A 57,010-nucleotide genomic window follows, 5' to 3' on the forward strand; every position below is an offset into this window, starting at 1 on the left:
GCAAGGTTTCGTCATCATTCAGGTTCGTCAGGCTTTCAACAATTTTGTCGTAGCAGGCCCAGTTACGTGCTGCCCGGCCAATGCCGCCATACACCACCAGCTCGGTCGGGTTCTCGGCCACTTGCGGATCAAGGTTGTTCATCAACATCCGCAACGGGGCTTCGGTCATCCAGCTTTTGGCCGTAAGACGGGTGCCACGGGCGGCGCGGATTTCACCTTCGCGGTGACGGTTCAGAGCAGTTGTCATGCAGCAATCCTTCATCAAATGACATCAATGACCTAAGGCGGAAGGTGCGGAGTTCACACTTATACCAACCTGTATGTACAAGTGAATGCAAGCGAAGGGCCAACATGACGCAGGCGACACTGACTAGCGTGCGCGATGATGAGATAAATATATTTAAATCAATGAGATAGGTTTATTGAGATTTTTGGCGAGATAAATGGGCACGCTTAAAACCAACAAAAAGTTGCCGCAACTTGGTGCATAGATCGGCAAAAAGGTAACGAGATTGCACCAAAAGTAACGCGGGTAACACAGGATTACCCGCACACGCAGGACCTCAGTGGCCGCACTGCCCTTGCAACCGGTAGCGAGAGCCGGGATACACCAGCCGCGCACAGCCCACGACCCCTTGAGACGACCACGTGCGGCGGCGAATCATCAGGCAGGCTTCGTTACGTTTGATGCCCAGTAACCGGCACTCCGCCGAGGTGGCATGAATGGCTTCCACCACATGCTCGCCCCCGGTCAAGGGCGCAAGGTCCATCAAGTAGGCATAGGCGGTGGTGCGGGTGAAGTCTTGCTGCAAATAAAGAGGCGCAATGTGCGCATTGACGAAACGCTCTTCGATTTGCACCGGCACACCGTTTTCGTAATGCACGATCACCGAATGAAACAGGCGCTCAATGCCGTCCAGCGCGAAGGGCAAGGTGGGGCTGGCCCTGGGCGGGACCTCTTCAAGCACGATCACGTCGCTGCGGTGCACATGGCCGCGATCGGCAATTTCCTGCGCGATATTGTGAATCTCAAACAACGCCGCCGTGCCCTTGGGCACCGCCACAAAGGTTCCCACACCTTGCATGCGCACCAGCAGGCCTTCGATGGTCAGCTCGCGCAAGGCACGGTTGATGGTCATGCGGCTCACGCCCAACTGGTTGAGCAGCTCGCTTTCGGAGGGCAGTTTCGAATTGGGCAGCCAGGCACCGGAACGGATTTTCTGCACGATGGCCTGTTTGACCCGTGCGTACAGAGGGGCCGGGCTTTCGATTGAGAATGACTCGAGGGGCGAATGGTCATCGACAGACTGGGACACAACAACTCCTGCTTATTGATTGGGGCATGCCCGTGCGTCGCGCCAGTCTACCCTCAGCGCGGCTGCAGACAAACGGCGGGCTTAGCGCGGCATGTAATCGCGCTGCCAGCGGCGCGGGATGCGCAGAGAGATTGCGCCGAGCACGCAGGCAAATCCCGCACTGAATAGCATCGCCTTAACCCCGAACCGAGCCTCCAGCCAGGCACCCAACACCGCACCCAGCAACATGCCGCTCCAAGGCACCAGTTGCACGCGCCAGCCACTTTTACGCTCGCCCAAAAGCCAGCGCCCCAAGCCGCGGCCGAAACGCGACAGCGCCCCGGTCACGTAGGTCAGCCCCACCGGCAACCCGTTGACCTGCTCCACAGCGGCGTTGAGCATGCCCATTGCCAAAATGGCGGCCAGCAAGGCCGGGACCTGCGAGGCAAAAGGCACCAGCCCGGCCGCACACAACAGCCCGGCGATAACCAGCATTAAGGGTAACGCACGGCGCCCGCCCCAACGCCCGAGCAAAATCCCCAGCGTGTTGCCGGCGATAAAGGCCAGCACCGCAAAAAACAGGCGTACCACCAAGCTCATATCCCCCTGACTGATCGCCACCGCCAGCCGCGTGGTGTTGCCGCTCATGAACGACACGAAATCGCCCGTGGCCAGAAACCCGATGGCATCGGTCATGCCTGCCAGCACCGAAAGGCTTGCCACCAGCCCCAGCCCGACACGCCCTCGCCAGGCACGCACGCGCAGGTGCACAGGGTTGATCGGGCGTCTCAGCGGAGCAGGTAACATCGGCACAACCTCTTAAGGATGAAGGCCGCTCAATGATGGCCAATTGAACACTGCCTTGCCAGCACTCGTATGTTTATTCCCAAGAAGCATTCAGAAACGTCTGCAACTAAAGTGAGAGCGAACCAATTTCCAAATGCGCGTCTAATGAACACTTTGTTCAAGGATGACGGGCACTGCGGTGTTTTTACGACAGGGAGGCCCCCGCCAGGATTGATACAGAAGACCTTATGCTCCCGATCAATTGGAAAAAAAAACGCGTTGCCTTAGCCGCTGTCCCGCTGCTGCTGATCGCAGGCACTGTCAGCCTTTCCTCGCATGTCGAAGACGCCTTTGCCCAACCGGCCGACGGGGTCCAGACGCTGGTGTTCATGCGCCACGCCGAGAAGCCGGCTGACGGTCTGGGCCAACTCACATGCCAGGGCCTGAACCGCGCCATCAATCTGGCCACCGTGCTGCCGCAAAAGTATGGCAAGGCGGATTACGTGTTCGCCGCCAACCCCTCGCGTCAAGTTGAAGAAGGTGCCGAGGATGACGCCTACAGCTATGTACGGCCGATGATGACCATCAACCCCAGCGCTATCAAACTGGGCTTGCCCATCAACCTTGAGTTTTCGGCCAACGATACGCGGCAATTGGCCAACGAGCTGACAGACGACAAATACCACAACTCGACTGTCTACACCGCCTGGTCCCACGGTTACCTGCCGGAGCTGATCAACACGGTCGCCGGCAAAGCCACCGGGAAAAAAACCTCGCTGACTGAGGACTGGGCCGACAGCGATTTCGATTCGCTGTACGTGCTGACCCTGACTTGGCACAACGGCAAGGCCACCCTGCTCAGCCGCGTCGACAAACAAGGGCTGAACAACGGCGCCGAAGCTTGCCCGAGTTGATCAGGCCAGTGCTGCACGGCCTGGCGCATGGCGGCGTACGGCCCAACTGACGCCACTCAACAGCAAGAGCACAGCCAGGGTTTCCAGCGCCGTGGGCCAGCGCTGCAAAAAGACAAAGCCATAAAACAGCGCGAACAGTGTTTCAAACACGATCAACTGGCCGCTCAAGGTCAGCGGCAGCCGTCGGGAAGCCGCATTCCACATCCGGTTGCCGAACCATGAGCCGACGACCGCGCACGCCAGATTGATCGCCCAGAACCCCTGCCAACGGGCATCACTGACGTCTATGTGCACGGCATCCAGCGACAGCGCACTGGCCGCACCCCAGATCAATAGACCCAGCACGCCCGTGGTCACGCCCCACAAGCTCGACCATTCGCTGCTGGTGAACTGACTGTGTTTAAGGTATCGCGCGTTGGCCGTGGCAAATCCCGTCCAGCACGCCAGCGCGCCAATGGCACAGGCAATGCCCAGTACTTTTTCCGCCATCGGTTGCCCGCCATTGGCGCCAGACAATGCTTCAAGGTTGATGCACAACATCCCGGCCAGCACCAGCAGCAGCGGCCAGATCAGGCGAGTCAGCGGCACGGCGCCCGCATCACTGCGGCCCAGCCAGCTGATGGTCAAAGGCAATACGCCAATGATCAGTGACGCCACGGCGATCCCCACCCACTGGATGGAGGCGGCCAGCAACATGTAATAAATCAGGTTGCCCAGCAGGGCGAGCTTCACCAGTGTCACGACGTCACGCCGGGTCAGTTGAGGGAGCAAGCGCTTGGCGTCGGGCAGTATCAGCAGCGCAGACACCGCGCCGTACAGGATGAAACGGGCGCAACTGAGGAGCAGCGGACTGAACTCCGGTAATAACGCCGGCACCAAAAACACCAGCCCCCAAACAGCACCTGCCATGCCGGCGTAGACTATCCCGCGCTTCATTACGTATGCTCGAACCATTGATGAGTCTGCAAGCATAGGCATTTCACGCCTCAGTAACTAAAGAACAGTTGGCATCCATGCATTCCCCACAGGAATGGGCTGAGATACCCTTCCCCTTTGCCTGAAAACCCGCCCCCACAGGACCCCCGTGAGCCGCTACCTCAAACACCTGCCGCCGCTCGATACGCTGATCACCTTCGAGGCGGTTGCCCGTAATGGCAGCTTCACCCGCGCCGCAACCGAGCTGTGCCTGACCCAAAGCGCCGTCAGCAAACAGATTCGCGTCCTTGAAGATGCCCTCAGCCTTTCTCTGTTCGAGCGTCAAGCCCGGGGTATCAGCCTGACCCGCGCGGGGGCCGGGCTGTTTGCCGAAGTCAGCGCGATGCTTGAGCGACTGCAACACAGTGTCAACCGGATCAAGGTGGAGCATGCACCCAATGCTGTGACGGTGCAGTGCACCCACGCCGTGGCGCAATTCTGGTTATTTCCACGCCTGCTGGCCTTTAACACCGCTCACCCGGGAATCACTGTCAACATCCACGCCAACAATGGTCTGGACGAGTCGAGTACAGCAGATTACGATTTCTCGATCCTGTACGGTAATGGCAAATGGTCATCACTGGATGCCCATCGATTATTTGCCGAATGCGTGTACCCGGTGGTCAGCGCCGCCATCCCTGTGGCAGACATTGGCTCACCTGCAGACTTGCAAACGCTGCCCCTGATCGAGCTGGATTCATCCGGATGGAATTGCATGGACTGGCGCGACTGGTTTGGGCATTTCGACCTTGAGCACACCCCCGCGCCTGACAGCCCGCTGTTCAACCAAGTGACACTGGCCTATCAGGCAATCCTGCAAGGCATGGGGGTCGGGCTAGGTTGGGACTTCATGGTCAGGGGCAAAATCGACAGCGGAGATCTGCGTCGCGTCGGCCCTTATGAATTTATCAGTGGCAATGCTGACTACCTGGCGCACTCTCGGCATAAAACGTTGTCAGAGGCAGCAGTTATTTTCCGGCACTGGCTTTTACATGACGGCCGGTGCGTTTAACCCTTACGTTCGAGTGCTCAAGGAGCTTGCATGAAGATCAATGTGATCGTTTTACCTTTGGTGATGGCGGCAATGCTGGGGCTGGCCGGGTGCGCCTCACCCAGCGTCGTGACCCTGCAAAACGGCACGCAATACCTGACCAAGGACATGCCAAAAACCAAAACCAATGATGGTTTCTACGAGTTCGTGGACATTGCCGGCAAGCACATCAAGATCAAGGCTGACGACGTGGCGACCATCAAAACCGACGATTGATCGGCCGGCAACGGCAAGCAACTGCTTGCCGCTACGGTTGTCAGTTCAAGGCATCAAGCATGCGGTAGTAGGTGATCCCAGCCGCGACGTACAAGCGTTGCAGGCTGTGGAACGGAATGCTGCGAATCGGTGTGACCGGGAACGGGAAGTCACTTTCAGTTCCCGCCACTCGGGCAGCCAGGTGCTTGCCCAGTACGGTCGACATGGCTATCCCGCGACCGTTATAGCCCATCAGTATCGACAGGCCCGGCTGAGGCTCATGCAATTGCGGCAACACACTTTGATTCAGTGCGATGCGCCCGCTCCAGCGGTACTCGACGGCCACCCCGGCCAACTGCGGAAACAGCATCACCATCGAACGCTCCAGATGCGTCCAGTCCCCGGCCCGGGTCGGCTCCGCGAACGGTCCTCGCCCGCCCAGTAACAAGCGGCCCTGGGCATCCATCTTGAAGTACAGCAACAACCGTCGCGCATCCGAACACACTTCCCCACCCGGCAAAATGGTCTTGCGCAATTCAGGGGGCAGCGGACGCGTGGCAATGATGAAGCTATTGGCCGCCAGCACAGTCTGGCGCAACCCCGGCCACAGGTTGTCGGTGTACCCGTTGGTAGCGAGCACCACGCGGTCGGCGCTGACCGTGTTGCCTTGCGCAGTGGTCAATTGCCACTGTGGCCCGACGCGACGCAAATCCGTCACCCGGCTTTGGCTATGAATCGTGACGCCACGGCCCAACGCTGACTTGGCCAACCCCCGGGCATAGTTCAACGGATGCAAACTGCCCGCACGCGGGTCGACCCAGCCACCCAGGTAATTTTGCGTGCCCAGGCGTTGACACACCGCGTCACGGTCCAGCACCTCGGCCGCAATCCCACGCTGCTGCCATTGCCGGGCCCGGTGTTCCAGCGCTTTCATGGACACGACAGAGACAGCGGGCTGGATCCAGCCTTTACGGCTGGCTTCACAGGCAATGCTGTACTCGCGGATCAACGAAAACACTTCATCGGCCGCGCCACCACAGGCTTCAATGATGCGTTCACCCCGCTCCTCGCCATACCGCTGGATCAACTGGTCAGGGTCGTACTTGAGGCCCGGAATCACTTGTCCGCCGTTGCGCCCCGATGCGCCCCATCCGGGTTCGCCAGCGTCCAGCACGCAAACGCTGATACCGGACTCGGCCAGGCGTAATGCTGTGACCAACCCGGTGTAACCGGCCCCCACAATGGCCACATCCACCCGCTTGTTTTCACTGAGGGGCGGCGTCATTGCGCCGGGCCGGGCCGTGGCAGACCACAACGAGGGCGGCAACTGGCAGCTGGAAGCAGACTTCATGAGCTAACCTCGTCCGTCTGGTTCAGCAGACGTCGCAGAAAATCCTGGGTTCGTGGATGTTGCGGGGCACTGAGCACCGTTTTTGCAGGCCCGGCTTCGACAATTTGTCCGCTGTGCAAGAAACACACTTTGTCCGCCACATCCCGGGCGAATCCCATCTCATGGGTCACCACGATCATGGTCATGCCCTCATCGGCCAGACGTCGCATGACCGTGAGTACTTCACCGACCAGTTCCGGGTCGAGGGCCGAGGTGGGTTCATCGAACAAAATGGCTTGCGGGTTCATGGCCAGCGCGCGGGCAATCGCCACGCGCTGCTGCTGACCACCGGACAAGGCATCCGGGTAGGCATCCATGCGGTGCGCCAAACCTACTTTTTCCAGCAGGGCTGTGGCCTGTTTGCGCGCCGCTTGCGGTTTTTGCCTGAGGACGTAAATCGGCCCTTCCATCACGTTTTCGAGCGCCGTGCGGTGCGGGAACAGATTGAAACGTTGAAACACCATGGCCACGCGTGTGCGCAACTGATGGATGCTTTTGTCGTTGCGATCCACTCGTTGGCCGCTGACCAGAATCTCGCCCCGGCTGTAGCTTTCCAGGCCGTTGATGCAACGCAGCAACGTCGACTTGCCCGACCCTGATGGGCCGATCAGGCACACCACTTCGCCCTGCCCGACCTGCAAATCGACACCTTCAAGCACCGGCACGCTGCCGAAATTCTTGTACACACCCTTGAGTTCGATCATGACGTTCTCCGCGTCGCAAAGCGTGCTTCCAGGCGGCGCAAACCGAAGGACAAGGGCAAGCTCATGGACAGGTAAAGCAGGGCCACCAAGGTGTAAACCGTCATGTTTTCGAACGTGGAAGAGGCGATCAACTGACCCTGACGAGTCATCTCGGCCACGGTGATGGTGGACACCAATGAAGAGTCCTTGAGCATCATCACCAGCGTATTGCCGTAGGGTGGCAAGGCAATGCGGAACGCCTGGGGCAACACCACCCGGCGCATGATCATCATGCCGCGCATGCCGATGGATTCGGCGGCTTCGATCTGCCCGTGGTCAATGGCCTGAATGCCAGCCCGGAAGTTTTCAGCCTGATAGGCCGAGTACGCGATACCCAGACCAATCACCCCTGCCTGCATGGCGCTGAGCTGGATGCCAAAGTCGGGCAAGACGAAGTAGATGTAAAACAGCTGAACGATGATGGGCAGACCGCGAATCACGTTAACCACGCCAATGGCGAACAACGCCACCGCGCGGATTTTGGAAACCATCATCAAAGCGAATACAAGACCGATCAGCGAACTCAGCACGAACGATCCCGCAGTGACTTGCACAGTAACAACCGCCCCTTTCAACAACAGCGGGAGGAAGTCCAACGCGTCCTGGAGAAACATAAGTTACCTGCGAAACAACACATGAAACAGCCCGCTACGGTAAGCGGGCCGAGGAATCATCAGTTCAGTTTCCACTGCTCAATGATGCGGTCCAGCGAACCATCAGCCTTGATCGCGGCGATGCCCTTATTCACCTGCGCAAGCTTTTCGGGGTCGTTCTGGCGCATCACGATGCATACATCACCCACCACCACCGGTTGATAGGTTTGCGAGAGTTTCAACCCCCTGGTCTGCTTGGGGTTGGTTGCCATCTGGTAAGCAACGATGGGACGGTCGCCGAATGCAGCCTTGATACGGCCCAGTCGCAAGTCGCGCATCATGTCGGCTACAGAGTCGTAGCTGCGCACTTCCTTGAAACCGCCATGCTTGTTCAAGGCGTCAATAAAGACCGAGCCTACTTGGGCACCGACGATTTCCTCTTTCAGGTCAGCCATGCTGGTGTAGGTTTTAGGGTCTTTTTCCTGAAGGATCAGCCCTTCACCGTAGCTGTAAATCGGGTCGGAGTACTGCACAACCTTTTCGCGCTCAGGGGTTTTGAGCATCGCGGCCGAGATCAGGTCGATCTTGTTGGACGTCAGTGAAGGAATCAGGGCAGAAAAGACGCTTTGTTGAATATCGGTCTGGAAACCACCCGCCTTGCCGATGGCCTCAATCGCATCAACCATCATTCCGTGGGTATCTCCGCTCTTGATGTCAACGAAGGTAAACGGAATGCCTGTGGCGGTGGCCCCCACTTTGTAGGTCGGTGTAGCCAGTGCGCTGGCAGATCCCATCATGCCGGCGGCGATCGCACACACGAGTGTGAGCGCTTGAAATTTTTTCTGCATTGCGAATCTCCCTGTGGTCGCTTTTATTATCCTGATGGCGCCTTGAAACAGCCTCCGCACCCTCTGGTGTTAAAAGCCGGCTTCGACTATAAACAATTTACCTAAATCGTAAAGAGATTTATAAGTATCGGATATCGATATTTATAACGTATACAAACGCCAAGGAAGCGTCATGAGTGAACACATTAACCCCCTTTTCAATCAGTCGTTGGAGAAGGGTCTCGCGGTATTGCGCGGCTTTGGCGCAGCCCGGAGAACCATGAACCTGGCCGATATTGCTCAGGTAGCAGGCATTAGCAAAAGCTCTGCCCAGCGAATGGTGCACACGCTCGAGGAGCTGGGCTATATCCGCAAGCATCCGCAAAGCCGTCGCTTCCAGTTAACGCCCAAAGTTATGGAAATCGGCTACAACTATTTAGCCGCGGACACACTGGTTGACGTTGCAAATCCCTACTTGGCTGAACTTAATCAACTCACTGGCGAAACCGTCAACCTGACCGAGCCTGACGGCGTGTCCATGGTGTATGTCGCGCGTTTTGTGGCCCCCAAGTTCATTCCCATTCATATGCCGATTGGCAGCCGTATCCCCATGTACCTCAGTGGCGGCGGTCGAGCCTACCTGAGCGGACTGAGTGACGACGTCGTACACGCCGTCCTGCAAGCAAGCGATATCCGCCCGTTCACGCAGCACACGCTGACGGACCCGGACGCCATTTTCGAACGCATTCAAGCAGCACGCAGCAAGGGTTACGCCATCAACAAGGAAGAAATGTTCCTGGGGGACATGACCCTGGCCGCGCCCATCTTCGGCAGCAACGGCCTGCCTGTGGCGGCCGTGCATGTGGTAGCACCTAGCAGTCGCTGGAGCATGGAAGACGCCGAGCAAAAAATGGGCGCCGCCATCATTCAGTGCGCACGGTCGATCAGTAACTCAATCAGAACCCTGTAATCAAACGCCGCAGATCGCGCTCTACGGGCGCGGTCTGACAGACCTCACTGACAATTCAACCTCCGGATTGGCGTATGATGCGCCGCAATTTCCTCATGTCCGGTAACTGTTTATGTCCAGCGTCTCTTCAGTCAAACCTTCACGGGGCTGGTCATTCTGGTGCAAGCCCCTGCTGTTTCTGCTGATTGCAGGCATTGGCCTGTATTACGTCAAGTGGTCGCCTTACTACCTCAAAGCCTTTGTGGCGGCAGACAACCACAGCATTGGCGCCTCGATCCTCAACGACAACCAGGGTGAACCCATCGCTGCAGCGCTGGCTTACGCCCAGGTGTATTTTCTGGCGATCTGGAAAGCCGCCGTTTTGGCTGTGATTCTCGGCTCGCTGATTCAAGTACTGATCCCGCGCGACTGGTTGCTGCGCCTTTTCGGCAAGGCCGGTCTGGGCTCGACCCTGCGCGGCGGGCTGTTCGCCCTGCCGGGGATGATGTGCACCTGTTGCGCAGCCCCGGTCGCGGCTGGCATGCGCCGGCAAAACGTGTCGGTGGGCGCCGCCCTCGCCTTCTGGATTGCCAACCCGGTACTGAACCCGGCGACGCTGGTGTTCATGGGGTTTGTGCTGGGCTGGGGGTTCAGCGCGTTACGCCTGGTGGCCGGGTTGGTGCTGGTAATTGGCGTCTCAATGATTGCCCAACGCATTTCACGCCCGCAGAGCATTCCTGACGCGGCGCTGGACGCTGTTTCCGAGGCCACCCGTCAGGGCGATGAACCGCAATTCTTCGTGCGCTGGGGGCGCACGTTATGGCAATTGTTCTGGAATACCATCCCGGTGTATCTGCTGGCGGTGTTGCTGCTGGGCGCCGCCCGCGTATGGCTGTTCCCGCACGTCGATGGCGCCATGAGCGACAGCCTGCTATGGCTCGTGCCCCTGGCGATTGTCGGTACGCTGTTCGTGATCCCCACCGCCGCTGAAATACCGATTGTGCAAACCATGATGGCACTGGGCATGGGCACCGCGCCTGCTGTGGCCTTGCTGATGACCCTGCCAAGCGTGAGCCTGCCGTCACTGTTGATGCTGCGCAAGGATTTCGACACCCGGGTGCTGGTGACAGTGGCTGTCCTGACCATGCTGGTGGGCATCATCAGTGGATTAGTGGGCATGTGGTTGCTCTAAATCCGGCTTTATCCCTTTTGAACTCATGGGCGACTGCACGCCCATGAGCCTGCTTGCCCCCTTCCAATACTTGCTCATTGCCATCACGAAACCCTTGTTCCAGAGCGGTTAATTCAGTTTCAGTTAAGCTTTGAACGGTACTTTTTCACTCAAGTCGCTCACGACTTATTTCTGAAAATTTCAGAAATTTCTCTGTTACACCAAAAGAGGATGAATGATGAGTACCAAGGATAATCAGTCGCTGGCTGCAGCCCCTGCCACCCCCCAAGCAGCGCTGCAGCACATCGTCGAAGGTTTTTTACATTTTCATCACGACGTCTTTCCGCAACAGAAAGACCTGTTCAAAAAGCTCGCCACCGCCCAACGTCCCCGCGCCATGTTCATTGCCTGTGCCGATTCGCGCATCGTCCCCGAACTCATCACTCAAAGCGCTCCCGGCGATTTGTTTGTCACGCGCAACGTCGGCAATGTCGTCCCGCCCTATGGGCAAATGAACGGCGGTGTGTCCACGGCCATTGAATACGCCAATCTGGTGCTGGGTGTTCAGCACATCATCGTGTGCGGGCATTCCGACTGCGGGGCCATGCGCGGTGTGCTCAACCCCGACAGCCTTGCAGCCATGCCCACCGTCAAAGCCTGGCTACGTCATGCCGAAGTGGCCAGAACCATGGTTCAGGAGAACTGCACCTGCGCCAGTGAAACCGACAGCATGCAGCGCCTGACTGAAGAAAACGTGATCGCCCAGTTGCACCACCTGCGCACGCACCCGTCCGTGGCTTCCCGCCTGGCAAATGGCCAATTATTTATCCATGGCTGGATCTACAACATCGAAACCAGCGAAATCAACGCCTACGACGCCGAACTAGCGGCTTTCAGGCCCTTGAACGACGTGCACAACATCCCTTCTGCGACGCCCAAAGCGCGCTTTTAACTGACATTGACGTTGCCATGCCGTGGCTGCCTGCAGCCAGGCCCTGTGGCGTCTTGAACCTGCTTTGGGAGCGTTTCCATGCGTGCTGAACACTTAAAAACAATCGTGCCCCGCGAACTGATGGCCTCAGTGGTGGTGTTTCTGGTCGCCCTGCCTTTGTGCATGGGCATTGCCATCGCCTCCGGCATGCCACCCGCCAAGGGGTTGATCACGGGCATCATCGGCGGGTTGGTGGTGGGCTGGCTGGCTGGCTCGCCGTTACAGGTCAGCGGCCCGGCCGCCGGGCTGGCGGTGCTGGTATTTGAAATCGTGCGCCAACACGGCATGGCCATGTTGGGGCCGATCCTGCTACTGGCGGGCCTGCTGCAATTGCTGGCCGGGCGCTTGCGTCTGGGCTGCTGGTTTCGCGTCACGGCCCCGGCCGTGGTGTACGGCATGCTGGCCGGGATCGGTGTGCTGATCGTGTTGTCCCAACTGCATGTGATGCTCGACGGCACGCCGCAGCCTTCAGGGCTGGCTAACCTCACGGGCTTCCCGCACGCGCTGCTGGCTGCCCTTCCGACGCTGGGCGGCGGGCTCGGCTGGCAAGCAGGGGCATTGGGCCTGGGCACCATCGGGGTGATGGCCTTGTGGGACAAGTGCCGACCGCAGCGCTTGCGGTTCGTCCCCGGTGCCTTGCTGGGCGTCGGCCTGACCACCGGGCTCAGCCTGCTGCTGGACCTGTCGGTCAAACGGGTCGACGTTCCCGACAACCTGGCCGATGCCATCGACTGGCTGCGCCCTGCCGATCTGCTGAATCTGGCCGACCCGGCCCTGTTGCTGGCCGCGTTCACCGTCGCCTTCATCGCCAGTGCCGAGACCTTGTTATCAGCAGCGGCGGTGGACCGCATGCACAACGGCCAGCGCTCGGATTTTGACAAAGAGCTCAGCGCTCAGGGTGTTGGCAATATGCTCTGTGGCCTGCTCGGGGCATTGCCGATGACCGGGGTGATCGTGCGCAGTTCGGCCAACGTTCAGGCCGGTGCCACCACGCGGCTGTCAGCGATATTGCACGGTGCATGGCTACTGGCGTTCGTGTTGTTGCTGTCCAGCATGCTGCAACAGATTCCGGTGGCGAGCCTCGCGGGTGTACTGGTTTACACCGGGATCAAGCTGGTGGACTTTAAGGCCTTTCGCGGCCTTGCCCGGTATGGACGCATACCGATGTTTACCTATGCCGCGACCGCGCTGGCGATCATCTTCACCGACTTGCTGACAGGGGTGCTGGTGGGCTTTGCCCTGACACTGGCCAAACTGGCCTGGAAAGCGGCGCGCCTGAAAATCAGCCTCACTCCGCTCGCGGCCGCCCATGAGCTGGAACTGCGGCTGACAGGTGCGGCGACTTTTCTCAAAGTCCCGGCGTTGACCCGCATCCTTGCGCAGGTGCCTGCCGGTTCAACCCTGCACGTGCCCTTGGCCAACCTCAGCTACATCGACCATGCCTGCCTCGAACTGCTTGAGGAGTGGGCGCGGGCCAATGCGGCCAGCGGTTCAAGACTGATCATCGAACCACGCGGGTTGAAACGCCGGCTGGAAGGACGAACCCGAACCACTGCCGGTCTCGGCTCGACCGCTACCTGATCGTGCTGCACAGGCCTGCCGCGGCCACCGTGGCAGGCCTGTTCAATTGACGCCCAGAATCAGGGTGCGGTAATGCCCCGGATTGGTCCCTGACCACTTGCGAAACGCTTTGTAGAACGAGCTGGTGTCGGCAAACCCCAGGTTGGATGCGATGTCGGCAAAACTCAATTCAGGCTCGGCCAGCCAACCAATGGCCAACTCCTTGCGCACCCCGTCCTTGAGCCCCTGATACGTCTGCCCTTCTTCGGCCAGACGTCGGCGTAACGTTGAGGCTGACGTGCACAGCGTGTGCGCCAGGCCTTCGGTCTCGGGCCACTGTGCAGCGGGCAACTGCCGCAAATCCTGCTTGATCTGACTGGCCAGGCTTTGCGGGTCACGGTACTTGACCAGAATATTGGCCGGTGCCTGCGCCAGAAACCGCTGTAATTCATCTTCATTGCGCTTGATCGGCGCATCCAGGCAATCGGCCGCGAAAATCATCCGCGTCCGCGGGCGCCCGAAACGCAAATTCTCGGAAAACATCACCGCGTAATCATCGCCATGGGCAGGCTGCGCACAACGCAGCTCGATGGCCAGGATCGGAATACGCCGACCGACCAGCCAGCACGCCACCCCGTGCACCATCATCCAGTATGTAAAGTAGGTGAAGGCCCGCGCCGGATCTTCAGCAGGCTCCTGCAAGACGATTTCCGCCAGGCTCTGGCGACGCACCAATGTGGCGGGCAGGCGTTCCAGCATCAGCGACAAAAAGCCCAGCACCACTTCCAGCCCCTGCACCAGCGTGGGCTGTGCCATGGCCGCACGGCACATGAACGCCAGGCTCCCGGAGCGCAGCTTGCGCGGGTCCATGCCAAAAAACTCATCATCCAGACGGTGAGCCAGCAAGCGCCACATACGCGCATAGGTATGGGCAGGCACGCGACCTTCGGCGTCCTCCAGCAGCGCGGGATCCACCCCCACCGCGTGCAACACGTCCTGCATGGTTTGCGGCGAAGCACAGCTTTGCAACAGCGCTTCGCGCACCAAGTGAATGGAGATGGTGTCTTTGTTCAACATTGGCCCTGATCCAAGCCTGATGGTGATGAGCTGTCGGCCATCTTAAGCAGCGTGGATCAAAAAGCCAGTGTTGTTCAGCGATTATCCACCGTGGTGTACTCGCGGCACTCGGCCATGCTGGCGGGGACGCTGGCCTCATCGGTGAAGAACTGCTGATACCACTCGCGCAACTGGTACACCGGGCCGTCGCCTTCGGCCAGCACCGGGTTGTTGACGCGAATCTTGTGGGTCCAGATGTCCACGTCCTGATAGAACGAGTCGCGGTTGCGCTGCACGTAATCGATGGCCAGTGCTTCGTTTTGCGCATCACTCCAGCCCGGCACTTTTTTCACCATGCAACCGAAGCGCAATTCGAAACTGTTGGGGCCGATCGGTACGTGGCAGTTGAGCAGGATGGACTTGATCTCTTGACCGTCGAACATGGCACTCATGCGGGTGAAGTGCGTGGCCGGGCCGTAGTAGGCCGATTCGGCCACCAGGTCGCCGCCCAGGCGCTCGGAATCGCCGTGGAAAATTTGCTGGGCGATGTGGCCCTGAAAGACGTTGTGAAAGTACTTGGTCGGGGTGCCATGGACCGGACCGAAATGCTGCGCATCCACCAAGTTGTCGACCAGCTCGCGCGGTTGGGTGTTGATGATCAGTTTGTCCATGTGCCAACTGTGCAGCCACTCGTCACTGTCCATTTCGGGCAAGTGCGGAATGACCACGTCTTCGGCGGGCGGTTTGCCTTCGGGGTTATTCCACACGAACAGCAACTTGTTGACTTCACAGGTTTGCCAGGCGCGGGTTTTGGCTTTGGGCGGGATGCGTTTGCAATAAGGGATTTCGACACACTTGCCGCTGGCGTCGTATTGCCAGTGGTGGAACGGGCACACAACGCGGTCGTTCTCAATCGTGCCCTTGGACAAATCTGCGCCCATGTGCGGGCAATGCGCGTCAAGTACGCTGATCTCGCCGGTCGAAGTTGCAAAGGCCAATAGCCGGGAGCCAAAAACATTCAAGGTATGCAGCTTGCCATCACGGTACTCATCCGCTTCGCCCAAACAATGCCAGCCCCGGCCGAAGCGCGGCGACAATGCATTTTCGACGTGGATTTCTGCGAGTTTGGTCATTTTTATTATTCCTCCGGTTAACGGCCTCGAGACGTGCCCGATGATCTTCAACCAGGGTACGGGCGGGTTCATCGTTCAGATGGACTAGGCGCCGTGGGAAATGTACCTACCCTCGGTCAGGCGGCATTGAAAGCAGGACGTACAGCCCCTGGAGCGCCCCCTCCAGACCTCACCTTTGAAAGAGGGGTGGAGGGAAGCCGATAAGCGTCTACCACTGCACAATCCCGTGCTCGCGCGCAAAAGGCTGGCAATGAATGGTCTTGCGTTGATGGTCCACCGCTGCTGCATCAGTGGCCAGCCAGAGCATTACGGCCGCTGGCACCTCGGGCGGTGCAGACCCCGCACGCAGGGCGATTACGCCTTTGTCGCCAATGGTGGCGCGCAAAGCGTCGGTGGTGACCACCCCCGGATTGAGCGTAAAAGCGCGAATACCCTGCTCACCCAACTCCACCGATAAAATCCCCGAGAGCCTGGAAACCGCAGCCTTGCCCGCGCCATAGGCATACCCCCAGCCACCTTTACCGGCTGCCACCGGTGGATCGGATTCGCCCGCACCGGACGTCACGTTGATCACCACCCCGCCGCCCTGTTCCAGCATGGCGCTGACCACGGCGCGGGTGAGCAGGAACGGCGTCATGACATACCCTTGAAACACGCGTTCAAGGGTGTCAGGGGCCAGTTCCATAAACGGTGCATTCAGGTCGCTGCCCTGGTAAATGGCGTTATTGACCAGCACATCGACCCGGCCGTATTCAGCCAGTACCGCCGTGCTGGCTGCCAGCACCGACCCGCTGTCGAGCAAGTCCATGGGCACCACCAACGCCTTGCGGCCCAGTGCGCGAATCGCCTGGGCCGTGCCATTCAAACTGCCGGGCAGCGGCGTGCCGTCGGGGTTGGATAAGCCGTGGCGATGGCTTTGGCCTTCCTCCACGCTGCGAGCACTGATGGCCAGGTCAAACCCGGCACGGGCAAACGCCAGTGCGGTCTCACGGCCAATACCACGGCTGGCACCGGTCACAAATGCCACTTTATTCATGGGAATTCCTTGGGCTCAAAATCGTTGGGGACGCGCCATGGCGTCCATCCCGCCGTCGACAAATAGCACACTGCCGGTGATGAAACTGGCCTGCGGCGATTGTAAAAAGGCCACCGCTTGGGCGATTTCAGCCGGTTCTCCGGCACGCCCCAACGGCGCTACAAACTCGCGCACGGCTTTGCCAAACCGGGCGTCGTCTTTGGCGGCTTGATGCAGCGGTGTTTCCACGGCGCCCGGAGCAATCACATTCAAGCGTATGCCCTGTGCGGCCCATCGCACGGCTTTGCGGCGCGCATCGCAGGTGACAGCATATTTGGAGCTGGCATAGGCAATGTGGGGCTGCGCCAAGGTGTTGGCCAGCTCCAGCGCTTGGGCTTCATCCCCAGCAAGCATGGCCGTGACCATGGGTTGTTGATCAGCGCCAGCATGGGTCGAGGCCACTGAGCCGATCACCAGCGCGGCCGGGTGAGCACCTTTGGACAATGCATCGGCCAGTCCCTCCAGCAATTCGCTGACGCCAAAGTAATTCACCGCCAACACCAGGCTGCTGGATGACGCAGTGACCCCCAGGCCGGCGCAACACACCAGCCCGTCCAACACCCCGCCGCACTGTTCCAGGACCTGCGCTACCGCCTGTTCCCTGCCGGCTTTGCTGGACAAATCGGCAATCACGTCAGCCTGTGCGCGGTCGATCCCGATGATGCGATGCCCCGCTGCACGCAATGCCTCACACACGGCAGCCCCGATCCCGGACGCGGAGCCGCTGACAGCTGTCACTGGCATAAAATCTTCCTCGATAAGTACAGGCCCTTGGTGGCCCGATGGACGATCAACAGACGGCGGTTTCAACCTCTGCGTCTATTGGCTTAAAAAGCGTCAGGCGGTCTGTCGTATAGAACGTGCCAGTTGCGGAGTCGGGACCACCACTTTGTCAGGCGTTCGCAAGGCGCACTTGGGCTTTCCCAACGCGACCACGCTGTTCAGCAAAATCCTCACCAGTTCGGTCTGACGCCGCACGCCGGTTTTGGAGAAGATCGAGCGCAAGTGCGCCCGGGCCGTGTTGCGCCGAATATTGAGGTTTTCCGCGGCTTCTTCCAGCGACAAGCCATTGGCCAGCTCCATCGCCAGGGCGGTTTCGGCCTTGGTCAGGTTGAACAGCTGCTTGGTCACCACTTCGCTGGCCAGCGACTTGCCCACTGCGTCGCGGATGTACACCACGGCAGCGGGCTTGCTTTTGCCCTCGGCCCACTCCAGCGACGGAATCGCTTCCACGACCACCCCGAGGCTGACCTGACCCGATGGCCGGGTGACGGACATGGCGTCCGCCGTCACGCCACCGTCGCGCACTTCGGCGCTGAAGGCGTGTTTGACCAGTCGCTGCAGCTCGCGGTTGTCACTGGGGTACGTCGCTTCCAGACGCCCGCCCACCAACTTCAGGCCGTCGGCGCTGCTGAGGATTTCTTCGGCAACCGGGTTCAGGCGCAAAACTTTGCCCGTCTCATCGAGCACGATGGTGGCCACCGACAGGCGACTGATGGCCTGGGAATACAGTTCGCTGATGGACTCACTGCGGTCCAACAGGTTGTGCATGTGCAGCGCGCGGCGTAAATGCGGTAGAAACATGCTGCACAGTGCCCGTTCAGACGCTGAAAACGCCGGTGAGGTTTTGGGTCGGGTAATGCGAAAGCGCAGTTTGCCGCCATCGGGCGTGGAAATATCGGCGCCCATCACGTGGTACACGTTCTGCGGCCCGCAGTAGGCCTTGAAATACGCTGAGGCGACCCAGTCGGCCTCGCTCATGATGTCTTCGACCGTGAACACCTGATCCAGCGCCTGCCCGGTAAACGGGGTATTGGTTTGCGGGTAGGTCTGGTAGGTCAGCTCGCCCTCGCCCTCAATGTCCCCCGCCACGATCATCAGGCCGAGGTCGGGCTGGTCCGGCACCCGTAAAATCAGCGTCGCGTAGTTGGCCTTGAACATCGTCCTGACGGCACACAAGGTGCGCCCCATGATTTTCGGGTCCAGCGCGCCGTCATAAAAGCTGCCGACCATGTGATCGTAATCAGTCAATTCAAGTCCCAGGCTGGCCAGGGTCTGATGGTTCAAGGTCACTGTATCCATGGACGTTTCCTCGCAATGGGCGCAGTTCAAGACCTGCCCTTTTTTATTGTTATTGTTGCCAGCCGACCGGCGCCGCAGCGCCTGTCAGTTAATCCGTTACGCCGTGCAAAGCGGGCCCAGTGTGGCGTTAATCCTGAACGGATCGCAATCCCGGGCCGCCCTGTGTTTTACCGGTTTGTGATGTCCTTGGCAGCGACGCTGGGTTTAAGCGGGTAATGCCCGCACGCGCGCTCTTTGGCAGGGTTTTTGACCTTGACCAGCGGCCGTCCGAGATTGAACCAGGCCGCCAGCGCCGGCAGCAGAAAGATCGCGCCCAGCACGTTGACCAGGAACATGAACGACAGCAGCACGCCCATGTCGGCCTGGAATTTCAACGGGGCAAACGCCCAGGTGCAGACCCCGATGGACATGGTCAGCGCGGTAAATACCGCCGCAGTACCTCGCTGGCACATGGCTTCATAAAAAGCGGTGCGCAGGTCCTTGCCATCGGCCATTTCATGCTGGATGCGCTCATACAGGTAAATGCCGTAATCCACCCCGACCCCGACCCCCAATGCCATCACCGGCAACGTTGCGACTTTCAGGCCGATGCCCAGCGTGGCCATCAGCGCATTACACAGAATAGCGACAATCGCCAGCGGCACCAGAATGCACAGCACTGCGCGAAACGAGCCGAACGTCAGCCAGCAAAACAGCGCCACCGAGCCAAACAGGGCCGCCAGCATCACCACTTCAGCCTGCTTGACCGCATCGTTGGAGGCCGCCATGACCCCGACATTGCCCCCCGCCAGCAGGAACTCGACGTGTGGGCCCTGCACGCTGGCGATGATGCGCTTGGTTTCGTCGACCACGTGGCTTACCGTGGCGCCTTCGTGGTCGGTCAGAAACACCAGGATCTGCATGCGCTGGCAGCCTTCAGTCACCAGACCGTCGTCCGGCATGTAAGCGCGCGCGCCTTGGCTCAGACCGCGTTCGGAACCGGGGATCGCTGACCAGCGCGGGTTGCCTTCGTTGTTGCCGGCAATCACGTTTTTACTCATGCCGGCCACGCTCTGCACCGACTGCACACCCGGCACGCTGCGTATCTGGAAGTCAAACGACTCGACAGCGCGCATCACCTCAGGTGCCAGGCAACCTTCTTCAATGCCCTTGACCTGCACGAACACCGACATCACGTCCAGACCGATGGAGTAACTGTTGATGATCTTCTGATTGTCCTGGTTGTAGCGCGAATCCGCCCGCAGTTCCGGCGCGCCAAGGCCAATATCGCCGACCGCCAGATCCCGTGCTTTATAGGCGCCGATGCCGAGCAGCATCAAGCTCACCGCAAACACGGCCATCGCCGGGCGCGGCTCGGCCAGTGCTGAAAGGCGCCACCACAAGGCATGCCTGCCGCGGGCCTGCAAGCCTTGACGCAGGGCACTGCGCTCCAGGGTCAGGTACGACAAGATGATGGGCAGCATCAGTTTGTTGGTGATGATCATCAGCATCACCCCAATACAGGCTGTCACCCCCAGCTCATGCACGATGGGAATGTCGATCAGCATGATCACGCCGAAGCCCAAGGCATTCATCAGCAATGCCAGCGAGCCGGGGATGAAAATCTTGCAAAACGCACTGTGCGCCGCCTGAACCGAGGAGCTGCCAGCCAGTACGTCCTGTTTCCAGGCGTTGGTCATCTGCACCGCATGGGACACGCCGATGGAGAAAATCAGGAACGGCACCAGAATCGACATCGGGTCGATGCCCAGACCCAGCAGGGGCAACAGGCCCAACAGCCAGACCACCGGCAGCAAGGCCACCACCAGCGCCACCAGCGTCAGGCGCCACGAGCGCGAATACAACCACAGCAACAGCCCGGTGATAACGAAGGCAATCACGAAGAAGCCGATAACCGTGTTCAGGCCCTCGACCACATCGCCCACCAGCTTGGCGAAACCGACAATATTGATTTCAATCTCGTCGTTGCTGTATTTGCTGCGAATGTCCTCAAGGCGCTGCGCGACCTCGGCATACGACACCGACTGGCCAGTCGTGGGGTCGAGGTCCTGCAAGTCGGCCCGTACCATCGACGACTTCAGGTCATTGGCCACCAGCCTGCCGATTTGCCCGGAACGCGCCACATTACTGCGCACTTGACTCAGGTCGTCGTCCGAGCCGGTAAAGCGAGGGGGCACCACAACATCCCCGAAAAAACCGTCTTCGGTGATTTCGATGTAACGCACGTTGGCCGTGAACAGTGACGTGACACTGGCGCGGCTGACGCCATTGATGAAGAACACGTCATCCGTGACTTTATTCAGGGTTTCGAGAAAGGCGCGGTTGTAAATATCGCCCTCGCCCTTCCAGCGCACGCTGACCAAAAAGCGGTTGGCGCCGGTGAAGTACTGGCTGAAATTGAGGAAGTTGACCATGTACTCGTTGCGCACCGGGATCTGCTTGTTAAAGCCCGGGTCGAGACGGGTGTGCGTGGCGCTGTAGCCCAGTGCCAGCGTCAGCAATACAAACAGCGCCAGCAGCGCCTTGCGCCAGTGGATCAACAGGTCGGCGGTGCGCTCGACCATGCGCGTGACAGTGGATTTAGCAACGTTCATTTAGCGCCTCTCATTGAGCTCGCGCAGCAACGCTGCTGTCCGTGCCCTGGAATACTCCGCGTTCACCGCCCACCAACAGGCGGTTGGCCCCCACCAGCACGGCCGAGGTCAATGTCCCCAGCCCCGACAGGCGCGTGGCACTGACCAGTTGGCCCTGGCCATCCAGGCGCACCATGGAACTGCCTGCGCCGACGATCAGCACACCCTCACCATTGGGCAACAGCGCATGGCCATACAGCGGCAAGCTGTTGCCCACTGCCACCTGGTGCCAGGAATGACCGAAATCCTGCGTCACAAAAACATGGCCGCGCATGCCGTAGGCCACCCAGCGCTGCGGGTTCAAGCGCACCACGCCAAACAGAGAACCGTTGTAGAACGGCGGCAGGGTTTCCCAGTGCTGGCCCGCGTCGTCGGTGCGCATCACCAACCCTTGTTCGCCCACCAGCATGCGCCGGCCGTCCGGCCCGCCGTCCATGCCGTTGAGGTGAGCGCTGTCCACGCTCAAGGCGGCGGTTTGCCAGGTGCGGCCATCATCGTCGGACTGATAGAACTTGCCGAAGCTGCCAAAGGCCAACACGTGCTTGCCGCCTGCGCTCCAGATCCCCAGCAGCGGTTCGCCCAGCTCGCTGTCGTGACGCACCTCCTGCCACTGAGCGCCCCGGTCGGCGGAGCGCAGAATCCAGCCGTCATGGCCAACGGCCAATAAGCTGTCATCCGCCAACGCCACCACTGCTGTGAGGGTCAGGTCGCGCTGCGGCTGGACCGTCGCCGGCTGCCAGGACACGCCCTGATCATCGCTGAGCAAAATCGTCCCGCGCTCCCCCACCGCCACCACGCGCTGGTCGAGGTAGAGCATGCCGTTGATTTGCAGGCGATCCGGGCGCAGTGGCTCGGCGGCGACGTCCAGGGTTTTGCGGGGGGCGAAGGTAAAGCCGATGGTGGCCGCGACGATCAGGCACACCAGATAACCGATTATCGAGCGCATGGTCGAGACCTCGTCACACGAGGCAGTTGCAGGGCGAATTGCATGCGGCCAGTCCTCTTCTTTTTATAGTCGTGGGTGCTCTGGCGAACTCAGCGGCGAGGTCGCTGGAACCTGGCCCCGATCATCGGACTGGTCAGTCACAGGCACATCGTCCAAATGGCCTAGCTGTCTGGAAGGAGGGTTTGAATCAGCGCGGGTGGCCGTTACGGTCGGCAACGGCCACCCATCACGCGGCAGATCAGATCAGGCGCTGGATCTGTTTGTGACGCCACACCAGACGGTAGTAGGCGGTTTGCAAGGCCAGCATGGTGAGGTACGTGATCGGGAAAGCCATCCACACCCCTTGCAGGCCAAACTGCGCGTCCAGCAGGTACGCGACTGGCAACTCCACGCCAAGCACGCAGAAAATCGTGATTCCCATGGGCACCAGCACGACACCGCTGGCGCGCATGATGCCGCCCACCACCGCCTGAAAGCCAAAAAACAAAATGCTCCAGAGCATGATGTGCAACAGGTGTTCTGCCCGCACCCGCGCATCGGTATCGGTAATGAACAAGCCGAGCAGCCAGTGCGACAGCGCATAGCCCACCACTACCAGAGCGCCAGTCAGCCACAGATTGATCAGCAGCCCGGTGCGCAGGATCGGCCCGATGCGCTCCAGACGGCCCGCACCAATGGCCTGTGCGCCGAGGATCGAGGCAGTAATGGCGATCGACAACGCCGGAAATTGCACATAGTTAACGATTTGCGTCACCGCACCGTAGGCGGCCGTGGCCTGCGAACCGTGACTGTTGACCAGCGCCAGAATCACCAGCTCCGACAGCGACAGCACCACCATCTGCACACCGGTCGGCAAACCGATGCGCAACACCTTGTCCAAGATGGCACGATCAAGGCGCAGTGCGGCCCACAGCTCACGGTCCGGCGCCATCACGCTGTTTTTGTAGCGCAAGCGCAGCCCGAGGAAGAGCATCGCCAGCACGTTACCCGCCAAACCGGCGTAGGCAGCACTTTGAATGCCCATGCGCGGTAAACCGGCCCAGCCGAGAATCAGTGCTGGGGTCAACAACAGCCCCACGGCCGTGGACACCATCAGCGCCAACAGCGGCGACACGGTGTCGCTGACACCGCGCAACAATTGGGTAAACAGGATAAACACCAGCAGCAGCGGCATGATCAACATCATGATGCGCGCATAGGCCACGGCATCGTCCAGCACATCGAGCGGCGTGCCCAAGCCTAGCAACGCGGGCCGCGCAAACAGACTGCCCACCACCGCCGCAAGCAAACCGATCACTAATCCCAGGGTCAGCGTGGCGCCGGTGATTTTCTTCACCATCGTCGTCTCGCTCGCGCCCCAGGCCTGCCCGATCAACACCGATGCCCCGGCGCCCAAGCCAATCACCAGGGCAATAAAGAAAAACACAATCGGAAACATGCCCGACACAGCCGCCAGCGCCTGAGTCCCCAGCATCTGCCCGATATAAATGCCATTGAGCGTGCCGGAGAAACTTTGCAGGAAGTTGGACAGCACCATCGGTGCCAGAAAAATCAGGTAGATCTGCCACAGCGGCCGTTGTGACGGGGATCGCATAACCGGTTGACCTCAAAATAAAGCAATGAGGGGTTATACCGTAAATGGCGTGCTAATGGCGGGTTGTAGGCCATCTCGGCGGGCGCGGGCTGAGCGCCGGGCGGATGATCCTGACACCGTCCGGCCCGCACGTGAGGCTATTTCAGGTGAGTTCAAACAACCCCGCCGCGCCCATCCCGCCGCCAATGCACATGGCCACTACGGCAAACCGGGCGCCGCGACGACGGCCTTCGAGTAAGGCATGCCCCACCATGCGAGCCCCCGACATGCCAAATGGATGCCCGATGGAAATAGCACCACCGTTGACGTTCAGGCGCTCGTTGGGAATGTGCAGAACGTCCCGGCAATGCACCACCTGACAGGCAAACGCCTCGTTGATTTCCCACAGGTCGATGTCCGAAACCGTCAGCCCGAAGCGCTTGAGCAGTTTGGGAATGGCGTACACCGGGCCGATGCCCATTTCTTCGGGCGCGCAGCCGCTCACGGCCATCCCGCGATACACGCCCAATGCTTCAATCCCGCGTTGCCGGGCTTCAGCGCGGCTCATCAAAAGAACTGCCGATGCACCGTCAGAAAATTGCGACGCATTGCCCGCGGTGATGAACGTTCCTTGTTGCACCCAGTTACCGTCTTTCCATACCGGTTTGAGCGCGGCCAAATCGGCCAGCGTAGTGGATGGGCGATTGCATTCGTCGCGGTCCGCCACTACGTCCTGGTGGCCAGCAGGCTTGCCTTCTTTATCAAACAGCAGCTTGCGCGCCGCCAGCGGCACGATTTCATCGGCAAACAGTCCTGCGGCCTGGGCTGCAGCCGTGCGTTGCTGGCTTTGCAGCGAATACGCATCCTGCACCTCGCGGCTGATGCCGTAGCGCCTGGATACAATCTCGGCGGTTTCCAGCATCGGAATATAGGCCGTCGGCATGCACTCAAGCACTGCTTCGGACTGCGCCCGGTAGGTGTTTTTGTACTTGTTTTGCGTCAGGGACAGCGACTCGACGCCCCCGGCCACGGCAATCGAAAGGTCACCCGCCAGGATGCCATTGGCAGCCAGGCCAATGCTCATCAGCCCCGAGGCGCACATGCGATCAATCGCCATGCCAGGCACCGTGTCGGGCAAGCCGCCGGTGTAGGCACACAAACGCCCGATGTTGTAGCCCTGGGTGCCCTGCTGCGCCGCCGCGCCCATGATCACGTCCCCGACGGCGTCCGGTTCGATCCCCGCACGCTCGACCACGGCGCGTACCACATGGCCGCCGAGCACGGGCGCCTCGGTGTCATTGAATGAACCACGAAACGACTTGGTCAACGCCGTACGGGCAGTGGAAACGATCACGACATCATTGGCATTCATGCACAGGCTCACTGTTCAAGAGGGTTGAAGGTGTAACGGCTGATGGTGTCCACCACACAACCGGGGCGATCGCTGCCCTCGATTTCGACACTGATGCGCACCACCGCTTGCAGTGTGTCGCCCAGTGTTTCAACACGCAGGATTTCTCCGTGGCCGCGCACCCGCGAGCCCACCTTGACGGGGGCCGGGAAGCGCAAGCGGTCGCTGCCGTAATTCACGCCCATGGCCAGGTTGGCGAACTGCATGAGCTGGGGCATAAACAGGTTGGCCAGCGCCAGGGTCAAGTAACCGTGGGCGATACAGGCCCCGAACGGTCCCGTTGCAGCGCGTTCGGGATCGACGTGAATCCATTGATGGTCGCCGGTGGCTTCGGCAAACAGGTTGATGCGCTCCTGGGTCAGTAGCAGCCAGTCAGTGCGGCCCAAATCCTGCCCCTGTGCCGCCAGCAACTGCTGCGCACTGTTAAACAGCGTACTCATGCGCGGCTCCTCAGGCTTGTTGCGAACTGACCGGCAACACTTCACCGACCATGTACGAGGCGTAATCACTGGCCAGAAACACCATGACATTGGCCACTTCCCACACTTCGGCGGCACGGCCAAAGGCTTCGCGACTGGCCAGTTGTTCCAGCAGGTCATTGCTGGAGGCCTTCTTTAGAAAATCATGCAAGGCAATCGACGGCGCCACGGCGTTGATACGCACCCCGCTTTCGGCCGCTTCCAGGGCGCTGCAACGGGTCAGGGCCATGACCCCGGCCTTCGCGGCGGCGTAATGCGCCTGTTCTTTCTGCGCCCGCCAGCCCAGTACTGAAGCGTTGTTGACAATGGCCCCGGCGCCGCGTTTTTCCATGTACGGCAACATGGCGCGGGTCATGCGCATGGTGCCAGTCAAGGTGATATCCAGCACCGATGACCACTGTTGGTCGGTCATGTCCGTCAGGCGCACCTGCCCCCCGAGCCCGGCGTTGTTTATCAGCACATCGACACCACCCAGCGCGTCTTCGGCAGCGGCGACCAGTGCTTGCACCTCGGCTTCTACCGTGACGTTGCACAGTTGCCCGAACACCGCCTGCAACCCGGTTTCGGCCTTGAGGCGTTCAACGGCTTCTTCGAGGCGACGCGGATGAATGTCGGAAATCATCAACGCGCGACAACCTTCTTCAGCGCAACGCTTGGCGGCGGCATAGCCGATCCCTGCGCCTGCGGCGGCAGTAATCAGAATGGACTTGCCGGCCAGCAGTTGGTGGCCGGGAACATAGGGAGGCGCCTGTTTCATGGTTGTGACTCTCTTGTGTAAGGTTTCAACATTTCAGCTTCCCCACACCCGTTGCGGCCTGGGCGCTTCGGCAAGGATCTGATCCAGCGCTTGCCCGACCTCTTCTGGCCGCCATTGCGCCCCTTTGTCCCGGGTCACCCCGGTACGCCAACCGTCGCCCAACGACAGGCGCCCGCCCTGACTCTCAATGACCTGCCCGGTGACGTGACCCGACAGCGCGCTGCCCAACCACACCACCAACGGCGCCACGTTTTCCGGCGCCCAGGCATCGAAGCCGCCGTCCTGGGGCTTTTTCACCACGTCCGGCATCGCACTTTCAGTCATGGACGTGCGTGCTGCCGGCGCCAACGCGTTGGCCGTCACACCGTAGCGCGCCAGTTCCGCGGCCTGCACCAGCGTCAACGCGGCAATCCCGCCCTTGGCTGCGCTGTAATTGGATTGCCCCACCGAGCCCTGTAAACCGGCACCCGAGCTGGTGTTAATGATGCGTGCGGCCACCGGCTGACCGGCCTTGGCCTGATCCCGCCAGCGCTTGCCCAGAATATTGGCGAGGCAAAAGTGCCCCTTCAAATGCACCCGCATCACCGCGTCCCACTCCTCTTCACTGAGGCTGATAAACATGCGGTCGCGCAGGATGCCAGCGTTATTGACCAACACATGGACATCGCCAAACGCTGCCAGCGCGGCATCGACAATGCGCTGCGCAGTCGCCACCGTGGTGATGTCGTCAGCGTTGGCGATGGCCTGGCCGCCGCCCTCACGGATTTCTCCCGCCACCTGCTCGGCGGCTTCCTGACGAATGTCGTTGACCACCACATTCGCGCCTTCTTGCGCGAACGCCAGCGCATAAGCACGCCCCAAGCCACCGCCCGCCCCCGTGATAATCACGGTACGTCCTTCACAAATCGCCATCTCTCTGCTCCTAAAGACGCTCAATAATCGTCACGTTGGCCTGTCCGCCGCCTTCGCACATGGTTTGCAAGCCATAACGGCCCCCCGTGCATTCCAGTTGATAGAGCAAGCTGGTCATCAGCCGCGCACCGCTGGCACCCAACGGGTGACCGAGGGCAATGGCACCGCCATTGGCATTGGTGCGTGCAGGGTCGTAATCGAGTTCGCGGGCCCACGCCATCACCACCGAGGCGAAGGCTTCGTTGATTTCCACCGCGTCGATCTCATCCATGCGCATGCCCGCTTTTTTCAACGCAGCGCGGGTGGCGGCAATCGGCGCAGTCAGGTGCCAGATCGGGTCATCGCCCATCACTGATAAATGATGAATACGCGCGCGTGGGGTGAGGTTGTAGCGTTTTAGCGCGGCTTCGGAGACCACCAACAGGGCGGCCGACGCATCACAGGTCTGACTGGAAACCGCAGCGGTAATGGAAGGAAACTCCGCAGCCACCGGTTCGAGCTCGGCCATTTTGGCCAGGCTGGTGTGACGTGGCGTTTCGTCGTCCACTAACCCTTCACAGGGCACGATTTGCGCTGCAAAACGGCCGCCGGCAATTGCCTCCAGCGCCCGACGATGACTTTCCAGCGCATAGGCTTCCATGTCCTGGCGGCTGATCTGCCAGTGATCGGCAATGCGCTGCGCAGCGTAAAACTGGTTCACGGGCTGATTGCCAAAACGCGCCTGCCAGCCCTTGCTGCCGGAAAACGGGTCGCTAAACCCCAGCGGCTGACCCGCCAGCATCGCGGAGGAGATCGGAATCTGGGTCATGGTTTGCACGCCGCCAACGGCAATCACGTCCTGCGTGCCGCTCATGACCGCCTGCGCCGCAAAGTGCAGGGCCTGTTGCGATGAACCGCATTGCCGGTCAATGGTGGTGCCCGGCACATTCAACGGCAGACCCGCCGCCAGCCAACTGGTGCGGGCAATGTCACCGGCTTGCGAGCCGATGGTGTCGACGCAGCCGAAGATCACATCATCGTATTCGTCGGCGGGTATCGCGTTGCGCGCTACCAGCGCCTTGAGTACATGGGCGCCGAGGTCGATGGCATGCACATGGGCCAGCGCGCCTTTGCGCTTGCCGGTCGGGCTGCGCAGCGCGTCAACAAGGTAGGCTTGGGGCATTGTTTAATCCTCGAAGGTATGGCCGGGGCCCAAGGGCGCGCCGCTCAGTACATGGGCTGCCACCCGGGCTTTATGCAAGGCGCGATCGCCCCATGCGCTGTCGAGCGCCCATGCGCGCTTCATGAACATTTGCAGGTCGACTTCCCAGGTGTAGCCCATGGCGCCATGCACCTGAATGCCGTGACGGGCAGCCAGCCAGCTGGCTTCGCAACAGGCCAGACGCGCCTGAGAGACCCACACGGGCGCCGTGCTCTGGCCATGTGCCAGCGCATAAGCCGCGCGATAGAGCACGGGTTTGGCGAACTCCAGTTGCGTGGCCACATCGGCCAGATGATGTTTGACGGCCTGAAAACTGCCGATGGGTTTGCCGAATTGCTTGCGCTGGGCGGTGTAATCCACCGACAGGTCCAGCATGCGCTGGGCCAGCCCCAACAGTTGCCCCGCCACGGACAATGCGCCGCGGCTGAGTGTTTGCGCCCACAAGGTGCGACCCAATTCACCCTCGGCCACTAACGTGGCGGCACTCGGCTGCCAACTGACCTGCCCCAGACGTCGCGAGGCATCAATACTGGTGTGGTGCTGCACATCGACCTGCGAGCGCGGTACGGCATGCACTTCGTCGTCATGGGCCAACAGCAACAAGTCAGCATGCCCGGCGTCGGCTACCCACGGGTTGACCGGGTGCCCGACGGCAACCCGCAAACTGCCGTCGGCGATACCCGCCAGCCATTCGCCTCGCTTGAACACGCTGTCCGGCAACCCGGCAATCAGCGCGCAGGCCACGTAAGCCGTGTCGGCCAGCGAATCGGGAATCGCGTAGTAACCCAATTCCTGGGTCATCAGGGACCACGCCACATCGTCCATGTCCAACCCGCCAAACGCTTGCGGCACCGACAGCGCCGTGAGGCCCTGGTCGGCAATTTTGTTGCGCAGGTCCGGGGAGCGGCCGACGTCGGTCTCCCAGATTTCACGCAGCATTTCCGGCGCGGCTTCCGTCATCAGAAACCGGCTGATGGCTTCGCGGAAGGTGAGTTGGTCGTCGCTAAAGGTAAAGTCCATACCCGCCCTCACTTCGGCAGACCGAGCATGCGCTCGGCAATGATGTTGCGCTGGATCTCATTGGTTCCGGCGTAGATCGGCCCGGCCTGAGCGAACAGGAAGCCTTCAAGCCAGTCATGGCCATCGCTGGCAGGTCCTGTCAGCTCGCCTTGGGCGCCCAGAATGCGCAGGGCCGTTTCGTGCATGCGCAGGTCCAGCTCCGACCAGATGATTTTGTTGGTGCTCGACTCAGCGCCGATCTGTGCACCACGGCTCAGCCGTCCAACCGTGTGATAGGCCGACAAGGCATAGGCTTGCGCGTCCATCCAGGCTTTGCACACGGCCTCGCCGAGGCCCGGATCGCGGTCGGCGCTTTCGCGGTTGGCCTGGTACAGCTCCACCAGTTTTCGGGCGGTGTATTGAAAGCGGGCCGGGGAACGCAGCAACAAGCCCCGTTCGAATCCGGCGGTGGCCATTGCCACATGCCAACCCTGCCCTTCCTCGCCGATGCGGTTTTCCAGGGGGATGCGCACATCATCAAAAAACACTTCCGCGAACGCGTCTTTCCCGTTGAGTGCCTTGATCGGGCGCACCGTCACCCCCGGTGCATTGAGCGGCACCATGACAAATGACAGCCCGTGGTGACGGCTCGAAGTCGGGTCGCTGCGAAACAGTCCGAACAGCCAGTCAGCAAAGATGGCGCGGGTGGACCAGGTTTTTTGACCGTTGAGCACATACCCATCGCCATCGCGTGTGGCTTTGCTGGTAATGGCCGCCATGTCGGAACCGGCATTAGGTTCCGACCAGCCTTGCGCCCACATATCGACACTGGCCGCCATGCGAGGCAGAAACCGTTGCTTTTGCGCCTCGGTGCCGAACTCCATCAACGTCGGGCCCAACAGCAACTGGCCGTTCTGGTTGACGCGCATGGGCGCTCCGGCGCCGTAATACTCTTCTTCAAAAATCAGCCACTCGATCAGGTCACAGCCACGTCCACCCAACGCCGTGGGCCACATGACCATCGAAAGCCGGTTTTCAAACAGGGTGGCTTCCCATTGGCGGTGCTGCTCAAAACCTTCGCGGGTGTCATAGCTGGCCAATGGGGCCTTGGGCGCATTCGCGGCGAGCCAGTCGCGCACTTCCTGGCGAAAGGCGTTTTGTTGCGGGGAGTACGTCAGATCCATCGTCAGCACCTCAAAACGTAGCGTCGCGTTTTTCGACAAACGCACGGCGGGTTTCCGCGGAATCCGCACAGGTGTAGGCCTGCAACGTAAACCCCTGCTCCCAGCGGTATTTATCTTCCAGATTGCCGTCTTCGATGCCGTTGAGCGCCTCTTTGGCGATACGGATCATGGCGGGGCTTTTGCTCGCGATGGCGCGTGCGATCTGCAAGGCGGTTTCGCGCAGTTGTTCGCGAGGCACCACGCGCTCGATAAACCCGTACTGCTGCGCCTCGAGCGCGCCGATTTTGTCGCCCGTAAAAAACAGGTAACGCACTTTTTGCACCGGAAACAGACGCTGCAAATGCGCACCGCCGCCCATGGCGCCGCGGTCGACTTCTGGTAAGGCGAATGTGGCACATTCAGATGCCACCACAATGTCAGCGGCGCCGGTAATCCCGATGCCGCCGCCCAAGACAAAACCATGCACCGCGACGATCACCGGCACCGGGTTGCGGTGTACGGCTTTAAACGTGGCGTAATTGCCCGCGTTGACGTCAACGATCAGTTCCGGGTGCGCGTCCAGTTCCTTGATGTCGACACCCGCGCAAAACCCGCGCCCTTGTGCGCGGATCACGATGACTCGCACGTCGGGGTTTTGCCCAAGGGCATCGAGGGTGTTGGCCAGTTCCCGCCACTCGCGACTGTTGAGCGCGTTGACCGGCGGCCGGTCGATCACCAGTTCAGCGATTCCCGCGTCGATACTGGTGTGAAATGCGGTAGAGATTGCGCTGTTCACATGTGCTCCTGAGGTGGCGAAGGCATGGGAGCAGTATGGGAACGCAGACAGTGAGGATCATCGTCCGTTGAGACTAAACATACCCTCTGTACAGCGGCTTTCTGGCCACTGCCGCAGGCGCTCAGCGCGCGGGCACTCGCGCTGCGGCAGCAAATGATTACTGGCCGTCGACGATGGCTTTCGCCGCGTTGTTGAGCAGGTTATGCACCCTCTGAATCTCCTGAGGGCTCCAGCGACCATGATGGAGTTGCAGGGCATGGCGCACATTGTGAATTGCCTGATGAATCTCGGCTGGCCGGTCCTGGCCGCACAATGACCGGCGGCTGACATCCATACGCATCCTTACCCCATTGAGCGCCACCGTTTGCTGACTCAATGAAAAGCGCCCGGCATCGGTAATGCGGTAACACTTCTTGCCACCATGAACGCTGACATCAACGAGTTGCCCCGCCTCAAGATGGGCCAGTGTGGGATAAATCACTCCGGGGCTGGGGCTGTAGGCCCCCTCAAACAACCCTTCTATTTGCAAGATCAGGTCATACCCGTGACAGGGCTGTTCAGCAATCATCGCCAGTATCAAAAGTTTTAAATCACCCGGAGCAAATACACGCGGACTTCGAATACCGCGCTCGCGAACCGCGCGCCTTTCAAATCCATCAGGACTTTTCTCCCCTTGCCGCTCCTTATAATGACCGTCCATAACTCCTCTCCCCTTGCGTTAAAAACGCCACATAAAACACACCTTAAAACACAACTCAAGCCACACTTGTAACGCCCATCAAAAAAACAGCTTACTTAACCTCGCCACGATATAACTTCCTTAAATTTTTAAACTATTACACGGACTTTTCTACGCGATATAACGCGAATCAATCATTAAAAATACGCTCCCCCACGCCCCATACAAGCTGAAGGACGCCATCACGAGCAATATCAATCAGAAATCATAAAGCCATCTCATTGATAAATAACGACTTTATTGCGTACAGAATCGAAATATCGTATTCAACCAGAAAGTTCATACAAACATAAAGGGATGCGTACTACGTAACGAAAAGAAAAAAACCACTCAAAGATTTATAGGCAACCTAACTAAGTTAGTTAATACTCTCGCCGCACTTTAAGTTCACCGCCCTTGACTATTTCAAAGTTGAGACTGTTGTTATGCCCGCCGCCTACCTCACGGCCAATGGCGTGTATTTAAACATGCGGTGACTTCGTGCACTTCACTTTTACTCATCACTGGATTTCAAACATGTTGAAGAAAATTGTGGCTGTCTCCCTGTTTGCCCTTACCGTTGGTTCCACCGTTGCCCAGGCTGCTGGTGAAGCCAGCAGCCTGATCAACATCAAGGCAACCATCCCGACTAAAACCTTCTTCGTCCTGCCGCACGACCCTCAGTTCGGTAAAGATGAAACCCTGCACTACAACCCCATCAACGGCACCTTGGACAGCGTGAGCCAGCCATTCAACGTCAAAAATACCGACGGTTCCATTCACGCTTACATCGAAGGAGGCCCGGCCAACCTGTTCAACGGCAACCCGACCCAGAACATCGCCCTGAAGACAACGTTCAACGGCGTCACCCTGACGGCGTCGCCTCAAGAAGTGGTTGACGATGCGACCTCAACTCCCGGGGCCCGTGCAGACCTCGTCATCACAGCCGAAAAGCCCCAGGACGGCCAGGTCGGTGACTACACGGCGTCGTACACCGTGATCTTCGACAACGTCCCCCGCGTCGTCACGCAGTAACTACCGACTCCCCGTGGCATGACGGCGTTGCTCATGCCCTGCGCCCGGAGTCCATCCGGGCGCTGCGGGGCGCTTAAATTGCCTGCAATCAGAGTAATGAGTGAATGTTACCGATGACTCCCATCGCGGCGGCGCTTGCCTTGATTTTCGGCACGTCTGCGTTTGCTGCTCCTCCGGCAACCGGCACAACCCCACGTAGTCTGCTGGCTCAGGCCAAAGGCTTGCCTGCCGACTTCGAAGAACATTTATTTGATGTTCCGCTGGCCGTTCAAGTCGAACGCGATCAACAACAGGTGGGAGAAGCAATGATCGTCCTGACACGCGATGATCGACTTACCCTGCTCGAATTCACCGAGCATGCAAGCAGCCCACTGTCCCTCGACGAACGTGAATTATGGGCCAGTTACCTTAAACAGGGAGTGCAACTGGGCAACTGCACGGGCGAATGCCCGGAGCGACTGCTGGCCGTGCATTACGACCTTGAAAATTCACGCGTGTCTCTGCTAACCGAACGCGCAGAACGCGAGAGTCGAATCAGCCAGTACTACGAACTGCCTGCCCAGGGAAGCCGGGGGCTGATTATGCGCAACCAGCTCAATCTCAGCGCAGGACAGGATGAACACCTCAGCGGGCGGTTGGCAGTGGAAGCCAGCAGCAGCCTGGGCAATTGGTCCCAAGGCTTCAACTTGCAATTGTCCCGTCAAGGCGACCCTGAAGACAGCACGCTTTATCACGCTGTTTATGAAGCGTTTACGCAACGCGAGCTGGAAGGCAACTTTTTACGCCTGAGTTATTTCACCCCGAGCGCCGAAGGCCTGACTCGCCAGATCCGTACATTCGGCGCCACTCCGGACACCGCCCTGGGCGTGATGTATGGCAGCTCAGACAGCCTGGCTATTTCAATGCCCAAACCCAGCATTTATCCGGTCTACGTCACCGCTAACCGTCAGGCGTCAGTAGAGATCTACCGCAACGGCGTGCTGATTAACACCCAGATGGTCAACGCCGGGTTGCAAAGTCTGGACACCCGCCCACTCCCAGGGGGGATATATGAAGTGCAAGTGCGCCTGATCGAGGACGGACGCGTTACCAGCACCACCCCGGAACTCATCTACAAACCCAACAATTGGCGCAACCCCGACCAGCGCTGGCGGTACAACGTTTTCGCCGGGCGCGAGAGTACGCTGCTGAGTAATTGGGAGGAGCAAGCCAGCGGCGACATGACCGCCGGGGCCGCATTCAATTACCTGTTGCACCCTCGGCTTGTGGTCGGAGGGTCAGGGCGTCAGGTGAAACAAAATCTGCAACTGGGCACCTCCTTCGACTGGTCCATCGCGAACAACGCCAATCTGTACGCGAATGTGTACGAGACACAGAACTATGGCACCGGCATTGACCTGAACGGACTCTACAACTATGGCAACGGCAGCCTGGTGTTCAACCATACCCGCAGCTGGCTGGATACCCGCAGAACGTATGAAACCTTGCCCGACGGTACGCGCATTCGACAGCGCTCAGTGTTTGTTGGCCAAACCAGCAACTCATCCCTCGCACTGAACCACCGCTTTACCCCCAAAAGCAGCCTGAGTGCCCGGGTGTCCCACAGCCAGGGTTACACCGAAGGCATGGGCCTGGATGTGGGCTGGACACAAGTGGCTCATTGGTTTGGCAGCGACGGTAACTGGCGGTTTTCTTTATTTGACCGACCCGCCAGTGTGAGCTCCGGTGCAGCCCGCAATCGAGGATTTGACTTGACCTTCAGCCTGGCCCTCGGCGCTCCGGGCGAACGCTGGTCTGCCAGCGTTGGCAGCCGCTCCGATCGTGACGGGGGACGCGACAACAATGCATCGGTCACCTACAGCAAGGACGTAAACGGCCACGTGCTGCAAAGTGTTTCGGCAACAGCGTCCGCCGATACCTACGGGGTGGGGTTGGCCGGCCGCGCCAGCTTTCAGACCGACACCCTGGATGCAGACGGATTTGTCCAACGCTCGTCCTACAACGGCAACCTGACAGGTGGACTTAACCTGGACAGCACATTCGCTGCCGGGGGAGGCAAAACGGTCATCACCCGCCAGCATCAGGGTCAGGGCTCCGGCATGATTGTCGACGTGGTAAGCGATGTAGAAGACATCCTGTTGCGCGCGGATGACCTCAGCGGTAGCAGTACAACATTGCGTGCGGGGCGTAACTTCGTACCCCTGACTGCCTATAAAAACAGTTCATTAAGTTTCGACTTCGAAGGCAACCACGCTCCGGCGGCCACGATTGCACCTGCACGCACGCGCTATCACTTGAATAAAGGGGGGGTGGGCTATCAAACAATCAATGTGCTGCAAACCGTCACGGTACTTGGCCGTCTGATTGATCCCTCGGGCCATCCGCTTAAAGGTCATCACATCATTAATCACGCAAGCCGTGGTGTCAGTGAAGTGGATGGGTTCTTTTCCATGGAGTTGAATAAACAGGCCCCCACACTGGAGGTACGCAAGGGTGATCGTGTGCTGTGCATGTTCCGTATCAATACCAATAAACGGTCGTCATTAAATGATGTCGTGGAGATCGGCGACCTGCGCTGCCATCCCGATACGTTGGCGCAGCCTGTCAATAAAGGTGAGGTTACAGGGTGAAACCACAGACACATATAAATCACACAGGCCGTACCCCTGGCCTACAGTCGTCCCTGACGCGGCCTATTAAAACCGTGCTCATTCGCTGCTTTATTTCGCTCAGCTGTTTACTGGCACTCATTCCGGCGGCGGCGCTTGAGATGAACATTAGTGCCCAATTCAAACCGGACCCGTCGAACCCTCAGCACAACGTATTTGAGAATTTAACGCCCAACAATGGTGGTTATTGCAAGTGGTACCCGGCCGCCTGTGAGGCAAAGGGCATTAAAAGCTTAAAAATTAAAACATTCTTCAGTTCAATTAATCCCATCGCGGCCAATCATATAGACCCCCGACAAGGTGCAATGGTCAGCGCGCCTTCAGAGTGGCGTTCATTAACGGTTACCCATAACCAGACGGGGGAAGTAGAAACCGTCAAGGTCCGAATCAATGGCTTGGGTTCTTCGGTTCGAACTGCCGCTGTCATGTCACTGGTCGAGGGCAGCGCCGGGTCTCCCTGGCAGGCACACAATGTGCTTTGGAATGGCGGCAACTGGGGAAATGCGCCAGCGCCGTGTGCCCGCCTGATGAATGGCAGTTTATATACCGTTGACTCGTTTGATTTCTTTTGGCAGATGCCCAGTCAGGGTGGCAGCTGTGGCAAGTCGCCCAAATACCCTATTCCGTGGATGCGATTTAACTACATTGACTTCTCTTATGAACTGGTCACCCCGAATCCACTGAGTATGTCATCCGGCGACTACACCGGCAGCATTACCTATACCCTGGGGCCCCGTCAGGATTTTGATATGGGCGATAACTTCCTGCCCGACGACCCGATACTGACATTGAATTTTTCACTCAGTGTCAAACACGTCATGAAGATTGAACTTCCTCCCGGTGGCAACCAGATCGTTCTTGAACCCAAAGGAGGCTGGCAACTTTGGCGTGCGGGGCGCAGGCCCGAAACATTATTTCGCGATCAAACTTTCCTGGTGTACGCCAGTTCACGTTTCAAAATGCAATTGGCCTGCGAGCGTGTTATCGGCGATACCTGCGGCCTGAGTAACGGCTCGCAACATGCAGTGCCCGTCAATTTATTTGTGTCACTGCCCAACGGATTACGACACGCCAATGGCGCGTCTGTTAATCGCCAGCCCTTATTGTTGAGCGGTGTAGGCACCGAGATGTTTGAACCCACTCAATACGTGGATCGAAAACCGGGAACATTGCACTTCGAAATAGACAGCGCCTACGTCGCCGAGATGTTATTTCAAGAAGGCACCTATAAAGGAAGCGTCACGGTCATTTGGGATTCTGAAGTTTAAAAACTCACGCCACACACTTTTTGAGAACAAGAGCATGATCAGAGCACTCACGGGCCTATTGAGTATTTGGCTCATTTCACTGAACACGTTGGCCGGTCCCAATATTAATGTGGGCATGGTGTATGACTATATGGACGGGGATAAAAGCACGTACTTGAAACGCGTATTCAATGGGGGTGATAGTACCGCCTTTATCCGGGTGTCAATCAAGGAGATCGTTTACAAAGCGGACGGTTCCCGCGAAGAAGTCGAGGTCAAGAGCCACACAGACAGACGTGCACGCAATGGTTTGATGTCCAGCCCTGCGCGTTTGATCGTGCCCCCCAACGGCACACAAGGCGCACGACTTTTGTTCATGGGGCCACGGGATCAGGAGCGCTACTTTCGCGTGCGCTTCATACCTGTTGTACCCGAAAAAGAAGACGAGTTTGCATTGTCTGCCGACCAGGCCAATGACTATAAAAAAAACCTGTCGGCAGGCGTGAATGTATTGGCCGGTTACGGCACCGTGTTTTTTGTCAGGCCTGAAAACACCCACTTTGATACGTACATTGAAAACACAGCGAAACACTACCTGCTGCGCAACCAAGGCAACAGCGTGATTGTGGTCGACGAATTCAAGGACTGCGCTGCGAACGACATGCTGCAATGCAACCCCACCACTAAGACCCACATTCTGCCGGGACGTACGCTGCGCTTCGACAAACAGTCAGGGCGGCATTACCGATTCACGCTGGTGGAAGGCCATGCGCAAAAAAATATCGAGGTCAAACGCTGATGCGCCAGCTCCGCTTACCGGCGGCGCTGCTCACCGCGGCAGCCCTGTCTATGTGCACATCCTTTGCTTATGCAGCCCGGGATGAACACCGGTTTGATATCAGCGTCACCATCCCGACCTTTGATTTCTATGCCATCCCGGCGGACCCCGAGTTTCTTCAGCATGAACAACGCATGCCCTGGAATCTCGCCACAGCGACGCTGGATCCCTTGCGGACACAGTTCGACATGATCAGTTCATCAGGCCCCATGACAGCCCGTTTGGGGTATGAACCCGTACTGTCTAATGGCCGTAGTACGTTTGGGCTAAAGGTCACGTTCAATAAGCAAGTCCTGACGTTATTCGACACCCTTGTCGTTTCTGCGGCGGATGCCTACCACGGCATACGCGTGCCGGTGCGCATTGACGCCCTGCCCCCTGCCGCGGGTTTTGAGCCGGGGGACTATTACGGCAGCGTGCAATTGATCTTTGACACAACGCCACCTTGATTGTGCTGGTTTGTCGGGTTCAAACGGACTAGTCCGGGTCAGGGTTTACGCGTGGATCACGCAACTTCATGCTGGCCGCCTCAATGCAATAATTAGGATAAGGAGCCGGTATGCAGCTTGCCCTGACAGATGAGCAGCGGATGATCCAACAGTCTGCGGAGCGCTTTCTGGCGCAGGTCGCCAGCTCCGATGCCGTACGCAGCGCCATGGCCAGTGAACGCGGTCAAGACCCACACACCTGGACGCAGATTGCGCAGGAATTCTATTGGCCAGCCCTGGCGATTCCAGAACTCTACGGTGGATTGGGATTAGGGTTTGCTGAGGTCTGTTTGTTGCAGGAACAACTGGGGCGCTGCCTGCTGCCCTCTGCGTTCTATGCCACTTGCTGCCTCGCGCTCCCCGCCTTGTTGCTGAGCCGTAACGAGGCACTCAAATCTCACTGGCTGCCGTTGATGGCAGCCGGCGAGATCACCGCCAGCCTGAGCTACACCAACACTCAACGCTGGGACGACAGCAGCATCGTGGTGTATGCCACGCCTCATAAAGGCGGCTACCAGCTCAGCGGCGAGTACCTGAATGTCATCGACGGCGCCGATTGCGACTTGTTGATCATTGCGGCCCGCACGCCGGGCAGCGTCGGGGAAGCCGGCATTCGCGTATTCGCCTTGCCTGCCGATACACCGGGGCTCGTCAGAGAAACCTTGCCGACCCTGGATCAGACCCGTCGCCTGGCCCGCATCACCCTTGAAAACGTCGTATTAAGCGATGAGCAGCTACTCAGCGAACCCGGCCAGGGCTGGGCGCTGCTGCGCGACACCTTGCATTTTGCCTGCGTGGGCTTGGCGGCCGAACAAACCGGCGGCGCCCAACAGTCGCTCGACATGACGCTGGCCTACATCGCCGAACGTCAGCAATTCGGACGAAGCATTGCCAGTTTTCAGGCCATCAAACACCGCTGCGCCGACCTGATGCTGGCCGTTGAATGCGCACGCTCGGCCAGTTACTACGCCGCGTGCATCGCTGATGCGTGCCTGAACATCGATGCAGACCCTCACGTGCGCGAGCAACTGGCTGAGGCCGCCGCCACGGCCAAAATTCACGCCAGCGAAGGTTTCTTCCAATGCGCGGGCGAGTCGATTCAATTGCATGGGGGGGTGGGATTCACATGGGAATACGACCCGCATTTGTACTTCAAGCGCGCGCGGGCCAGTGAACAATTGTGGGGATCACCCGCCTTCCATCGCGAGCAATTGGCCAGACAGATCTTCGGGGAGCAGGCATGAATATTGGCTTCAGCGCGAAAGACGAACAGTTTCGTCAACACGTGGCGCAGTGGATGCAACAGCACCTGAGCGGTGAATTCAGCATTCTGCGTTTTCGCGGCGGACCGGGCGATGAGGATTTTGCCCCGCAGTTGCGCAAACGCTGGGAGCAAGAGCTGGCCAAAGGCAGCTGGATTGGCGCCGGGTGGGCTACTGAACACGGCGGCCAGGGTTTGAGCATCAATCAGCAAGTGATCTTTTACGAAGAATATGCACGCGCTGGCGGCCCTGGGCGCATGGGGCATATCGGCGAAGGCCTGGTAGGGCCGACGCTGGCGGCCTTCGGCACAGCGGAGCAACAGCAGCGATTTTTACCACCGATTTTGGCCGGGCAACAGTTTTGGTGTCAGGGATACTCCGAGCCCGGCGCGGGCTCCGATCTGGCCAACATCAAGACCCGCGCCAGCTTCGACGCGCAGCACAATGAATGGTTGATCAACGGGCAAAAAGTCTGGACATCGCTGGCCCATGAAGCCGACTGGTGTTTTGTGCTGGCGCGCACCGAGCCCGCCAGCCAGGGTCATCACGGTCTGTCGTTTTTGTTGGTGCCCATGGCCCAGCCAGGCATCACGGTGCAACCCATCAAACAATTGACCGGCACCAGTGAATTCAACGAAGTGTTTTTTGATCAGGCGCGCACGGGGGCAGACAACCTGATCGGTCAGCCCGGCGAAGGCTGGAAAATCGCCATGGCGCTATTGGGGTTCGAGCGCGGCGTCTCAACGCTGGGCCAGCAGATGCAGTTTCAAAATGAGTTGGACGAGGTGGTGCGCATTGCCAAGGCCAATGGTGCGGCGCAAGATCCGGTTCTGCGCCAGCGCATTGCGCAAGCCTGGAGCGGTTTGCGCGTGTTGCGCTACAACTCGTTGCGCATGTTGTCCGGCCCGCAGGACGGGAGCCTGCGCCCCGAAGCGACCATCTACAAATTGGCGTGGTCCACCTGGCACCTTGAACTGGGCAAGCTGGCCATGGACGTACTGGGGCCACAAGCCGAGCTGCTGGCTGGCGCGCCCTATGCGCTGACACGCCTGCAGTCGCTGTTTTTATTCACCCGCGCCGACACCATCTACGGCGGCAGCAACGAAATTCAGCGCAATATCATTGCCGAACGCGCCCTCGGGATGCCCAGGGAGCGACGCTGAACCTGCCAGTCAGGGTGCGTCCTGCAGCCGTGCCAGCTCGCGACGCACCATGCTTGCGTATTCTGCCGGGCGCAGCGTGTACAACTGCCCGGCGACCCACGTAAGCCAACCATTGCCCATCTCGGGCTGCCGGGCCAACAATTCAACAGCCTTGGCCGTTGCCTGTTCTTGATGCTGGCGATGAAATTCGCCGCGTGGCACTGTCACTCTTTGCTGGCCTTGAAGGTCAACTCACCTTTGCGCCACTTCGCCGCTTTGGCTGTGACCGCCTTCAGGGTTTTGCTCAGGCCCGTGGCCAGTTGTTCATTGGCGGCGAACACCAACATCACCCGCTGACCTTCCTTGAACACGATGCCTTCGCCTTGCGGCGAGCTGACATAGGCATAGTCGCCAATGCCATAAATGGTCATTTTGATCTCGCGGAACTTGATCTCGAACTTCCCGCCTTCACGGCTGGCAAGTACCGCCGCAGTGAAGTGATCGCCTACCTTCAACTTCAAGCCCGGTTTGTCATCGACGACCAATGCGGCTTCGGTATCGATTTCGGCCATGTAAGTATCTTCAGCCGTCTGCTCGGTGACATACACGAAACGGGATTGAAACAGTTTGACCAGACGCGCTCGCAGGTCACCCAACACAAACAACGCATGCATCTCCAGATTGCTGACTGCCAACGAAAAACCCTCGAAATATGAAGTTGTACTGCCAAAAAAGACAGGCAGCGAATAGCAAGCCTTAACTTGCCGATTTTGAAATCTGCGTTCAGCAAAACCTCCTGAACCACGGGTTCAGAAGTGACTGCAAGCCATCAGAGTGAAGGATTCCCGCCCCGACGCCACGCGCAATATGTACGGGCGTTTGTAGTACGTAGCCGCAGATTTAAACGACGAAACGGACTAGCGCAGTTAGGGGAGAAACCTGCTTTTAAAGACGTAATGTCTGACGCAGCGTTTTAAAAAAAAACCTTACAAATAGACGAACGCCGAAGGCCGACGTTTCAGTGCGTCCGAGCCTCGATACGAAAAACCTGTTGCTATGACAATTTAAACAAAGGAAGTCGTTCCATGGACAGATCAGATTTTCGTGCCTCACCCGTCAATGACGCTCATCGCACAGGCGACCCCGTTGACGGTGGGCCATTCTACCGGCTCCACACCGATTTTGGGTATACACAATCCCACCACTATCAAGTGATACCGATCAGTCACGGCTTTTTTCATGTGCGAGAAGCCCATACCGGCCAGATCAGGGGCTTTCGTTGCTCTCACTACGAAGCCTGCGCACTGGCAAGCCAGCTTGAAAGAACACAGCCCGGTTTACCGGGTTCAGCCCCTCTTTGAAAACATCGCTTTCGTCAGTTCAATGACTTAACTGCGCCACTGCCTGTCAACAACTGCCATACTCGCGCAACAATCGACCCGGCCCATGCCGCCGGGTCGACCTGGCTCCATTACCTCCAAGGGAAAGTGACACGTGACGGAATTTGATATTGGCGAATTTTTTATCCGCGGTGACGCCAGAGAAGTTGATGGCGAGTTTCAGGCAGTGATTGTGATGCGTGCCAAACCCCCTCTCAAGACCATCACCTACCACCAGGTCGAGAAAGACCGCTGGTTCAAAACTGCCGATGTTGCTGAAGTCGCAGGCAAAGAAGCTGCAAAAGCCCTGAAGGAAGCCGTGGATGCGGGCGCCTTGAACGCCTGAGCCCCGCCCTTTCGCTCAAGAAGCGCAGCAGCAGGCCGATAGCCTGGGTGAGTACTGTTTAAGGGCATCACTGATGATTAACTTGAATTCAGCCCCTCGCCTTGCTGACTATCGTGCGGTTCTGACGGAAGACTCCGTGGCACCTGCCGCAGCGCCCAGTCTGGTGCAGCACATGCTGCGTGCTAATACACAACGCCCGGATTCGTCCGGCGACAGCCCGATAGAAGCCTTGCAAAAGCGCATCAAACTGCTGAAGAAACGCCTTGAACAGCTTCAGCAGCAACTGCGCCAGGCCAATGCGCGGATGGCCGCTGTCAAAGCCGGGCGCTATCGCAATGATGAGGCACGCATGGCCGCCATCATGAAGGCGAAAAGCCAGGTAGTCTCGCTCAACAGTGCGGCCTCTGTTGCACTCAGCTCACTCTTCGAAGTCGAAAAAGCATTGATCGGCAGCGTTAATCTCGCCATTTGAAGCCATGGTCTACAGTGCTACACGCACATCGGGTCGAACTCTCAGGGTTCAACGGCCTCACATACCGTGTACTCACTTAATTGCCTCAGGAGATGAACATGGACGAGACACCCATCACGCTGGAAAACCTGTTCAACCAGCTCGGCCTGGATGCAGATAGAGCTTCCATCGAGCAATTCGTTGCAGACCATTTTTTGGCTGAAGACGTGAAGCTGGGCGAGGCGCCCTTCTGGTCAACGGCGCAAGCGAGTTTTCTGAAAGAGAAGCTGGCTGAAGACGGTCCGTGGGCGCTAGCGGTCGACGAACTGAATGTACGCCTGCACGAATCGGTTCACGCCTGAAGGCGTATTCCCACAGGGTTGGCGCTTAACTGCGCCAACCAGGCTGACTGACACTCTTGGGCTTCAGCGCGCGTTGAAAACGCGGTCCCGCGTTGCTCTCCATTAACCAACACCACCCAGCAGGCTTTCTGTCCGGCGTCGCGCATGCCCTTGGGCACCCCGCTCCCAATCATTACGGCGATATCGACTTGATTACGCATGATGGCCACTCCACCTGATTAGTTAGTCTCCTAACGATGTCGGCCATCTTAGTGACTAAATGCCGCAGGAAAAAGCTATGCCACGCATAGCTGAATTGCATGAGCGGTAACAATACCGTCACACGCTCAGGCTAAAAGTGGATCGTGTTGATCGTAAACCAGGCGCCCGCCGTCTTGAGGCAGGTTGAAAAATGCTTGATCGACTGCGCCAATCCCGTCACCAATTGCTGCATTCCAGTTCGCAGACTGGTGAATGTAGCGCTGGCGAAGCAACCGCTCGTCTTCATGGCTCAACGCTATGCGCCCGGTCATTACGTGCATCAGAAGCTTGTCTGCAATGGGCAGCAACGCTTCAGGCAATCGCGTATCGGCCGTGTCTGACAGTGCCTTGAAAGGCACCCCTTGCTCACGGGCCAACGTGTGCATGACCCATAAATACACCCGTGACAGATGCCCATACACACGCCGTCGCATATAAATCGCTGCCTGCACGCGCTGGAGCGGATCTTTGCGGGTGCCTAGCTGATGCGAGGCTGTGCGAATTTCCAGCAGGGCCTGAGGGTCCGTATCGTCCAGTAAATCCCGCGCCTGCCACAACGGCAACTCAGCTGCAGTGGCCTTCCAGGCCTGGGTGAGCATTGGCGAAGTGCCCGGGCTCACCAGGTTGGTTTTCCACCGCGTGAGTAAGACGTCTTCCAGCATCTCCAGGGGATAGCCTCCACCGACGTCCGCATGTACGCCCGGAACGGCGACGTCCATCGGCCACTGCGGGGCAATTCGACTGAGGGCAAAATTGCGCCGCACCTCATCCCGCGCACTGAGCTGCACCACGTGGCGAGCACTGTCCGGGCCCAGATACAGATTGAGCCCGGGGTTCACGTCATCACTGATGTTGCCCACGTCTACCAGACCGCCCATGGCCGCCACTGTGTCAAATAGCCCGATGAAATTAATCTCGCAGGTGAATCCCGGGGCCAGTTCGAACAGCGTATCGAATCGGGTGGCATTCACCTCATTGGCAAAATGCCGCGCTGCCGCCGCCCCCCGGCTGAAGCCGAACAGATCCAGCTGCACACGCTGCAAGGCACGAGGCGGCAATACCTCAACAGCCTCCATCAGGCACTGCAACAGCCGTGCGTGCGCCTCTTTCGCCTTGCCCACTACACCGGTACTGCCGCGGCCGTAGGTCTGCGCCGGAAAGCGTGTATCCGCCTTGCCGGTGGTGGTCCCGATACCGCTGATATAGAGCGACGTCATCCTGATGCCATCAGCCTCAAAGGCCGACTGCACGGGGTAGTGCCGGTGAAGAAGGGCAATATTGGTGGGGACGCTGGCATAGCTGCTAGTGGGGTCTACCGTCAGGCCTTGTGCCCGACGCGCCTGCCCCAACTCGCTGTTGTACTGGTTATTGGCCGTTCCATCAAAAAAGACACCGACCCGCAACACCCTTCCTGTGTTGCTGGAATGACTCATCACACCTGTGCCCCTCTAGTAAGTGGTCCTCGTGCACACTGCGCGAGCCAATATAAGGGTGCAAAAATGCGCCAGCCAGCTCAATGTTGGACGGATGTGTACGCAGGTGTCACAAGAAAATGCCGAGTGCCAGCCAGGACGGCTGCTTGGCCAATAGCGCTACCGGGGCCGCTTGGCGCGGCCCGGCGAGGTCAGGCTCAGGCCTGACGCTGATGCTTGTCGATTTGCTCGTGACGCTCTTGAGCTTCGATGCAGTACTTGGTGGTCGGGCTGATCAACAGGCGTTTGAGGCCAATGGCGTCACCGCTGTCGTCACACCAGCCAAAGCTGTCGTCCTTGATGCGCTCCAGCGCTTGTTCCAGCTGAGGCAGCATGCGCTGGTCACGGTCAATCGCGTTGACCAGCCAGGTACGCTCTTCTTCAACCGAAGCGGCGTCTGCAGGGTCGGCCGGGGTGTCCAGGCTCTCGATCGCGATGCGATTCTGCTCAATCCGCTCGTGGGTTTCGACCTTCATGTTTTGCAACAGCTCAGTGAAAAAAGCATGTTGCTCGGCATTCATGTAGTCATCCGCCGGCATGGCCAGCAACTTATCCTTTGTCATTGATTTCTCTATAAAAAATACGTGCATTAAGGCGAATTAGGGAGCGTCCTGACCGATCTTCATCCCAACCAGTTAGGTGCTATCTATTTCAAGCGCCACCCGGCACTCAATTTACGAGGGGCGGCAGTCTACGGCCGAGTTATCGACTCAGCAACTGAAATGACAGCAATTTGTCCAGCAAAACCTGGAAAAAGACGAAAAACATGTCACGCAGAGGCTAATGGAGTGCATTGACGGCAAGAAATTCAATGCACTCACTGAAATCGCCCCCTTTTAAAGCACAAAAACCTGACCCTCGCGTGCGTTATCGCCAACGAGGGTCAGGTTTAAGAGACGGCGATTGCCGGGGACGCTACACAGCCCTGTCAGCGCTTAAGTTTGCGCTTGTTGCGGTACTGGTCGATCACCACCGCCACGACGATGATTAAGCCCTTGATGATGTCCTGAATATAGGCATCGACCCCCACAAAGGTGAAGCCGCTGGCCATGACGCCCAAGATCAGCGCGCCAATCACGGTGCCGGTAATTCGCCCTACCCCGCCTGCCAGACTGGTGCCGCCAATCACGGCCGCCGCAATGGCGTCCAGCTCATAGGACATGCCCATGCCCGCCTGGCCCGTGGCCGCGCGTGCCGAGGCGACCACGCCCGCCAACCCCGCCAGCAACCCGGCAATGCTGTAGACGATGATCAAGTGACGCTTGACGTTGATACCCGAGGTGCGCGCCGCCTGCATGTTGCCGCCGATGGCATAGGTGTATTTGCCGTATTTGGTGTAACGCAGGGCAATGTGGAAGATCAGCGCCACCACCAGAAAGATGATCACCGGCATCGCGCCATGGCCGATGGCCGTGTAGGAATCAGACAGCATGCTGACCGGTTGGCCTTCGGTGTAATAGCGCGCCAGACCGCGGGCGGACACCATCATGCCCAAGGTTGCGATAAAGGGCGGTATGCCGGTAATGGCGATGATGCTGCCGTTAATGGCACCGGCCAGCAGCCCGACCCCGAGCCCGGCGACCACCGGGATCCACACGGGCAAGTCGGTCAGCGAAGGAAACACGGCCCGGCTGAAGTCCGAGGTTTGCGCCAGACTTGCGGCCACCATGGCCGACAAGGCCAGCACCGACCCCGAAGACAGGTCAATCCCGGTCGTGATGATGACTTGGGTCACGCCAATCGCCAGCAAACCAATCACTGACACTTGCAGGATCATCAGCACCAGGCGCTGGGAGTTCATCAAAAAGCTCTGGTCACGCACGATCCAGCCGAACAATTCGAATACCAGACCGATGCCGATCAGCACCAGGAAGATGCTCAGTTCAGTCGGAAAGCGGCGACGGGATTTACTGGGTGCCATGGCAGGTTTGTTATCAGTTATTGCGTTCATGGACATGTGCCCTCTCACTCTGCGGTACGACCGGCCCAGACGCGGCCGGCGTGCTGAAACGGTTAATGAATCGCCGTGATGCCGGAGGCCAGTTGCATGACACGCTCTTGAGTGGCGTCGGCCCGATCCAGCGTGCCCATTTGCACACCTTCATGCATGACCATGACCCGGTCACTCATGCCCAGCACTTCAGGCAGCTCCGAAGAAATCATGATCACAGCCATGCCTTCACTGGCGAGCAATGAAATCAGCCGGTAAATCTCGACCTTGGCGCCTACGTCAATGCCACGGGTCGGTTCATCCAGAATCAACAGCCGCGGGTTGGTCATCAACCAGCGCGCCAGCAAGGCTTTTTGCTGGTTGCCTCCGGACAGGGTGTCGATGCACTGCTCAAGCGACGGGGTTTTGACCCGCAGCTTCTTGCACATGTCCTCGCACAACGCGCGCAGAGCTTTTTGCTGGATGAAACCGTTGCCGGCGTAATGCGGCAGGATCGCCATTTCCATGTTTTCCAACACGGAAAGGCAAGGAAACAGGCCCGTCAACTTACGGTCTTCGGTCAACAGCGCGAAGCCCTTTTCAATCGCCAGGTTGGGGCTGGTGATGCGCAGTGCCTGACCGTCAAGCTGAACCTCACCGCCATCACTCGGGGTGATACCAAACAGGGTTTCGGCGATGTTGGTGCGGCCCGAGCCCATCAGCCCGGCGATCCCCAGGATCTCCCCGGCATGCAGATCGAACGACACACCGTCAAACACCCCGTCCAGACGCAAGTCACGCACTGACAACAGCAACTCCCCCAGCGGGTTTTCCCGCACCGGGAACAATTGCGTCAGCTCGCGGCCTACCATCATTGAAATCAGGCTGTCGCTGTCCATGCTGTCGGCACGTTGCAGGCCGATGTAGGCGCCGTCACGGAACACCGCCACTTCATCGGCGATGGCGAACACTTCGTTCATTTTGTGGGTGATGTAAATGATGCCTTTGCCCTGCGCCTTGAGGTCGGCAATGATCGAAAACAGGTGGTCGACTTCTTTATCGGTAATGGCCGAGGTCGGTTCATCCATGATCAGAATGTCCGAGTCATAGGACACCGCCTTGGCGATTTCAACCATCTGGCGCTCGGCAATGCTCAGGTGGCCGACCAGCTCCTGCGGATCAAGGTTGATGCGCAAGCGCTCCAGCAGTTGCGCAGTGCAACGGTACATTTGGCGGTGATCGATCATGCGCAGACTGTTCAGCTGTTCGCGGCCGATCCAGATGTTTTCAGCGATGCTCATGTGCGGCATCAGGTTGAGCTCCTGATGAATCATGGCAATCCCGGCCTGCAAGGCCGCCAGCGGCCCATTGAAGGAGACGGGTTGGCCACGCAAGCGCAACTCCCCTGCGTCGGGCTGATAGATACCGGCGATGATTTTCATCAGGGTGGACTTGCCGGCGCCGTTCTCGCCCATCAGCGCCAACACTGAGCCGGGGCGCACGCGCAGCTGCACGTCATCCAGGGCAATCACACCAGGGAAGCCCTTGCTGACACTCACCACTTCCAACAGGTAGGGCGCATCCTGCGTGGTGGCGTCAGGGGCAGACGCCACGGGCGGGGTCCTTGAAACAGTCGCTGACGCGAGCATAGCCAGTACTCCTCAGGTGCCCCGGTCTGTGCCGGGACAGCGGGCGAGGCCTGAGCCTCACCGCTTATTGTTGTTGTGGGGTTGAGTTGACGACTACTTTTTATACTGGTTGACGTTGTCTAGGGTGATCCGTTGGAATGGCACCCAGACCGCTTGCTCGTAGGGCTCCTTTTTGATCATTTTCAGCGCCGTCTCGACTGAGCCGTTGGCCTGCCCGGTGGCGTCCTGGAATACCGAGAGGGTTAAATTGCCCTTCTCGACCGCCCGCACACCGTCTTCAGTACCGTCGACGCCCGCAATCAAGACCTTGCCTTGCGCAACGCCTGCCTGCTTGAGCGCCATCGCGGCACCGATGGCCATTTCATCATTGTTGGAGACTACGGCATCGAACGCCTGGCCCTGGGTGATCCAGTCATTGGTCAGGTTCATGGCTTTGTCCCGTAACCAGGCGCCGGTCTGCTCCTGAGCGATTTTGATATCGGGGTACTTGGTCAGTACCTCTTTCACACCCTTGGTGCGGTTAGTGGTGGAGTTGTTGGCCAGATCGCCGAGCAGAATCACAATATTGCCCTTGCCGCCCATCTTCTCGGCCAGGTACTGCATCTGCATGCGCCCGGCTTCAAGGTCATCGGAAGCCACTGTGGCTACGCCCTGCGGCAGGTCGGGGTTGTCGGGACGGCGGTTGACGTACACCAGCGGGATCCCTGCCGCGACGGCGGCGTTGGTAATACGGTTGGTAGTCGCCGTGTCCACCGGGTTGACGATGATCGCGTCGACCTTTTGGCTGATAAAGTTTTCGACCTGACTCAGTTGCTTGACCACGTCTGCACGGGCGTCTTCAAACTGCAACTTGACCCCTTCGGGGTAGGTTTTGGCTTTGTCGTTCATCGACTCGCGCAGGTACGTCAGGTAAGTGTCATCGAACTGCGACATGCTCACGCCAATGTTGACATCGGCCAGGGCCGCGCCGCTGGCGAAGAGGATCGAGAGGGCAAGGGATGCGATACGTAAGCTGGGTTTCATTTGGGGCAGTCTCCACATTCTTGTTGATTTTATAGATGCGGTACTTGGTGGCGCTAAGCTGAAATTGACTCTATTGGAAAATAATTTCTACATCAACTGATTTTAGAATTTATAGCGCTCTATTTTCTATTTTAACCCTCAGCCAACGTCACAACTTCGCCCAGCTGCGCACTGCGTCGCGCAGCATCCAGCACCTGCAACGCTTGCACGGCTTCCAGCGGTAACACCGGTACAGGCCCTTGCCCTTGTACGGCCGCAATCATTTGCCGATAGTACTGATCCCAGCCCCCATGCTCGGACGGCACCCTTTCCCGCTCCTCGCCCTGTTCAAACCACCCCCAGCGTCGATGTTCTTCAGCCCCCCAGTGATCCCCTTCGCTTTTGGGGGTGCGACCTGCGAGCAACGCCGCTTCTTGCCCGTCCAGTCCTTCAACGCTGTAACAACCCGAAGTACCGCTCACCCGAAAACGCGGGCGCGGGCTGTTTTGCAGGACGCTGGCGCCGAGGTGGGAAACCACGCCATTGCGATGGGTCAATGCCATAAAGAAGCTGTGGTCAACGTCCGGGGCTTGAGGGCTGCTCGCCATCTCGGCGTACACCGACCTCACCGGGCCAAACAGTTGCAGCGCTTGATCCACGAGATGACTGCCCAAATCGCGCAGCACACCGCCGCCGCTGGTAGTGCCTGCCGACGCAGGCGCATACCGCTCGATGAATGACTCCAGGCGCGTGACCGTCCCCAATGCCCCGGCATCAATCAGCTTGCGCACGGTCAGAAAGTCCGAATCCCAGCGCCGGTTTTGATACACACTCAGCAACACGTTTTGACGCTCTGCAGCGTCCATCAGCTGTTGCCCTTGCACAGTGTCGGCAGCGAATGGTTTGTCACTCACGACCGCAATGCCCAGCTCGATGGCTTGCATCACCACCTCGGCTCGCCCGTGCAGCGACGCGCTGATCACCAACAGGTCAACCCCGGCCTCTGCCAGTTGCGCCAGGCTGTCAAAGGGCCTGACTGCGGGGTAATCGTTGGCCAGTAATTGACGGCGCTCTGCTGAGCGCGTGACCACACCCGCGAAGGTCACGCCGGGCAGACTGGCGATCAACGGCGCGTGAAAAAAGCGGCCACCCTGGCCAAATCCGACCAGTCCAATGCGCATGACAATACTCCTTGATAGATCTGTGATCGGATTTGAGCAGCGCAAGGATGAGGGAAAGCTAGCAGCCTCACGCTACTCGGCAGCGACTACGCAGGGGGGGCAATAAAGAGGCGTCAGCCGTAAAAGCGCGGACGTTGCGGCAGTTCAACCTTTACGATTGCCCCGCTCTGCTGCGCTTCGATGCAGGCATCGGCTGCCACGGCGGCGGCAAAACCGTCCCATGCAGAAGGGCCACCAACGTGCCCGGCACGCACGCCGTCAATAAAGGCTTGCAGCTCGACGTCATAGGCCGCGATGAAGCGATCTTTCCAATCCATCAGAATCGCATTCGACAGTTTGGCCTCACTGCGCAGCTGCACTTGCGACGGCTCCGGGAGTTTGGCAATACCGGTTTCACCCACCACTTCGCATTGAATGTCATAGCCGTATTGGCAGTTCACGAATACTTCCACATCGATGCGCGTGCCTTTGGCGGTTTCCAGTAGCACCACTTGCGGGTCCCGCAGGTGCGCCAACGCTTTGCTGGTTTTGCGCGGGAAGACCACTTGCACCGACACATAATCGTCGTCGAGCAACCAGCGCAACACGTCCAGCTCATGGATCAAAGTGTCCGTGATGGCCATGTCAGTTTTGTAGTTCTCACCCACTCGCGGGTTGCGGTGAGCACAATGGAGCATCAGCGGCTCGCCGATCTGGCCGCTGTCGATGACGGCCTTGAGCGCCTGATAACCCGCGTCGTACGGGCGCATGAAACCGACTTGCACCAACCGTGTGCCATGGGCGATTTCCGCGTCGACGATGTTGCGACAACCGGCCGCCGTTACTGCCAGCGGCTTTTCGCAAAACACCGGTTTGCCGGCCTGGATAGCCGCCAGCACATATTCTTCATGGCTCGGCCCCCAGGACGTGACCAGCACGGCCTGGACCTCAGCCGCCTGAATCAGCGCGTGCGCGTCCGGGTACACCTCGGCGCTTATGCCCAGCTCGGCAACCACCTGCGCCGCCTGTTGCAGGTTGATGTCCGTGACCGCCACCACCTGACTGCCGAGCAAGGTCTGGCTGCAACGACGAATATGATCACGGCCAATCGCGCCGGTCCCGATTACGCCCAACTTCAAGGCTTGAGTGTTCAACGACATGTGCAGACTCCTGTTGGATTTATAAGAGAGCGTTGCAATCAGTAATGCCGCACGTGGGCGAGCTGACGGTTTAGGTGCTTCGCGGCTTCGGCCGTGCGTGCGCTGGTGGACACTTGCGCCACGCCCACACGCCACCACGACAGGTAGCCGTGGATCATGGTTTTGGGAAGCACTTTGATATCAATGAGGGTGGACACCGTCTGCTGCCGGGCATCGGCCAGCGCCGCATGAAGTTGCTCAAGGGTGCTGACTTTATAGGTTTTGCAACCGTAAGCCGCTGCACTCATGGCAAAGTCCACCGGTACCAGGCCGCCGTCCAGCTTGCCGGTCTCAGGGTTACGGAAACGGAACTCAGTGCCGAAGCTGTCCATGCCGTTGCCCATCTGCAAGTTGTTGATGCAGCCGAATGCCATGTTGTCGAGCAGCACCACGTTGATTTTCTGGCGCTCCTGAATCGATGTGGCTAACTCGGAGTGCAGCATCATGTAGGAACCATCACCCACCAACGCATAGACCTCGCGCGCAGGTTCGGCCAGCTTGACCCCCAATGCGGCGTTGACTTCATAGCCCATGCACGAGTAGCCGTACTCCACGTGGTAAGTGTTCACGCCCTTGCTGCGCCAGGCCCGTTGTAGATCCCCGGGCAGGCTGCCTGCGGCCGCGACGATCACAGCGCTGTCGTCGAGGCTGTGATTGAGTACGCCCAACACCTGGCTTTGGGTCAGGCACGAACCGGTCAGCTCGATAAACTCACGCAGCACGGCGGGGTCCATGTGGTCACTGATTTCGGGCGTGAAGTCCGGCTGTTGGTAGTCGACCTGAAATACACGGTCCACTTCAGCCTCCAGTTGTGCCCTGGCCTGATGCGGTGCGTCACCCCATTGCGCGTGGTAGCCGCTGGCCGCCAAGCATTCACTCAGCCCTTGCAGCCCCGCCAGGGCATCGGCAATCAGTTGCACGCCATCGAGCTTGAGCGCGTCACAGGGGCTGACGTTGAGGTTCAGAAATTCGACTTCCGGGTGCTTGAACAACGATTTGGACGACGTGGTGAAATCGGTATAGCGGGTGCCGATGCCGATAATCAGGTCCGCCTGCGGCGCCAGCAGGTTGGCCGCCAAGCATCCGGTTTCACCGATACCGCCCATGTTCAGCGGGTGCGCTGACACGATGGCACTTTTACCAGCCTGCGTTTCTGCGAACGGAATCCCGAAGCGTTCGGCAAACGCCTGCAACGCGGCATTGGCGCCTGCGTATTTAACGCCGCCGCCACAGATGATCAGCGGCGTGCGCTTGCGCTGCACAATCGCCTGCGCATCGGCCAGCATCGCTACCGTCGGCACGCGTCGATCAATACGGTGCACGCGTTTTTGCAGAAAGTAATCCGGGTAATCGTAGGCTTCAGCCTGAACGTCCTGCGGCAGGGCCAGGGTCACGGCACCCGTCTCGGCGGGATCGGTCAGCACACGCATCGCATGGAGAGCGGCGCTCATCAACTGTTCCGGGCGGTTGATGCGGTCCCAGTATTTGCTCACGGCTTTAAAGGCATCGTTGGTGCTGATGCTCAAGTCATGGAACTGCTCGATCTGTTGTAAAACCGGGTCGGGCTGGCGACTGGCGTACACATCCCCCGGCAACAGCAACAGCGGGATACGGTTGGCAGTGGCCGTGGCGGCGGCCGTCAGCATGTTGGCCGCGCCGGGGCCGACCGACGCGGTGCAGGCGTAGATTTTGAGCCGCAGGTGTTGCTTGGCAAACCCGATGGCCGCGTGGGCCATGCCCTGTTCGTTACGGCCTTGATGCACCACCAGGCTGCCGCTGTCTTGTTCCAGCGCCTGCCCGAGGCCCAGCACGTTGCCGTGGCCAAAAATCGTAAACACCCCGGCCACAAATTTGCTCTCGACCCCGTCCACTTCGACGTACTGGTTATCGAGAAACTTGACCAGCGCCTGGGCCATGGTCAGTCGTGTTGTCGTCATGTCTGCACCCTTGAACTTGCACAGCAGCTGCGGCAACCGGCGGTCCGGTTCCGCAGCGTTGTGAGCGATGATTATTTGGCCGTTGGCATGCTGAATTCAGGGCCTTTGGCGATGCTGTCAGGCCAGCGTTGCATCACGCTTTTGTAACGGCTGTAGAAACGAATGCCTTCTTCGCCATACGCATGATGATCGCCAAACAGCGAGCGCTTCCAGCCGCCGAACGAGTGCCAGGCCATGGGCACCGGAATGGGCACGTTAATCCCCACCATGCCGACCTTGATCGTGCGTGCAAACGCCCGCGCCACGCCGCCATCGCTGGTAAAGCAGGACACACCGTTGCCAAACTCATGAGCATTGATCAACGCCACCGCACTCGCGAAGTCCGGTACGCGAACGATGCCGAGCACCGGGCCGAAAATTTCCTGCTGATAAATGCTCATGTCGGGCGTCACCTGGTCGAACAGCGTGGCGCCGACGAAAAAGCCCTGCTCGGCACCCGGCACCTTGAGCTCACGACCATCGACGATGAGCTGTGCGCCTTGGGCCACGCCCTGATCGATAAAGCCGATCACCTTGGCCCGGTGCTCCGCCGTCACCAGCGGGCCCATTTCGCTGTCGGGCTGAAGGCCGTTGCCGACTTTGAGCCGGTCGATGCGCGGCAACAGTTTCTCGATCAACTGATCGGCCACATCACCGACTGCGACGGCAATCGAGATCGCCATGCAGCGCTCCCCGGCCGAGCCATAGGCAGCTCCCATTAATGCGTCTGCCGCTTGATCGAGGTCGGCATCGGGCATCACGATCATGTGGTTTTTGGCCCCGCCCAGCGCTTGAACCCGCTTGCCGCGCGCTGTCCCTTGCTGATAGATGTACTCGGCAATGGGGGTTGAGCCGACAAAAGAAATGGCTTCAACGTCCGGGTGTTGCAACAGTGCATCGACTGCGGCTTTGTCCCCTTGCACCACGTTGAACACGCCGTCCGGCAGGCCGGCTTCGGTCAGCAGACGTGCCATCAACAGACTGGCGGACGGGTCGCGCTCCGAGGGCTTGAGGATAAAACAGTTGCCGGTCACCAATGCCAGCGGAATCATCCACAACGGCACCATCACCGGGAAGTTGAACGGCGTTACACCTGCACAGACGCCCAGTGGCTGGCGCAGGTTCCAGTTGTCGATACCGCCGCCGATGTTGTCGCTGAAATCGGTTTTGAGCAGTGTCGGCGCGCCACAGGCGTACTCGACGATTTCGATCCCGCGGGTGACTTCACCCTTGGCGTCAGAGAAGACTTTGCCGTGTTCACGGCAGATGATTTGCGCCAGTTCGTCGTGATGCTCGTCCAGCAGTTGCTTGAACTTGAACATCACCCGGGCGCGGCGCAGTGATGACTGTTCCGACCACGCCGGGAACGCCTTGAGGGCGGACGCGACAGCGTCATCGACGGTGCGCTGGGTGGCAAGGGCCACACGCGCCTGCACGCTGCCCGTCGCCGGGTTGAAGACATCACTGAAGCGTTCGCTGCCAGCATCCTGAACGTGGCCGTCAAGGTAGTGGCCAATCACCGGGGTCGTGCTCATGCGTAGTGTTCTCCTAAAAGTTAAAGGTCCATCAGCCAGCTGTGTTGCGGGTCATTGTGGAATTGCCAGACCCGCTTGGGCCCTGCCATCACGTTCAAGTAATACGACTCATAGCCATAAGGCACGCTGACCGGGTGATAGCCCTTGGGCACCACCACCAGGTCGCTGTTCTCTACGGCCATTGCCTGATCGAGGCTGCGGTCATCGGTGTAGACCCGTTGAAACACAAAGCCCTGCGGTGGATTGATCTGGTGGTAATAGGTTTCTTCGAGAAAGCTCTGGTGCGGCAAGTCGTCGGTGTCGTGCTTGTGCGGCGGGTAGCTGGAGGAGTGTCCGGACGGCGTGCGCACCTCCACCACCAGCAGCGAATGGGCAGGCTCGGTGTCGGGCAGGATGTCGCACACATAGCGGGTATTGGCGCCCTTGCCGCGCACACTGCGTTTCATGCTCTGCGGGGTAATCAGCCGAGGCCCAAGCCCGGCCGTGCTGACACCGGGGGCGGCGCAGACGGCGATATGGACCTCGTTAAGCGCGTGCACCTGCGCCTGACTGCCGGGTGGTAGATAAACAGCAAAGGGCGATTTGTCCTCAAACACCGACTCACGATCGCCAATACCCTCCCACTGAAACACGCCCTGCCCGGGCGCTTCACCGGAAACGTTCGCCCGCCCGCTGAGCAACACCAGGCACAGCTCTTGCTGCCCGGCCGTCACCGGCAAGGTCTCGCCCGCGTGCAGCCGATAAGCACTGAACCCCACATACTCCAGCGCACCGGAGGGCAGCTGCACCAGGGGCTGGCCCGTTTTCTGGCGTTTAATCAGTAAATTCATGCCCGCCCCCTCTCGTCCAGCAGCGCGCGCAAGGTTTGAAACCCTTTTTGCGCGTAGGCAAAACTGGGCGCCACGGCCGGGTCCTGTTCGGCTTCTACCACCAGCCAGCCGTGGTAGTCGGCGGCCAGCAGGACGTCCAACAACTCGCCAAAATCAATGTCGCCGTCCCCCGGCACCGTGAACGTGCCGTTGATGATGCAATCGGGGAAGCTCCACAGGTTGTTGCGCGCCAGTTGCACCACAGGCTTGCGCACGTCCTTGAAATGCACGTGGCAGACCCGGTCAATGTGCGTGCGCAACACCTCGACCGGCTCACCGCCGCCCATGTAGCAGTGGCCGGCGTCGAACAGCAGGCCGACTTCAGGCCCGGTCAGGCGCATCAGGGTATCGATGTCCGCAGGGGACTCGACGTAAGCGCCCATAT

General features: G+C 59.2%; 56 protein-coding genes and 1 pseudogene (1 of these 57 cut by a window edge). 17 read left to right on the forward strand and 40 right to left on the reverse strand.

Features of this window, described 5'->3' with window-relative positions; all coding sequences use genetic code 11:
- The 3 genes and pseudogenes from HBN61_RS10520 to HBN61_RS10530 all read right to left on the reverse strand — a co-directional run.
- Window positions 1–247, reverse strand: a pseudogene (locus HBN61_RS10520) (urocanate hydratase); the annotation flags it as partial.
- Between the two features lie 316 nt (window positions 248–563).
- On the reverse strand, window positions 564–1,316 hold the full coding sequence (hutC, locus tag HBN61_RS10525) for a histidine utilization transcriptional repressor HutC (protein WP_094993403.1): 753 nt from the start codon (window positions 1,314–1,316) through the stop codon (window positions 564–566).
- An 81-nt stretch (window positions 1,317–1,397) separates the two neighbouring features.
- Entirely contained in the window at window positions 1,398–2,102 is a 705-nt protein-coding gene (locus HBN61_RS10530) for a YoaK family protein (protein WP_169965582.1), read from the reverse strand.
- A 227-nt stretch (window positions 2,103–2,329) separates the two neighbouring features.
- Here HBN61_RS10530 and HBN61_RS10535 point away from each other — a divergent pair, with 227 nt between their 5' ends.
- Window positions 2,330–2,995: a histidine phosphatase family protein gene (locus HBN61_RS10535; RefSeq protein ID WP_094993402.1), complete on the forward strand. Its 666-nt coding sequence runs from the start codon at window positions 2,330–2,332 to the stop codon at window positions 2,993–2,995.
- Here the strand turns inward: HBN61_RS10535 and HBN61_RS10540 are convergent, their stop codons facing one another.
- Window positions 2,996–3,931 carry a DMT family transporter gene (locus tag HBN61_RS10540; RefSeq protein WP_169965584.1) on the reverse strand — a complete coding sequence of 312 codons (936 nt, stop codon included), beginning with the start codon at window positions 3,929–3,931 and terminating at the stop codon, window positions 2,996–2,998.
- 148 nt (window positions 3,932–4,079) lie between these two features.
- Between HBN61_RS10540 and HBN61_RS10545 the strand changes: the two genes are divergently transcribed.
- Both HBN61_RS10545 and HBN61_RS10550 read left to right on the forward strand, forming a co-directional pair.
- A complete protein-coding gene (locus tag HBN61_RS10545; RefSeq protein ID WP_094993401.1) occupies window positions 4,080–4,982 on the forward strand; it encodes a LysR substrate-binding domain-containing protein in 903 nt (300 codons plus the stop codon).
- A 30-nt stretch (window positions 4,983–5,012) separates the two neighbouring features.
- A complete protein-coding gene (locus HBN61_RS10550) occupies window positions 5,013–5,237 on the forward strand; it encodes a YgdI/YgdR family lipoprotein (protein ID WP_170046721.1) in 225 nt (74 codons plus the stop codon).
- A gap of 40 nt (window positions 5,238–5,277) precedes the next feature.
- Here HBN61_RS10550 and HBN61_RS10555 read toward each other — a convergent pair whose 3' ends face one another.
- The 4 genes from HBN61_RS10555 to HBN61_RS10570 are packed head-to-tail and all read right to left on the reverse strand — an operon-like array spanning window position 5,278 to window position 8,790.
- The gene (locus tag HBN61_RS10555) at window positions 5,278–6,567 is read right to left on the reverse strand and encodes an NAD(P)/FAD-dependent oxidoreductase (protein ID WP_170046722.1); all 1,290 of its coding nucleotides are present in this window, start codon (window positions 6,565–6,567) and stop codon (window positions 5,278–5,280) included.
- Window positions 6,564–7,310 carry an amino acid ABC transporter ATP-binding protein gene (locus tag HBN61_RS10560; RefSeq protein ID WP_169965590.1) on the reverse strand — a complete coding sequence of 249 codons (747 nt, stop codon included), beginning with the start codon at window positions 7,308–7,310 and terminating at the stop codon, window positions 6,564–6,566. The genes HBN61_RS10555 and HBN61_RS10560 overlap by 4 nt, the downstream gene beginning before the upstream one ends.
- On the reverse strand, window positions 7,307–7,963 hold the full coding sequence (locus HBN61_RS10565; RefSeq protein ID WP_047274771.1) for an amino acid ABC transporter permease: 657 nt from the start codon (window positions 7,961–7,963) through the stop codon (window positions 7,307–7,309). Before HBN61_RS10565 ends, HBN61_RS10560 begins: the two co-directional genes overlap by 4 nt.
- 59 nt (window positions 7,964–8,022) lie before the next feature.
- Window positions 8,023–8,790, reverse strand: coding sequence for an ABC transporter substrate-binding protein (locus tag HBN61_RS10570; RefSeq protein WP_170046723.1), 768 nt, complete (start codon window positions 8,788–8,790; stop codon window positions 8,023–8,025).
- A 172-nt stretch (window positions 8,791–8,962) separates the two neighbouring features.
- On the opposite strand from HBN61_RS10570, the gene HBN61_RS10575 reads away from it, so the two are divergent.
- From HBN61_RS10575 to HBN61_RS10590, 4 genes are all read left to right on the forward strand, one after another.
- Window positions 8,963–9,739 (forward strand): IclR family transcriptional regulator, encoded by a 777-nt coding sequence (locus HBN61_RS10575; protein WP_094993396.1) that lies wholly within the window; start codon window positions 8,963–8,965, stop codon window positions 9,737–9,739.
- Between the two features lie 112 nt (window positions 9,740–9,851).
- Entirely contained in the window at window positions 9,852–10,910 is a 1,059-nt protein-coding gene (locus tag HBN61_RS10580; RefSeq protein ID WP_094993395.1) for a permease, read from the forward strand.
- A 217-nt stretch (window positions 10,911–11,127) separates the two neighbouring features.
- The gene (locus HBN61_RS10585) at window positions 11,128–11,841 is read left to right on the forward strand and encodes a carbonic anhydrase (protein WP_094993407.1); all 714 of its coding nucleotides are present in this window, start codon (window positions 11,128–11,130) and stop codon (window positions 11,839–11,841) included.
- A 78-nt stretch (window positions 11,842–11,919) separates the two neighbouring features.
- Window positions 11,920–13,461: a SulP family inorganic anion transporter gene (locus HBN61_RS10590; RefSeq protein ID WP_170046724.1), complete on the forward strand. Its 1,542-nt coding sequence runs from the start codon at window positions 11,920–11,922 to the stop codon at window positions 13,459–13,461.
- Between the two features lie 42 nt (window positions 13,462–13,503).
- Here the strand turns inward: HBN61_RS10590 and HBN61_RS10595 are convergent, their stop codons facing one another.
- The 17 genes from HBN61_RS10595 to HBN61_RS10675 form a co-directional block, all read right to left on the reverse strand.
- The gene (locus HBN61_RS10595) at window positions 13,504–14,517 is read right to left on the reverse strand and encodes an AraC family transcriptional regulator (protein ID WP_170046725.1); all 1,014 of its coding nucleotides are present in this window, start codon (window positions 14,515–14,517) and stop codon (window positions 13,504–13,506) included.
- A gap of 74 nt (window positions 14,518–14,591) precedes the next feature.
- On the reverse strand, window positions 14,592–15,629 hold the full coding sequence (locus HBN61_RS10600) for a 3-ketosteroid-9-alpha-monooxygenase, oxygenase component (RefSeq protein ID WP_170046726.1): 1,038 nt from the start codon (window positions 15,627–15,629) through the stop codon (window positions 14,592–14,594).
- Between the two features lie 208 nt (window positions 15,630–15,837).
- Window positions 15,838–16,665, reverse strand: coding sequence for an SDR family NAD(P)-dependent oxidoreductase (locus HBN61_RS10605; RefSeq protein WP_094993391.1), 828 nt, complete (start codon window positions 16,663–16,665; stop codon window positions 15,838–15,840).
- A 15-nt stretch (window positions 16,666–16,680) separates the two neighbouring features.
- A complete protein-coding gene (locus tag HBN61_RS10610) occupies window positions 16,681–17,448 on the reverse strand; it encodes an SDR family oxidoreductase (RefSeq protein ID WP_169965594.1) in 768 nt (255 codons plus the stop codon).
- A gap of 93 nt (window positions 17,449–17,541) precedes the next feature.
- A complete protein-coding gene (locus tag HBN61_RS10615) occupies window positions 17,542–18,786 on the reverse strand; it encodes a helix-turn-helix transcriptional regulator (protein WP_170046727.1) in 1,245 nt (414 codons plus the stop codon).
- A 167-nt stretch (window positions 18,787–18,953) separates the two neighbouring features.
- Window positions 18,954–21,380: an efflux RND transporter permease subunit gene (locus HBN61_RS10620; RefSeq protein WP_170046728.1), complete on the reverse strand. Its 2,427-nt coding sequence runs from the start codon at window positions 21,378–21,380 to the stop codon at window positions 18,954–18,956.
- 10 nt (window positions 21,381–21,390) lie between these two features.
- Window positions 21,391–22,365 (reverse strand): WD40/YVTN/BNR-like repeat-containing protein, encoded by a 975-nt coding sequence (locus tag HBN61_RS10625; RefSeq protein WP_169965600.1) that lies wholly within the window; start codon window positions 22,363–22,365, stop codon window positions 21,391–21,393.
- Between the two features lie 238 nt (window positions 22,366–22,603).
- Window positions 22,604–23,959 carry an MATE family efflux transporter gene (locus tag HBN61_RS10630; protein WP_170046729.1) on the reverse strand — a complete coding sequence of 452 codons (1,356 nt, stop codon included), beginning with the start codon at window positions 23,957–23,959 and terminating at the stop codon, window positions 22,604–22,606.
- Window positions 23,960–24,101: 142 nt separating this feature from the next.
- Window positions 24,102–25,310: an acetyl-CoA C-acyltransferase gene (locus HBN61_RS10635; RefSeq protein WP_170046730.1), complete on the reverse strand. Its 1,209-nt coding sequence runs from the start codon at window positions 25,308–25,310 to the stop codon at window positions 24,102–24,104.
- Window positions 25,311–25,318: 8 nt separating this feature from the next.
- Window positions 25,319–25,789: a MaoC family dehydratase gene (locus HBN61_RS10640; protein WP_094993384.1), complete on the reverse strand. Its 471-nt coding sequence runs from the start codon at window positions 25,787–25,789 to the stop codon at window positions 25,319–25,321.
- Between the two features lie 10 nt (window positions 25,790–25,799).
- A complete protein-coding gene (locus HBN61_RS10645; RefSeq protein ID WP_094993383.1) occupies window positions 25,800–26,585 on the reverse strand; it encodes an SDR family oxidoreductase in 786 nt (261 codons plus the stop codon).
- Between the two features lie 33 nt (window positions 26,586–26,618).
- Window positions 26,619–27,497, reverse strand: coding sequence for an SDR family oxidoreductase (locus HBN61_RS10650; protein WP_169965602.1), 879 nt, complete (start codon window positions 27,495–27,497; stop codon window positions 26,619–26,621).
- A 10-nt stretch (window positions 27,498–27,507) separates the two neighbouring features.
- Complete coding sequence (locus HBN61_RS10655; protein ID WP_170046731.1) at window positions 27,508–28,659, reverse strand: acetyl-CoA C-acetyltransferase; 1,152 nt, start codon at window positions 28,657–28,659, stop codon at window positions 27,508–27,510.
- A 3-nt stretch (window positions 28,660–28,662) separates the two neighbouring features.
- A complete protein-coding gene (locus HBN61_RS10660; RefSeq protein ID WP_169965604.1) occupies window positions 28,663–29,718 on the reverse strand; it encodes an acyl-CoA dehydrogenase family protein in 1,056 nt (351 codons plus the stop codon).
- An 8-nt stretch (window positions 29,719–29,726) separates the two neighbouring features.
- Window positions 29,727–30,881 (reverse strand): acyl-CoA dehydrogenase family protein, encoded by a 1,155-nt coding sequence (locus HBN61_RS10665; RefSeq protein WP_094993379.1) that lies wholly within the window; start codon window positions 30,879–30,881, stop codon window positions 29,727–29,729.
- A 10-nt stretch (window positions 30,882–30,891) separates the two neighbouring features.
- Window positions 30,892–31,644, reverse strand: coding sequence for an enoyl-CoA hydratase family protein (locus HBN61_RS10670; protein WP_094993406.1), 753 nt, complete (start codon window positions 31,642–31,644; stop codon window positions 30,892–30,894).
- A gap of 169 nt (window positions 31,645–31,813) precedes the next feature.
- Window positions 31,814–32,356: a PadR family transcriptional regulator gene (locus HBN61_RS10675; protein ID WP_170046732.1), complete on the reverse strand. Its 543-nt coding sequence runs from the start codon at window positions 32,354–32,356 to the stop codon at window positions 31,814–31,816.
- A gap of 555 nt (window positions 32,357–32,911) precedes the next feature.
- Between HBN61_RS10675 and HBN61_RS10680 the strand changes: the two genes are divergently transcribed.
- From HBN61_RS10680 to HBN61_RS10710, 7 genes are all read left to right on the forward strand, one after another.
- Window positions 32,912–33,409, forward strand: coding sequence for a CS1 type fimbrial major subunit (locus HBN61_RS10680; protein WP_170046733.1), 498 nt, complete (start codon window positions 32,912–32,914; stop codon window positions 33,407–33,409).
- A gap of 104 nt (window positions 33,410–33,513) precedes the next feature.
- A complete protein-coding gene (locus HBN61_RS10685) occupies window positions 33,514–36,039 on the forward strand; it encodes a TcfC E-set like domain-containing protein (protein WP_170046734.1) in 2,526 nt (841 codons plus the stop codon).
- A 140-nt stretch (window positions 36,040–36,179) separates the two neighbouring features.
- A complete protein-coding gene (locus tag HBN61_RS10690) occupies window positions 36,180–37,346 on the forward strand; it encodes a hypothetical protein (protein WP_262498752.1) in 1,167 nt (388 codons plus the stop codon).
- 37 nt (window positions 37,347–37,383) lie between these two features.
- Complete coding sequence (locus tag HBN61_RS10695) at window positions 37,384–38,124, forward strand: fimbrial biogenesis chaperone (RefSeq protein ID WP_524539072.1); 741 nt, start codon at window positions 37,384–37,386, stop codon at window positions 38,122–38,124.
- On the forward strand, window positions 38,124–38,612 hold the full coding sequence (locus tag HBN61_RS10700; protein ID WP_170046737.1) for a CS1 type fimbrial major subunit: 489 nt from the start codon (window positions 38,124–38,126) through the stop codon (window positions 38,610–38,612). The genes HBN61_RS10695 and HBN61_RS10700 overlap by 1 nt, the downstream gene beginning before the upstream one ends.
- 110 nt (window positions 38,613–38,722) lie before the next feature.
- Window positions 38,723–39,895, forward strand: a complete 1,173-nt coding sequence (locus HBN61_RS10705; RefSeq protein ID WP_170046738.1) for an acyl-CoA dehydrogenase family protein — start codon at window positions 38,723–38,725, stop codon at window positions 39,893–39,895.
- Window positions 39,892–41,076, forward strand: a complete 1,185-nt coding sequence (locus tag HBN61_RS10710; RefSeq protein ID WP_170046739.1) for an acyl-CoA dehydrogenase family protein — start codon at window positions 39,892–39,894, stop codon at window positions 41,074–41,076. Before HBN61_RS10705 ends, HBN61_RS10710 begins: the two co-directional genes overlap by 4 nt.
- A 9-nt stretch (window positions 41,077–41,085) precedes the next feature.
- Here HBN61_RS10710 and HBN61_RS10715 read toward each other — a convergent pair whose 3' ends face one another.
- The 3 genes from HBN61_RS10715 to HBN61_RS10725 form a co-directional block, all read right to left on the reverse strand.
- Window positions 41,086–41,283, reverse strand: coding sequence for a hypothetical protein (locus HBN61_RS10715; RefSeq protein ID WP_094993371.1), 198 nt, complete (start codon window positions 41,281–41,283; stop codon window positions 41,086–41,088).
- Window positions 41,280–41,750 (reverse strand): hypothetical protein, encoded by a 471-nt coding sequence (locus HBN61_RS10720; protein WP_169965618.1) that lies wholly within the window; start codon window positions 41,748–41,750, stop codon window positions 41,280–41,282. The genes HBN61_RS10715 and HBN61_RS10720 overlap by 4 nt, the downstream gene beginning before the upstream one ends.
- 414 nt (window positions 41,751–42,164) lie before the next feature.
- Window positions 42,165–42,344, reverse strand: coding sequence for a hypothetical protein (locus HBN61_RS10725; protein ID WP_141232180.1), 180 nt, complete (start codon window positions 42,342–42,344; stop codon window positions 42,165–42,167).
- A gap of 205 nt (window positions 42,345–42,549) precedes the next feature.
- Between HBN61_RS10725 and HBN61_RS10730 the strand changes: the two genes are divergently transcribed.
- The 3 genes from HBN61_RS10730 (at window position 42,550) to HBN61_RS10740 (ending at window position 43,593) form a co-directional block, all read left to right on the forward strand.
- Window positions 42,550–42,780 carry a hypothetical protein gene (locus HBN61_RS10730; protein WP_170046740.1) on the forward strand — a complete coding sequence of 77 codons (231 nt, stop codon included), beginning with the start codon at window positions 42,550–42,552 and terminating at the stop codon, window positions 42,778–42,780.
- A gap of 73 nt (window positions 42,781–42,853) precedes the next feature.
- Window positions 42,854–43,252 carry a hypothetical protein gene (locus HBN61_RS10735; protein ID WP_170046741.1) on the forward strand — a complete coding sequence of 133 codons (399 nt, stop codon included), beginning with the start codon at window positions 42,854–42,856 and terminating at the stop codon, window positions 43,250–43,252.
- A gap of 98 nt (window positions 43,253–43,350) precedes the next feature.
- A complete protein-coding gene (locus tag HBN61_RS10740; RefSeq protein WP_170046742.1) occupies window positions 43,351–43,593 on the forward strand; it encodes a DUF2789 domain-containing protein in 243 nt (80 codons plus the stop codon).
- On the opposite strand, the gene HBN61_RS10745 is transcribed toward HBN61_RS10740, so the two are convergent.
- From HBN61_RS10745 to iolE, 12 genes are all read right to left on the reverse strand, one after another.
- On the reverse strand, window positions 43,584–43,793 hold the full coding sequence (locus HBN61_RS10745) for a hypothetical protein (protein WP_170046743.1): 210 nt from the start codon (window positions 43,791–43,793) through the stop codon (window positions 43,584–43,586). The two genes, HBN61_RS10740 and HBN61_RS10745, sit on opposite strands and share 10 nt — an antisense overlap.
- Window positions 43,794–43,919: 126 nt before the next feature.
- Window positions 43,920–45,266, reverse strand: a complete 1,347-nt coding sequence (locus HBN61_RS10750) for a phospholipase effector Tle1 domain-containing protein (RefSeq protein WP_170046744.1) — start codon at window positions 45,264–45,266, stop codon at window positions 43,920–43,922.
- 197 nt (window positions 45,267–45,463) lie between these two features.
- Window positions 45,464–45,868, reverse strand: a complete 405-nt coding sequence (locus HBN61_RS10755; RefSeq protein ID WP_047274833.1) for a TraR/DksA family transcriptional regulator — start codon at window positions 45,866–45,868, stop codon at window positions 45,464–45,466.
- A gap of 365 nt (window positions 45,869–46,233) precedes the next feature.
- Complete coding sequence (locus tag HBN61_RS10760) at window positions 46,234–47,256, reverse strand: ABC transporter permease (protein WP_047274971.1); 1,023 nt, start codon at window positions 47,254–47,256, stop codon at window positions 46,234–46,236.
- A gap of 62 nt (window positions 47,257–47,318) precedes the next feature.
- Complete coding sequence (locus tag HBN61_RS10765) at window positions 47,319–48,884, reverse strand: sugar ABC transporter ATP-binding protein (protein WP_170046745.1); 1,566 nt, start codon at window positions 48,882–48,884, stop codon at window positions 47,319–47,321.
- A 93-nt stretch (window positions 48,885–48,977) separates the two neighbouring features.
- Window positions 48,978–49,907, reverse strand: coding sequence for a sugar ABC transporter substrate-binding protein (locus HBN61_RS10770; RefSeq protein WP_170046746.1), 930 nt, complete (start codon window positions 49,905–49,907; stop codon window positions 48,978–48,980).
- A 131-nt stretch (window positions 49,908–50,038) separates the two neighbouring features.
- Complete coding sequence (locus HBN61_RS10775) at window positions 50,039–51,067, reverse strand: Gfo/Idh/MocA family protein (protein ID WP_170046747.1); 1,029 nt, start codon at window positions 51,065–51,067, stop codon at window positions 50,039–50,041.
- 113 nt (window positions 51,068–51,180) lie between these two features.
- Complete coding sequence (gene iolG / locus HBN61_RS10780) at window positions 51,181–52,206, reverse strand: bifunctional inositol 2-dehydrogenase/D-chiro-inositol 1-dehydrogenase (protein ID WP_094993362.1); 1,026 nt, start codon at window positions 52,204–52,206, stop codon at window positions 51,181–51,183.
- Window positions 52,207–52,244: 38 nt separating this feature from the next.
- Complete coding sequence (gene iolD / locus HBN61_RS10785; protein WP_170046748.1) at window positions 52,245–54,182, reverse strand: 3D-(3,5/4)-trihydroxycyclohexane-1,2-dione acylhydrolase (decyclizing); 1,938 nt, start codon at window positions 54,180–54,182, stop codon at window positions 52,245–52,247.
- Between the two features lie 71 nt (window positions 54,183–54,253).
- Window positions 54,254–55,756, reverse strand: coding sequence for a CoA-acylating methylmalonate-semialdehyde dehydrogenase (locus HBN61_RS10790; RefSeq protein WP_094993361.1), 1,503 nt, complete (start codon window positions 55,754–55,756; stop codon window positions 54,254–54,256).
- 20 nt (window positions 55,757–55,776) lie between these two features.
- The gene (gene iolB, locus HBN61_RS10795) at window positions 55,777–56,586 is read right to left on the reverse strand and encodes a 5-deoxy-glucuronate isomerase (RefSeq protein WP_170046749.1); all 810 of its coding nucleotides are present in this window, start codon (window positions 56,584–56,586) and stop codon (window positions 55,777–55,779) included.
- Window positions 56,583–57,010: the final stretch of a myo-inosose-2 dehydratase gene (gene iolE / locus HBN61_RS10800; protein WP_170046750.1), read on the reverse strand. 466 nt of this gene lie beyond the right edge of the window; the window shows 428 of its 894 coding nt (coding positions 467–894); its start codon lies beyond the right edge, outside the window; its stop codon occupies window positions 56,583–56,585. Before iolE ends, iolB begins: the two co-directional genes overlap by 4 nt.

It is taken from the genome of Pseudomonas sp. WS 5071, from assembly GCF_012985765.1.
GTDB lineage: Bacteria > Pseudomonadota > Gammaproteobacteria > Pseudomonadales > Pseudomonadaceae > Aquipseudomonas > Aquipseudomonas lundensis_A.

Bases quoted from the DNA above. Each gene is read 5' to 3' on its own strand.
- HBN61_RS10530 (WP_169965582.1), bottom strand. From the start codon at position 2,102: ATGTTACCTGCTCCGCTGAGACGCCCGATCAACCCTGTGCACCTGCGC.
- HBN61_RS10535 (WP_094993402.1), top strand. From the start codon at position 2,330: ATGCTCCCGATCAATTGGAAAAAAAAACGCGTTGCCTTAGCCGCTGTC.
- HBN61_RS10540 (WP_169965584.1), bottom strand. From the start codon at position 3,931: ATGAAGCGCGGGATAGTCTACGCCGGCATGGCAGGTGCTGTTTGGGGG.
- HBN61_RS10550 (WP_170046721.1), top strand. From the start codon at position 5,013: ATGAAGATCAATGTGATCGTTTTACCTTTGGTGATGGCGGCAATGCTG.
- HBN61_RS10555 (WP_170046722.1), bottom strand. From the start codon at position 6,567: ATGAAGTCTGCTTCCAGCTGCCAGTTGCCGCCCTCGTTGTGGTCTGCC.
- HBN61_RS10560 (WP_169965590.1), bottom strand. From the start codon at position 7,310: ATGATCGAACTCAAGGGTGTGTACAAGAATTTCGGCAGCGTGCCGGTG.
- HBN61_RS10565 (WP_047274771.1), bottom strand. From the start codon at position 7,963: ATGTTTCTCCAGGACGCGTTGGACTTCCTCCCGCTGTTGTTGAAAGGG.
- HBN61_RS10570 (WP_170046723.1), bottom strand. From the start codon at position 8,790: ATGCAGAAAAAATTTCAAGCGCTCACACTCGTGTGTGCGATCGCCGCC.
- HBN61_RS10575 (WP_094993396.1), top strand. From the start codon at position 8,963: ATGAGTGAACACATTAACCCCCTTTTCAATCAGTCGTTGGAGAAGGGT.
- HBN61_RS10580 (WP_094993395.1), top strand. From the start codon at position 9,852: ATGTCCAGCGTCTCTTCAGTCAAACCTTCACGGGGCTGGTCATTCTGG.
- HBN61_RS10585 (WP_094993407.1), top strand. From the start codon at position 11,128: ATGAGTACCAAGGATAATCAGTCGCTGGCTGCAGCCCCTGCCACCCCC.
- HBN61_RS10590 (WP_170046724.1), top strand. From the start codon at position 11,920: ATGCGTGCTGAACACTTAAAAACAATCGTGCCCCGCGAACTGATGGCC.
- HBN61_RS10595 (WP_170046725.1), bottom strand. From the start codon at position 14,517: ATGTTGAACAAAGACACCATCTCCATTCACTTGGTGCGCGAAGCGCTG.
- HBN61_RS10600 (WP_170046726.1), bottom strand. From the start codon at position 15,629: ATGACCAAACTCGCAGAAATCCACGTCGAAAATGCATTGTCGCCGCGC.
- HBN61_RS10605 (WP_094993391.1), bottom strand. From the start codon at position 16,665: ATGAATAAAGTGGCATTTGTGACCGGTGCCAGCCGTGGTATTGGCCGT.
- HBN61_RS10610 (WP_169965594.1), bottom strand. From the start codon at position 17,448: ATGCCAGTGACAGCTGTCAGCGGCTCCGCGTCCGGGATCGGGGCTGCC.
- HBN61_RS10615 (WP_170046727.1), bottom strand. From the start codon at position 18,786: ATGGATACAGTGACCTTGAACCATCAGACCCTGGCCAGCCTGGGACTT.
- HBN61_RS10620 (WP_170046728.1), bottom strand. From the start codon at position 21,380: ATGAACGTTGCTAAATCCACTGTCACGCGCATGGTCGAGCGCACCGCC.
- HBN61_RS10625 (WP_169965600.1), bottom strand. From the start codon at position 22,365: ATGCGCTCGATAATCGGTTATCTGGTGTGCCTGATCGTCGCGGCCACC.
- HBN61_RS10630 (WP_170046729.1), bottom strand. From the start codon at position 23,959: ATGCGATCCCCGTCACAACGGCCGCTGTGGCAGATCTACCTGATTTTT.
- HBN61_RS10635 (WP_170046730.1), bottom strand. From the start codon at position 25,310: ATGAATGCCAATGATGTCGTGATCGTTTCCACTGCCCGTACGGCGTTG.
- HBN61_RS10640 (WP_094993384.1), bottom strand. From the start codon at position 25,789: ATGAGTACGCTGTTTAACAGTGCGCAGCAGTTGCTGGCGGCACAGGGG.
- HBN61_RS10645 (WP_094993383.1), bottom strand. From the start codon at position 26,585: ATGAAACAGGCGCCTCCCTATGTTCCCGGCCACCAACTGCTGGCCGGC.
- HBN61_RS10650 (WP_169965602.1), bottom strand. From the start codon at position 27,497: ATGGCGATTTGTGAAGGACGTACCGTGATTATCACGGGGGCGGGCGGT.
- HBN61_RS10655 (WP_170046731.1), bottom strand. From the start codon at position 28,659: ATGCCCCAAGCCTACCTTGTTGACGCGCTGCGCAGCCCGACCGGCAAG.
- HBN61_RS10660 (WP_169965604.1), bottom strand. From the start codon at position 29,718: ATGGACTTTACCTTTAGCGACGACCAACTCACCTTCCGCGAAGCCATC.
- HBN61_RS10665 (WP_094993379.1), bottom strand. From the start codon at position 30,881: ATGGATCTGACGTACTCCCCGCAACAAAACGCCTTTCGCCAGGAAGTG.
- HBN61_RS10675 (WP_170046732.1), bottom strand. From the start codon at position 32,356: ATGGACGGTCATTATAAGGAGCGGCAAGGGGAGAAAAGTCCTGATGGA.
- HBN61_RS10680 (WP_170046733.1), top strand. From the start codon at position 32,912: ATGTTGAAGAAAATTGTGGCTGTCTCCCTGTTTGCCCTTACCGTTGGT.
- HBN61_RS10685 (WP_170046734.1), top strand. From the start codon at position 33,514: ATGTTACCGATGACTCCCATCGCGGCGGCGCTTGCCTTGATTTTCGGC.
- HBN61_RS10690 (WP_262498752.1), top strand. From the start codon at position 36,180: ATGAACATTAGTGCCCAATTCAAACCGGACCCGTCGAACCCTCAGCAC.
- HBN61_RS10700 (WP_170046737.1), top strand. From the start codon at position 38,124: ATGCGCCAGCTCCGCTTACCGGCGGCGCTGCTCACCGCGGCAGCCCTG.
- HBN61_RS10705 (WP_170046738.1), top strand. From the start codon at position 38,723: ATGCAGCTTGCCCTGACAGATGAGCAGCGGATGATCCAACAGTCTGCG.
- HBN61_RS10710 (WP_170046739.1), top strand. From the start codon at position 39,892: ATGAATATTGGCTTCAGCGCGAAAGACGAACAGTTTCGTCAACACGTG.
- HBN61_RS10735 (WP_170046741.1), top strand. From the start codon at position 42,854: ATGATTAACTTGAATTCAGCCCCTCGCCTTGCTGACTATCGTGCGGTT.
- HBN61_RS10740 (WP_170046742.1), top strand. From the start codon at position 43,351: ATGGACGAGACACCCATCACGCTGGAAAACCTGTTCAACCAGCTCGGC.
- HBN61_RS10745 (WP_170046743.1), bottom strand. From the start codon at position 43,793: ATGCGTAATCAAGTCGATATCGCCGTAATGATTGGGAGCGGGGTGCCC.
- HBN61_RS10750 (WP_170046744.1), bottom strand. From the start codon at position 45,266: ATGAGTCATTCCAGCAACACAGGAAGGGTGTTGCGGGTCGGTGTCTTT.
- HBN61_RS10755 (WP_047274833.1), bottom strand. From the start codon at position 45,868: ATGACAAAGGATAAGTTGCTGGCCATGCCGGCGGATGACTACATGAAT.
- HBN61_RS10760 (WP_047274971.1), bottom strand. From the start codon at position 47,256: ATGAACGCAATAACTGATAACAAACCTGCCATGGCACCCAGTAAATCC.
- HBN61_RS10765 (WP_170046745.1), bottom strand. From the start codon at position 48,884: ATGCTCGCGTCAGCGACTGTTTCAAGGACCCCGCCCGTGGCGTCTGCC.
- HBN61_RS10770 (WP_170046746.1), bottom strand. From the start codon at position 49,907: ATGAAACCCAGCTTACGTATCGCATCCCTTGCCCTCTCGATCCTCTTC.
- HBN61_RS10775 (WP_170046747.1), bottom strand. From the start codon at position 51,067: ATGCGCATTGGACTGGTCGGATTTGGCCAGGGTGGCCGCTTTTTTCAC.
- iolG (WP_094993362.1), bottom strand. From the start codon at position 52,206: ATGTCGTTGAACACTCAAGCCTTGAAGTTGGGCGTAATCGGGACCGGC.
- iolD (WP_170046748.1), bottom strand. From the start codon at position 54,182: ATGACGACAACACGACTGACCATGGCCCAGGCGCTGGTCAAGTTTCTC.
- HBN61_RS10790 (WP_094993361.1), bottom strand. From the start codon at position 55,756: ATGAGCACGACCCCGGTGATTGGCCACTACCTTGACGGCCACGTTCAG.
- iolB (WP_170046749.1), bottom strand. From the start codon at position 56,586: ATGAATTTACTGATTAAACGCCAGAAAACGGGCCAGCCCCTGGTGCAG.